Annotated in this window: 51 protein-coding genes, 1 tRNA gene and 1 riboswitch (1 of these 53 running past the window's edge); of the genes, 47 read left to right on the top strand and 5 right to left on the bottom strand. The window is 53.5% G+C overall.

Annotated features, from left to right (window positions below; genetic code table 11):
- The first annotated feature begins 106 nt into the window (after positions 1-106).
- From ACR0QW_RS02135 to ACR0QW_RS02345, 43 genes are all read left to right on the top strand, one after another.
- Positions 107-183, top strand: a tRNA-Pro gene (locus tag ACR0QW_RS02135).
- Between the two features lie 122 nt (positions 184-305).
- Positions 306-1,916, top strand: coding sequence for a peptide chain release factor 3 (locus tag ACR0QW_RS02140; RefSeq protein ID WP_432642083.1), 1,611 nt, complete (start codon positions 306-308; stop codon positions 1,914-1,916).
- Between the two features lie 17 nt (positions 1,917-1,933).
- On the top strand, positions 1,934-2,677 hold the full coding sequence (locus ACR0QW_RS02145) for a WecB/TagA/CpsF family glycosyltransferase (protein WP_432642084.1): 744 nt from the start codon (positions 1,934-1,936) through the stop codon (positions 2,675-2,677).
- 113 nt (positions 2,678-2,790) lie between these two features.
- Positions 2,791-3,456: a phosphatidylserine decarboxylase gene (locus tag ACR0QW_RS02150; RefSeq protein ID WP_432642085.1), complete on the top strand. Its 666-nt coding sequence runs from the start codon at positions 2,791-2,793 to the stop codon at positions 3,454-3,456.
- Positions 3,453-4,142, top strand: coding sequence for a CDP-diacylglycerol--serine O-phosphatidyltransferase (gene pssA / locus ACR0QW_RS02155; protein ID WP_432642086.1), 690 nt, complete (start codon positions 3,453-3,455; stop codon positions 4,140-4,142). The genes ACR0QW_RS02150 and pssA overlap by 4 nt, the downstream gene beginning before the upstream one ends.
- A 20-nt stretch (positions 4,143-4,162) precedes the next feature.
- Positions 4,163-5,452, top strand: a complete 1,290-nt coding sequence (locus tag ACR0QW_RS02160; RefSeq protein WP_432642087.1) for a glycosyltransferase family 2 protein — start codon at positions 4,163-4,165, stop codon at positions 5,450-5,452.
- Between the two features lie 141 nt (positions 5,453-5,593).
- Complete coding sequence (locus ACR0QW_RS02165) at positions 5,594-7,180, top strand: TerB N-terminal domain-containing protein (RefSeq protein WP_432642088.1); 1,587 nt, start codon at positions 5,594-5,596, stop codon at positions 7,178-7,180.
- Positions 7,177-8,496 (top strand): ATP-binding protein, encoded by a 1,320-nt coding sequence (locus ACR0QW_RS02170; protein ID WP_432642089.1) that lies wholly within the window; start codon positions 7,177-7,179, stop codon positions 8,494-8,496. Before ACR0QW_RS02165 ends, ACR0QW_RS02170 begins: the two co-directional genes overlap by 4 nt.
- Before the next feature lie 18 nt (positions 8,497-8,514).
- On the top strand, positions 8,515-10,749 hold the full coding sequence (locus ACR0QW_RS02175) for a DEAD/DEAH box helicase (RefSeq protein WP_432642136.1): 2,235 nt from the start codon (positions 8,515-8,517) through the stop codon (positions 10,747-10,749).
- Complete coding sequence (locus ACR0QW_RS02180) at positions 10,746-12,107, top strand: MATE family efflux transporter (protein ID WP_432642090.1); 1,362 nt, start codon at positions 10,746-10,748, stop codon at positions 12,105-12,107. Before ACR0QW_RS02175 ends, ACR0QW_RS02180 begins: the two co-directional genes overlap by 4 nt.
- Positions 12,108-12,393: 286 nt before the next feature.
- Entirely contained in the window at positions 12,394-12,981 is a 588-nt protein-coding gene (gene thiW, locus ACR0QW_RS02185) for an energy coupling factor transporter S component ThiW (RefSeq protein WP_432642091.1), read from the top strand.
- Positions 12,911-13,750 carry a hydroxyethylthiazole kinase gene (thiM, locus tag ACR0QW_RS02190; RefSeq protein WP_432642092.1) on the top strand — a complete coding sequence of 280 codons (840 nt, stop codon included), beginning with the start codon at positions 12,911-12,913 and terminating at the stop codon, positions 13,748-13,750. Before thiW ends, thiM begins: the two co-directional genes overlap by 71 nt.
- Positions 13,751-13,838: 88 nt before the next feature.
- On the top strand, positions 13,839-15,320 hold the full coding sequence (locus tag ACR0QW_RS02195; protein ID WP_432642093.1) for a DNA methylase: 1,482 nt from the start codon (positions 13,839-13,841) through the stop codon (positions 15,318-15,320).
- 344 nt (positions 15,321-15,664) lie between these two features.
- Positions 15,665-15,910, top strand: coding sequence for a YdbC family protein (locus ACR0QW_RS02200; RefSeq protein ID WP_432642137.1), 246 nt, complete (start codon positions 15,665-15,667; stop codon positions 15,908-15,910).
- Positions 15,911-16,057: 147 nt separating this feature from the next.
- Positions 16,058-16,978 (top strand): DMT family transporter, encoded by a 921-nt coding sequence (locus ACR0QW_RS02205; protein WP_432642094.1) that lies wholly within the window; start codon positions 16,058-16,060, stop codon positions 16,976-16,978.
- A 41-nt stretch (positions 16,979-17,019) separates the two neighbouring features.
- Positions 17,020-18,372: an aminopeptidase C gene (locus ACR0QW_RS02210; protein ID WP_432642095.1), complete on the top strand. Its 1,353-nt coding sequence runs from the start codon at positions 17,020-17,022 to the stop codon at positions 18,370-18,372.
- An 81-nt stretch (positions 18,373-18,453) separates the two neighbouring features.
- Positions 18,454-19,212, top strand: a complete 759-nt coding sequence (locus ACR0QW_RS02215; protein WP_432642096.1) for a hypothetical protein — start codon at positions 18,454-18,456, stop codon at positions 19,210-19,212.
- Between the two features lie 103 nt (positions 19,213-19,315).
- The gene (locus ACR0QW_RS02220; RefSeq protein WP_432642097.1) at positions 19,316-19,885 is read left to right on the top strand and encodes a thiamine phosphate synthase; all 570 of its coding nucleotides are present in this window, start codon (positions 19,316-19,318) and stop codon (positions 19,883-19,885) included.
- 60 nt (positions 19,886-19,945) lie between these two features.
- Positions 19,946-20,419, top strand: coding sequence for a hypothetical protein (locus ACR0QW_RS02225; RefSeq protein ID WP_432642098.1), 474 nt, complete (start codon positions 19,946-19,948; stop codon positions 20,417-20,419).
- On the top strand, positions 20,416-20,871 hold the full coding sequence (locus ACR0QW_RS02230; protein ID WP_432642099.1) for a dUTP diphosphatase: 456 nt from the start codon (positions 20,416-20,418) through the stop codon (positions 20,869-20,871). The genes ACR0QW_RS02225 and ACR0QW_RS02230 overlap by 4 nt, the downstream gene beginning before the upstream one ends.
- A gap of 12 nt (positions 20,872-20,883) precedes the next feature.
- A complete protein-coding gene (locus tag ACR0QW_RS02235; RefSeq protein WP_432642100.1) occupies positions 20,884-21,324 on the top strand; it encodes a hypothetical protein in 441 nt (146 codons plus the stop codon).
- A 72-nt stretch (positions 21,325-21,396) separates the two neighbouring features.
- Positions 21,397-21,558, top strand: a riboswitch (Lysine riboswitch).
- Positions 21,559-21,679: 121 nt separating this feature from the next.
- The gene (gene dapB / locus ACR0QW_RS02240; protein ID WP_432642101.1) at positions 21,680-22,453 is read left to right on the top strand and encodes a 4-hydroxy-tetrahydrodipicolinate reductase; all 774 of its coding nucleotides are present in this window, start codon (positions 21,680-21,682) and stop codon (positions 22,451-22,453) included.
- Positions 22,454-22,474: 21 nt separating this feature from the next.
- Positions 22,475-23,506 (top strand): aspartate-semialdehyde dehydrogenase, encoded by a 1,032-nt coding sequence (locus ACR0QW_RS02245; protein WP_432642102.1) that lies wholly within the window; start codon positions 22,475-22,477, stop codon positions 23,504-23,506.
- Between the two features lie 57 nt (positions 23,507-23,563).
- Entirely contained in the window at positions 23,564-24,793 is a 1,230-nt protein-coding gene (dapG, locus tag ACR0QW_RS02250; protein WP_432642103.1) for an aspartate kinase, read from the top strand.
- Positions 24,790-25,689 (top strand): 4-hydroxy-tetrahydrodipicolinate synthase, encoded by a 900-nt coding sequence (gene dapA / locus ACR0QW_RS02255; RefSeq protein ID WP_432642104.1) that lies wholly within the window; start codon positions 24,790-24,792, stop codon positions 25,687-25,689. Before dapG ends, dapA begins: the two co-directional genes overlap by 4 nt.
- Before the next feature lie 115 nt (positions 25,690-25,804).
- Positions 25,805-26,026 (top strand): TetR/AcrR family transcriptional regulator, encoded by a 222-nt coding sequence (locus ACR0QW_RS02260; protein ID WP_432642105.1) that lies wholly within the window; start codon positions 25,805-25,807, stop codon positions 26,024-26,026.
- 33 nt (positions 26,027-26,059) lie between these two features.
- The gene (gene fucO, locus ACR0QW_RS02265; protein ID WP_432642106.1) at positions 26,060-27,205 is read left to right on the top strand and encodes a lactaldehyde reductase; all 1,146 of its coding nucleotides are present in this window, start codon (positions 26,060-26,062) and stop codon (positions 27,203-27,205) included.
- 225 nt (positions 27,206-27,430) lie between these two features.
- The gene (locus ACR0QW_RS02270; protein WP_432642107.1) at positions 27,431-28,360 is read left to right on the top strand and encodes a LysR family transcriptional regulator; all 930 of its coding nucleotides are present in this window, start codon (positions 27,431-27,433) and stop codon (positions 28,358-28,360) included.
- Positions 28,361-28,500: 140 nt separating this feature from the next.
- Positions 28,501-29,712: an MFS transporter gene (locus tag ACR0QW_RS02275; RefSeq protein WP_432642108.1), complete on the top strand. Its 1,212-nt coding sequence runs from the start codon at positions 28,501-28,503 to the stop codon at positions 29,710-29,712.
- Positions 29,713-29,759: 47 nt separating this feature from the next.
- On the top strand, positions 29,760-30,650 hold the full coding sequence (locus tag ACR0QW_RS02280) for a PHP domain-containing protein (RefSeq protein ID WP_432642109.1): 891 nt from the start codon (positions 29,760-29,762) through the stop codon (positions 30,648-30,650).
- Positions 30,651-30,663: 13 nt separating this feature from the next.
- The gene (locus tag ACR0QW_RS02285) at positions 30,664-31,557 is read left to right on the top strand and encodes an Asp23/Gls24 family envelope stress response protein (RefSeq protein ID WP_432642110.1); all 894 of its coding nucleotides are present in this window, start codon (positions 30,664-30,666) and stop codon (positions 31,555-31,557) included.
- Complete coding sequence (rnhC, locus tag ACR0QW_RS02290; RefSeq protein ID WP_432642111.1) at positions 31,554-32,501, top strand: ribonuclease HIII; 948 nt, start codon at positions 31,554-31,556, stop codon at positions 32,499-32,501. The genes ACR0QW_RS02285 and rnhC overlap by 4 nt, the downstream gene beginning before the upstream one ends.
- Before the next feature lie 123 nt (positions 32,502-32,624).
- Positions 32,625-33,629, top strand: coding sequence for a lysylphosphatidylglycerol synthase transmembrane domain-containing protein (locus tag ACR0QW_RS02295; protein WP_432642112.1), 1,005 nt, complete (start codon positions 32,625-32,627; stop codon positions 33,627-33,629).
- Positions 33,626-34,543 carry an NAD-dependent epimerase/dehydratase family protein gene (locus ACR0QW_RS02300; protein WP_432642113.1) on the top strand — a complete coding sequence of 306 codons (918 nt, stop codon included), beginning with the start codon at positions 33,626-33,628 and terminating at the stop codon, positions 34,541-34,543. The genes ACR0QW_RS02295 and ACR0QW_RS02300 overlap by 4 nt, the downstream gene beginning before the upstream one ends.
- A 30-nt stretch (positions 34,544-34,573) precedes the next feature.
- Complete coding sequence (locus ACR0QW_RS02305; protein WP_432642114.1) at positions 34,574-35,551, top strand: TAXI family TRAP transporter solute-binding subunit; 978 nt, start codon at positions 34,574-34,576, stop codon at positions 35,549-35,551.
- A gap of 305 nt (positions 35,552-35,856) precedes the next feature.
- Positions 35,857-37,500: a ribonuclease J gene (locus ACR0QW_RS02310; protein WP_432642138.1), complete on the top strand. Its 1,644-nt coding sequence runs from the start codon at positions 35,857-35,859 to the stop codon at positions 37,498-37,500.
- 36 nt (positions 37,501-37,536) lie between these two features.
- Positions 37,537-39,867 carry a DNA translocase FtsK 4TM domain-containing protein gene (locus ACR0QW_RS02315; RefSeq protein ID WP_432642115.1) on the top strand — a complete coding sequence of 777 codons (2,331 nt, stop codon included), beginning with the start codon at positions 37,537-37,539 and terminating at the stop codon, positions 39,865-39,867.
- A 28-nt stretch (positions 39,868-39,895) separates the two neighbouring features.
- Positions 39,896-41,383 (top strand): RodZ domain-containing protein, encoded by a 1,488-nt coding sequence (locus tag ACR0QW_RS02320; protein WP_432642116.1) that lies wholly within the window; start codon positions 39,896-39,898, stop codon positions 41,381-41,383.
- A 23-nt stretch (positions 41,384-41,406) separates the two neighbouring features.
- Complete coding sequence (gene rimO, locus ACR0QW_RS02325; RefSeq protein WP_432642117.1) at positions 41,407-42,735, top strand: 30S ribosomal protein S12 methylthiotransferase RimO; 1,329 nt, start codon at positions 41,407-41,409, stop codon at positions 42,733-42,735.
- Positions 42,736-42,742: 7 nt separating this feature from the next.
- Positions 42,743-43,987, top strand: coding sequence for a competence/damage-inducible protein A (locus tag ACR0QW_RS02330; protein WP_432642118.1), 1,245 nt, complete (start codon positions 42,743-42,745; stop codon positions 43,985-43,987).
- Between the two features lie 33 nt (positions 43,988-44,020).
- A complete protein-coding gene (locus ACR0QW_RS02335; RefSeq protein ID WP_432642119.1) occupies positions 44,021-45,640 on the top strand; it encodes a DEAD/DEAH box helicase in 1,620 nt (539 codons plus the stop codon).
- Positions 45,641-45,658: 18 nt separating this feature from the next.
- Positions 45,659-47,470: a GTPase HflX gene (gene hflX / locus ACR0QW_RS02340; RefSeq protein ID WP_432642120.1), complete on the top strand. Its 1,812-nt coding sequence runs from the start codon at positions 45,659-45,661 to the stop codon at positions 47,468-47,470.
- A 78-nt stretch (positions 47,471-47,548) separates the two neighbouring features.
- Positions 47,549-48,793 (top strand): aminotransferase class I/II-fold pyridoxal phosphate-dependent enzyme, encoded by a 1,245-nt coding sequence (locus tag ACR0QW_RS02345; RefSeq protein ID WP_432642121.1) that lies wholly within the window; start codon positions 47,549-47,551, stop codon positions 48,791-48,793.
- A gap of 145 nt (positions 48,794-48,938) precedes the next feature.
- Here the strand turns inward: ACR0QW_RS02345 and lexA are convergent, their stop codons facing one another.
- Positions 48,939-49,562 (bottom strand): transcriptional repressor LexA, encoded by a 624-nt coding sequence (gene lexA / locus ACR0QW_RS02350; RefSeq protein WP_432642139.1) that lies wholly within the window; start codon positions 49,560-49,562, stop codon positions 48,939-48,941.
- Positions 49,563-50,048: 486 nt separating this feature from the next.
- Here lexA and ACR0QW_RS02355 point away from each other — a divergent pair, with 486 nt between their 5' ends.
- Genes ACR0QW_RS02355 through ACR0QW_RS02365 form a run of 3 tightly spaced genes read left to right on the top strand, consistent with a single transcriptional unit; the run spans position 50,049 to position 52,072 of the window.
- Positions 50,049-50,900 (top strand): bifunctional hydroxymethylpyrimidine kinase/phosphomethylpyrimidine kinase, encoded by an 852-nt coding sequence (locus ACR0QW_RS02355; RefSeq protein WP_432642122.1) that lies wholly within the window; start codon positions 50,049-50,051, stop codon positions 50,898-50,900.
- Between the two features lie 6 nt (positions 50,901-50,906).
- On the top strand, positions 50,907-51,467 hold the full coding sequence (locus ACR0QW_RS02360; RefSeq protein ID WP_432642123.1) for a TIGR04002 family protein: 561 nt from the start codon (positions 50,907-50,909) through the stop codon (positions 51,465-51,467).
- 5 nt (positions 51,468-51,472) lie between these two features.
- Positions 51,473-52,072 (top strand): TIGR04100 family radical SAM protein, encoded by a 600-nt coding sequence (locus ACR0QW_RS02365; RefSeq protein WP_432642124.1) that lies wholly within the window; start codon positions 51,473-51,475, stop codon positions 52,070-52,072.
- 64 nt (positions 52,073-52,136) lie between these two features.
- On the opposite strand, the gene ACR0QW_RS02370 is transcribed toward ACR0QW_RS02365, so the two are convergent.
- The 4 genes from ACR0QW_RS02370 to ACR0QW_RS02385 all read right to left on the bottom strand — a co-directional run bounded on the left by ACR0QW_RS02370 (position 52,137) and on the right by ACR0QW_RS02385 (position 57,153).
- The gene (locus ACR0QW_RS02370; protein ID WP_432642125.1) at positions 52,137-53,369 is read right to left on the bottom strand and encodes a dicarboxylate/amino acid:cation symporter; all 1,233 of its coding nucleotides are present in this window, start codon (positions 53,367-53,369) and stop codon (positions 52,137-52,139) included.
- Between the two features lie 283 nt (positions 53,370-53,652).
- Positions 53,653-54,888 carry a peptidase T gene (pepT, locus tag ACR0QW_RS02375; RefSeq protein WP_432642126.1) on the bottom strand — a complete coding sequence of 412 codons (1,236 nt, stop codon included), beginning with the start codon at positions 54,886-54,888 and terminating at the stop codon, positions 53,653-53,655.
- A 91-nt stretch (positions 54,889-54,979) separates the two neighbouring features.
- On the bottom strand, positions 54,980-56,908 hold the full coding sequence (gene feoB, locus ACR0QW_RS02380) for a ferrous iron transporter B (RefSeq protein ID WP_432642127.1): 1,929 nt from the start codon (positions 56,906-56,908) through the stop codon (positions 54,980-54,982).
- A 2-nt stretch (positions 56,909-56,910) separates the two neighbouring features.
- Positions 56,911-57,153 carry a FeoA family protein gene (locus ACR0QW_RS02385; RefSeq protein ID WP_432642128.1) on the bottom strand — a complete coding sequence of 81 codons (243 nt, stop codon included), beginning with the start codon at positions 57,151-57,153 and terminating at the stop codon, positions 56,911-56,913.
- A gap of 268 nt (positions 57,154-57,421) precedes the next feature.
- On the opposite strand from ACR0QW_RS02385, the gene gap reads away from it, so the two are divergent.
- Positions 57,422-57,671, top strand: the beginning of a protein-coding gene (gene gap, locus ACR0QW_RS02390; RefSeq protein WP_432642129.1) for a type I glyceraldehyde-3-phosphate dehydrogenase. The gene runs 779 nt beyond the window's last position; only the first 250 of its 1,029 coding nucleotides appear in the window; the start codon lies at positions 57,422-57,424; its stop codon lies off the right edge, out of view.

The following is a 57,671-nucleotide window of genomic DNA, read 5'->3' on the forward strand; positions in this document are numbered from 1 at the left end:
CATGGATGATGATGGACCGTCTTTTCAGGCTCTAAAAAATATGCAAAAAAAATTATAAAAAGTGCTTGACGAAATCCCTCCTTTGCCGTATAATCTTACTTGTGTTCGGGGCGTAGCGCAGTTTGGTAGCGCGCTTCCTTGGGGTGGAAGAGGTCGTGAGTTCGAATCCCGCCGCTCCGACCATTTAATTGAACTGGACGCCACAAAGGTAACTTTGTGGCGTTTTTTCATGCTTGAAATGCTATAATATAGAATGAAAGAATTTGTGGAATCAACCCGATTTTGTTTCAGGAGGAGAGCCTTGCATGTCTGAGCTGCAGGAAAAAATTGCGAAAAGAAGAACCTTTGCCATTATTTCTCATCCGGATGCCGGTAAAACGACACTGACTGAGAAATTATTGTTATATGGGGGCGCCATCCATCTGGCCGGCTCCGTCAAATCCAGAAAAGCCAACAAGCATGCGGTTTCCGACTGGATGGAAATCGAAAAACAGAGAGGGATTTCTGTGACCTCTTCCGTGCTGCAGTTCGACTACGAAGGGTTCCGGGTGAATATTCTGGATACCCCCGGGCATCAGGACTTTTCGGAAGATACCTACCGGACCCTGATTGCCGCTGACAGTGCCGTTATGCTGATCGATGCCGCCAAGGGCGTGGAACCCCAGACCAAGAAACTGTTCTGGGTCTGTCATCGCCGCAAGCTGCCCATCTTTACCTTTGTGAACAAACTGGACCGGTACGGCCGGGCTCCCATGGACCTGATGGATGAAATCGAAAAAGTGCTGCACATCAACGCCTTTCCCATCAACTGGCCCATCGGCGTGGACGGCCACTACATTGGCGTGTACGACCGGCTGAAGAAGCAGGTGGAACTGTTCGACAACGACAGCAGCCACGGTTCCAGAATCCTGAAAAGCACGACCGGCAGTCTGGACGATCCGGCCATCCGGGAAGCAATCGGCGAAACCAATTTGAAGAACCTGATGGACGACATCGAGCTGCTGGATCTGGCAGGGGATGAATTTGATCTGGATCGGGTGGACGCCGGCGAGCTGACTCCCATGTTCTTCGGGTCTGCCATGACCAACTTCGGCGTGCGCAGCTTCCTGGAAAAATTCCTGGAACTGTCTCCGGAACCTCAGCCCCGGAAACTGAAGGACGGCGATGAGGTGAAGCCTACTGATGAGGATTTCACCGCCTTTATCTTCAAGATCCAGGCCAACATGAACCCGGCACATCGGGACCGGATTTCCTTCATGCGCATCTGTTCCGGTGTGTTCGAAAAAGGGATGACCGTGTGGCATGTGCAGGGACAGAAACCGGTGAAACTGGCTCAGCCCCAGCAGTTTATGGCCCAGGAACGGACTACGGTGGAGAAGGCTTATCCCGGTGACATCATTGGGGTGTTCGATCCGGGCATCTTTTCCATCGGCGATACCCTGTGCAACGAGAAACATCCGGTGCAGTTCGAGGATTTCCCCATTTTTCCGCCGGAAATCTTCGCCAAGGTGCAGCCCAAGGATTCCATGAAGCGGAAACAGTTTGAAAAGGGCATTGTCCAGCTGGCCCAGGAAGGTGCCATCCAGGTATTCAAACAGAAAAACATCGGCATGGAAAGCTTCGTGGTAGGCGTGGTCGGCCAACTGCAGCTGGAAGTACTGGAATACCGTCTGCTGAACGAATACAACGCAAAACTGGTGATGCAGCAGCTTCCCTATACGGTGGCCCGCTGGGTGTACGCCGACGATCCGGAACTGATCCGGAACATGAAGGGCCTGGACAACGGCATGCTGGTGTACGACAAACTGAGCCGGCCGGTGATCTTGGTGTCCAACGAATGGAACCTGAACTGGATCCTGGAACGGAACCCGGGCATCAACTTTACCCAGGTCCCCAGTGAAGCCAGAGCAATCTAAGAGGTAACAGAAATAGAATGGATATCAACAATAAACCTGTTATGGACATCCTGGGGGTGCCGGTCACTCCCTTTTCCATGGATGAGGCCGTAGCCTGGCTCATGGAACGGGTGGCACAGGACATCACCACCCAGGTGGTGACGGCCAATGCGGAAATCATCATGATGGCCCAGGAACTGCCGGCTTATCGGGCCTTGTTGAACAGGACCGACCTGATCCTGGCCGACGGGGCCGGTACCGTATGGGCCGGCCGGAAGCTGGGGTACCAGGTACCTGAACGGGTAGCCGGCTTTGACCTGTTTCTGCACCTGATGCAGTACGGCGCCAGCCATGATACGACCTTTTTCCTGTTCGGGGCGGCCCCGGGTATTGCAGAAGCGGCCCGGAAGAAAGCCGAAGAGCTGTATCCCGGTGTGAAAATCGCAGGCACCCGGAACGGGTATTTCAATAAAGAGGACGAACCGGAGATCATCCGGCAGATCAATGACAGCGGTGCGGATGTACTGTTTGCCGCCCTGGGAGCTCCCAAACAGGAATTCTGGCTGCAGGAACACCGAAATGAATTGAAACCGGCTCTGCGGGTGGGGTTGGGCGGCAGCTTCGATGTGCTGGCCGGCAAAATGGAACGGGCTCCGAAATGGATGCAGGAAGCGTCCCTGGAATGGCTGTTCCGCCTGTACAAGCAGCCCAGCCGCCTGGGCCGCATGATGGCTCTGCCCAAGTTTGTGATCAAAGTGATGGAGTATCGACACAAATCCTGAGTACGATATATACCGCAGGGGCCTGCCAGGACCGGTGAAGCCGTGTCTCCCGGCAAGCCTGCAGCCGTAGTTTCTATCTTTTAACTTTCAACCAAATAGGGTATAATAAAACGATGGGTGGAGGTGAAGTTGTGTTCAAATATAACTATACAATTCTTAAAGAAGGCTATCCTTTCATCATCATCACAGCCGTGATTACCCTGCTGGTTGGGTATCTGGCCGGCCCGGTCTTTGCCGTGCTGCCCTTTGTGCTGATGGTTTATTTCTTTTATTTTTTCCGGCAGCGGGTCCTGGACGTGAAACAGGATCCCAGTCTGTTGTATTCCCCGGCAGATGGAACGGTCATGGGAGTGGAGGAATTCTTCGATTCAGAATTCCTTAATGAACCGGCCAAGAAAGTGACGATTTTCCTTTCTGTATTCAATGTACATTCCAACCGGGCACCTATGACTGGTCTGATCAAATACATGCGCTACACCTGTGGCGGCTATGAACCGGCCTACAAAGATTCGGCGCCCATTGTCAACGAGCGCATGGCCATCGGCCTGGATAATGGTCATAACCGGGTGCTGGTCATCCAGATCGCCGGCATCCTGGCCCGGCGGATTGTGTGCTGGACATCGCTGGGCAGCCGGATGCGGCAGGGTGAACCCTACGGCATGATCAAGTTCGGTTCCTGCACGGAACTGGTCATGCCCCAGTCAGTGGAAGTGTTGGTCCGCAAGGGCGATAAAGTCCAGGGCGGCATCAGTATTATCGGGAGGCAGAAAGCAGAATGAACTACAAACGCATGGTACCTAACAGCATCAGTGGATTGAGCCAGATCCTGGGCCTGATTTCCATTTTCCTTTCCATGGAGAAGGACTTCAACTGGGCAGCCATTTTCATCATCCTGGCCATCCTGGCGGATTCCTGCGACGGGCGGGCAGCCCGGGCTCTGGGGGTAAGCGGTCCCTTTGGGGTAGAAATGGATTCCCTGTGCGATGTATGTTCCTTCGGCATGGCTCCGGCGGTGCTGATCTACTGCTACAGTCTCCACCAGCTGGGAGTGGCCGGCATGATCATTTCCGGATTGTTTGCCTTCGGGGCGGCCATGCGGCTGGCACGGTTCAATGTGAACGTCTCTGCCATCCACGGTTATTTCCAGGGCATGCCGGCACCGGCCGGTGCCTGTGTGATCGTCACCTTTGTCCTGGGCGGCATGAAGATCAGCCCGGTGCTGACTTCGCTTCTGACCATTGCGGTGGCCATCCTCATGTACAGCGATGTGAAGTACCCTGATTTCAAAGGTCACGGCAATCCGCTTTTCCGGATTCCGGTCATCATTGCTTTCATCCTGGGAGCCCTGGTGCTCTACAGTGATGTGCACGCCTGGCCGTTTGTGATTATGTTCACCTATACCCTGTGCGGGGTGCTGAACGCCATCTATACGAAGGTGACAGGGAAACAGGCCGTGTTTCGGTAAGAGGAGGAAATCGTTTCTTTATGAGTACGTATTTTGATATCATCATGGTTCCCCTCCAGGTGCTGATCGTCTTTTTCACCATTTATTATTTTGTGATCTCTCTGTTCGGTATTCTGCCTCGGAAGAAAGAAGAGAAGATCCTTACCCCAAAGACTACCTTTGCCGTGATCGTAGCGGCTCACAATGAGGAAAAAGTCATCGGGGAGCTGGTGGAGAACCTGCATATGCTCCGGTATCCGGATGATATGTATGATATCTTTGTGATTGCGGATAACTGCAGGGACCATACTGCGGACGTGGCCCGGAAAGCCGGTGCCATTGTGTGTGAGCGGTTCGATCAGGAAAAGGTGGGGAAGGGCTTCGCCCTGGAATGGATGTTCCAGCGGCTGTTCGCCATGGAGCGGCAGTATGATGCCGTGGCCATCTTCGATGCCGATAATCTGGTGCATCCGGATTTCCTGAAGGAAATGAACAACCGGTTCTGTAAGGGTGAACGGCTGATTCAGGGCTATCTGGATGTGAAGAATCCCAATGACAGCTGGGTGAGCGGAACTTTTGCCATTAACTTCTGGATTGTGAACCATGTCTGGCATCTGGCCAAATATACGATCGGACTTTCCAGTGTGTTCGGGGGTACCGGCATGGTGATTGCCACGGATGTGCTGAAGAAGTACGGCTGGAAGGCAACTTGCCTGACGGAAGATATGGAATTCACGATGAAATGCCTGCTGGAAGGCATCCCTACCACCTGGTGCCAGGATGCTATTATCTATGACGAGAAACCGACCACGTTCAAGGCTTCCTGGAATCAGCGGAAACGCTGGGCCCAGGGGCAGTTCGATGTGGCGGAGCGTTACATGGGCAAGCTGCTGAAGACGGGCTTGAAGAAGCGGGACATTGTGATCCTGGATGGGGTCATCGACGTGTTCCAGCCGTATTTCATGCTGATTTCCACGTTTTTTGTAATCTGCAGTACCATCTATAATTTTGTCCCGTTCTATACCAATGTACTGTACGCATTGCTGCCCTACCACTGCTGGCAGGTCATTGGGGTAGCTCAGTATCTGATTCCTGCCATCATCCTGTTCAAAATCAACGCAGCACCCAAGAGCTGGTTCTACACCCTGTTTTATCCGCTGTTATTGTACAGCTGGGTGCCCATCACCTTCCTGGGGTATCTGCACCGGCATGAGCATGTCTGGAGCCATACCATTCATACCCGCAGCATCAGCTTCAACGATGTGCTGGTTCCGGAAAGCGCCGAAACCGGTCCGAAACAGATTGTGCTTCCGAAAGAAAAAAGATCATGAAATACACGGGGTGTCGCAATGGCGGCACCTCGTTTTTTGGCCTCTTTCTTTTTCCATTCTTCCTTGTTATAATGAAGAATAGTGAAAAAATGTTTGCTTTTGCGTTTTTCTAACGACAGTTCGGCGAAAGGAGGGACGGCGGTGGAATTCGAGAAAAAGACGCCGGAGGAGAAGGCCAAAACCTTCCAGCTGCTGCGGAAACTGTATGCGGCGGAGCCCATCAAACCCAAAGCTCCCCGTCCCGGACCTCCGCCTCTGCCGGAACCTATCCGCCGGCTGCGGGCCATGCAGCAGGATACCACTGCTGCCTACGAAACCACGGCGGAGCTGTTCGTGCGTCAGGGGAAGGCTCTGGCAGACTATGAGGACGATGCGGTATACAATCTGCCCGTGCTCCATTATTATCCCACTTACCGGGTGCTGACGGACGCAGAGCTGCGGGGCTACTTCGGCTGGCGGACCCGGCTGCGCCACCACAACCTGGAGCGCACTTCTCTGACCTACGCTTTCCTGTATATCTATGAACTGCTGAACCAGATCGGGGTGAAGGATCCCCGGGAGGGTTATGATCAGCTTTGTGCCTTCCACGAGGAATACCGGCTGCTGGACGCTCGGATCGATCCCTATCTGCATCAGTGGCTGCGGGATTATGTACTGTATTATCAGCTGGATCCCGGTCTGCTGCCCAAAACGAAACGGACCAGGCAGGACAAGGCCCTGCTCATCCTGAGAGACTGGCAGCAGGCGGATGAGCAGGCAATCTTCGCTGCCCTTGACACCTTTTCCACTTACCGGCTCACCCGATCCAAGCTGTACAAACAGGATCCGGACCGGATGGTACACCTGTTTGCCCGGATTTATGGGGATATCCAGGTGTATTATGCCAAACACCGGAAGAAAAAGACCTTTGTCGACGAATACATTGGCCAGCCTGCTTACGACTGGCTGGATATGTTCACCAATGCCGTATTCTGGAAGCAGCCGGACCAGCGGCAGTTTACGGTGGAGGAAACGCCCCTGTGCATCTACAAGGACGATGAAGGCAACTGGACCCTGCGCCGATTCAATTACATGGCCAAATGCCTGAAGAAGCTGGGCAGGCTTATGAAGAGTATCGACGGCATGGTGCGGGAAATTCTCCATGTAGGACCGGCAGTGCAGCAGCCTTTCACCTATGTGTGGCTGAAGAAGCTGACAGCAGGGGCAGTCCTTGCGGATGAAAAAGAGCGGAGGGAGAGAGAAGCCCGCCGGGTGGTGTTCCATCCGGAAGCTCTGGAGAAAATCCGCCGGGAAGCGGCCGTGACCCGGGAACGGCTCATGACCGAAGAAGAACGGCGGGAGGAAGCCTTGCCTGCGGAAAGCCTGCCGGCAGCTCCGGAACCCCGGGAAGAAATCGCTCAGACCGCACCTCAGCCGGAAACCGTACCCAATGCCGATATCCGTCCGCCTGCTGCATCAGGACCGGCAGCTGCCGCTTCGACTTCCGAAAGTGCAGCCGGGGAGAATCCCTGGAATCTGACGGAGGATGAGCTCCATTACCTGCAGGATCTGCTTAGTGGAGACGATACTTCCTGGGTGGCAGCCAGGGGATTGATGCCATCCCTTTTGGTGGACAATATCAATGAAAAATGTTACGAGGAATTTGGGGACACGGTACTGGAAGCCGGAGACCCGCCTTCGGTCATCGAAGATTATAAAGACGATTTGAAAGGACAACTGGAATCATGACGGTAAAGATACCAAAACGGATTGCCCGGACCCTGATCAGCTCCCTGAAGGGCGGGGTGGTGCCCCGGATCGGGCTGCCCTATATTACGGTGGGACGGAAAAACGAAATCGATGCCCTGCTGCACGACGTGGAAGTCATTGCCGATGGCGGTGCTTCCTTCCGGTTCATTGTGGGCCGGTACGGCAGCGGCAAGAGCTTTTTGCTCCAGACCCTGCGCAACTATGTGATGGAACGGAATTTTGTGGTGGTGGATGCGGATCTGTCTCCGGAGCGGAGGCTCCAGGGTACCAAAGGCCAGGGGCTGGCTACCTACCGGGAACTGGTACGGAACATGGCCACGAAAACCCGGCCGGAAGGGGGTGCCCTGCCTCTGATCCTGGACCGCTGGATCAGCCAGGTACAGCAGCAGGTCATGGCAGAAAAAGAACTTTCTCTGACGGATGGCCGGCTGGATGGCCTGGTAGAACAGAAAATCGGTCAGGTGATCGATGCCCTGAATGAAATGGTCCATGGCTTTGATTTTGCCCGGCTGCTGACCCTGTATTATCAGAGCTACCGCCAGGGAGACGAGATCACCAAAGCCAAGGTGATCAAATGGTTCAGGGGCGAGTACCACACCAGGACGGAAGTCCGGCAGGAGTTGGGAGTCAACATCATCATCTCCGACGAGGACTGGTATGAATATCTGAAGATCTTTGCCCTGTTCCTGAAACAGGCCGGGTATGCGGGTCTATTGGTATGCATCGATGAACTGGTGAATATCTACAAAATTCCCCATGCCATCACCCGGCAGTATAACTATGAAAAGATCTTAACCATGTACAATGATACTCTCCAGGGCAATGCCCATTACCTGGGCATCATCATGGGGGGCACGCCCCAGTGCATGGAAGATCCCCGGCGGGGGGTGTACAGCTATGAAGCTCTGCGCTCCCGGCTGGCGGAAGGCCATTTCGGCGGAGAACACAAGGATCTGCTGGCACCGGTGATCCGGCTGCAGCCGCTGAATGGGGATGAAATGCTGATCCTCATCGAGAAACTGGCTCAGATCCATGGAGTGCTGTACGGTTATGAACCCCACGTGACAGAGCAGGACCTGGCGGATTTCATCCAGATTGAATTCAGCCGCATCGGCGCCGATTCCCACATTACCCCTCGGGAAGTGATCCGGGATTTTATTGAGGTGCTGGACATTTTATACCAGCATCCGGAACTGAAGGTGGCGGAACTGCTCCATTCGGATGACTTCCAGTATGCAAAGAATGCCGTGGAAAGCCAGGACACAGCACCGGAATTCGCAGAGTTCACGGTATAGTTTCAAAGGAAGCGTATGATGAGTATCTTTGATCGGTATGCGCCATTTGTGCAGGATTTCATCTACCAGCAGGGCTGGTCGGAGCTGCGGCCCATCCAGGTGGCGGCAGGGGATGTGATCCTCAATACGGATGATAACCTGCTGCTGACGGCGTCCACGGCTTCGGGCAAGACGGAGGCAGCGTTCTTTCCCATCCTGAGCCTGTTTGCCCAGGATCCGCCCAAAAGCGTGGGCTGTATCTATATCGGCCCCCTGAAAGCCCTGATCAACGACCAGTTCCTGCGGCTGCAGCCTTTGTGCGAGGAAGGGCATATCCCTGTGTGGCACTGGCATGGGGACGTTTCCCAGTCCCACAAGGCCAGGCTCATGCGCCATCCTTCGGGCATTCTGCAGATTACCCCGGAAAGCCTAGAGGCCCTGCTGCTCCACAAGCATATGGCCATCCCCAAACTGTTTGGAGATCTGCGGTTCGTAGTCATCGATGAGGTCCATTCTCTGCTGCGGGGGGACCGGGGCGGTCAGACCCTGTGCCTGATCCAGCGGCTTTCCCGGCTGGCGGGAGTGAATCCCCGGCGCATCGGCCTTTCAGCTACCCTGGGGGACCCGGAACGGGTGGGGGAATTTCTTTCCCTGGGCACGGGCCGGAAGACACTGATCCCCCAGGTGAAGGCTCCCGGTGCCAAATGGCGGCTTTCCATGGAACATTTTTATGTGCAGGATGCCCAGGCCGGGGAGGACCGGACGGATATCAAAGGGCTGCCCGCTCTGGATCAGAAGACGGATACGGCGCCGGTACAGGCAGATCCGGGGCTGGGATACATCTTCGAGCACACCCGGGGCAAGAAATGCCTGGTGTTCGTGAATTCCCGGGAAGAGTGCGAAGGAGTGACCACCAGTCTGCGCCAGTACTGCGAGCTGCGTCATGAACCGGACCGGTTTTTGATCCACCATGGCAACTTATCGGCGGCGGTGCGGGAAACGGCGGAAGAGATGATGAAAGACGACAGCCGGAACCTGACTACGGTGACCACCTCTACCCTGGAACTGGGCATCGATATCGGCCGGCTGGAGCGGGCTTTCCAGATCGATGCTCCCTGGACTGTGTCTTCTTTCCTGCAGCGCATGGGCCGTACCGGCCGGCGGGACCTGCCTCCGGAAATGTGGTTCGTAATCCGGGAGGATGAACCGGAAATCCGGGCACTGCTGCCTGCCACAATCCCCTGGAAACTGCTCCAGGGGATTGCCCTGGTCCAGCTGTATCTGGAGGAGAAATGGGTGGAACCGCCCCGGCTGGACCGGCTTCCCTACAGCCTGCTGTACCACCAGACCATGAGCGTGCTGGCCAGCAACGGGGAGCTGTCACCGGCGGCCCTGGCGGACCGGGTGCTGCGGCTCAGCTATTTCCACCGGATCAGCCAGGAGGATTACAGGGTCCTGCTCCAGTATCTGATCGCCGAAGATCACATTGAACGGACGGAGCAGGGAGGCCTGATCGTAGGCCTGGCCGGGGAGCGGGTGATCAGTTCCTTTAAGTTCTACGGGGTATTCCAGGAAAATGAGGAATATACAGTGCGCTGCGATTCGGAGGAACTGGGTACCGTGGTGGCGCCTCCTCCGCCTGGCGAGAAAATTGCCATTGCCGGCCATGTATGGCGGGTGCTGGAGGTGGATCGGAAGCGTCACGTGATTTACTGCGAAATGGTGAAGGGCAAGGTGCCGGCCTACTTCGGGGAATGTCCCGGAGATCTGCATACGAAAGTGCTGGAGCGCATGCGGAAGGTGCTGCAGGAGGACCGGAGTTATCCTTATCTGATGAAAAATGCAGTAGCCAGGCTGCAGCAGGCCCGGCATACAGCCAAGGCATCGGGGGCGGCGGAGAAGCCCTTGATTCAGCTGGGAGGCAATATGTGGTGTCTGCTGCCCTGGCTGGGGACTTACGGCTTCCTGGCCATGGAGCGGTTCCTGAACCTGAAATGTGCCCGGCGGCTGGGGCTGAAAAAGCTGGATCCGTTCCGGCCTTTCTTCATGCAGTTTACCATGGATGCGGATGAAAAGACCTTTTATCATGTCGTGAAGGAAGAAATCGAAAAGGACATCGACCCGCTGGAACTGGTCTATCCCCATGAGGTGCCGGTGTTCGACAAATATGATGAATACCTGCCGGAGCAGCTGATCAAGAAAGGGTTTGCTCTGGGGGTCTTGAATCTGGAGGACGTACGGAAACGGATCCGGGAATGGGGGAATGAAAGATGACAGAAATACAGACCAAACGGCATGGCCTGGACATGCTCCACGGTTCCATTGCAGACAAACTGTTCCTTTTTGCCATGCCCATCGGACTCATGGGGCTGTTCGAACAGCTGTTCAACAGCATGGATGTGTTCATCCTGGGTCATTTTGTGGGGAAAGATGCCATGGCGGCCGTGGGCAACAATATGCCTGTTATCGGCCTTCTGGTGACGCTGCTGATTGGGATTTCTCTGGGGGCCAATGTGGTAATCGCCCAGTATCTGGGGGCCAAAAAACAGGACAAAGTGGAAGAAACGGTGCAGACCGCCATCTGGATGGCCATCGGGCTGGGAATCCTGTTGATGATCGTAGGCCAGCTGATTGCACATCCGGCGCTGAAAATCCTGGATACCCCGCCAGAAGTGTACGACCTGGCGGCCACCTATCTGCGGATTTTTCTGCTGGGCATGCCATTTCTGACTCTGTATAACTTCGAGGCAGCCATCTTCCGTAGCTGCGGGGATGGGAAGACGCCTCTCTACAGCCTGGTGGCAGCCAACGCCCTGAACATTACCCTGGACCTTCTTTCTGTGACGGTGCTGGGCCTGGGTCTCACCGGGGTGGTATGTGCCACGGTACTGTCCTTTGCAGTGAATTCTCTGTTCCTTTTCGTGCTGCTGTGCCGCACGCCTCAGGCCATTCGGCTGCAGCGGCACCATATGCGGTTCAGCCATGAGGAGTTCCGGAACATCATCAAGATCGGGCTGCCCGCCGGTATCCAGGGCATGGTGTTTGCCGTGAGCAATGTGGTGATCCAGTCGTCCCTGAACAGTCTGGGTACTGCCGTTATGGCCGCCGCTGCTGCCGGGGTGATCATCGAGTTCAATATTTACTGTTTCGTGAACGGATTCAGCCAGGCTACCACTACCTTTGTGGGGCAAAACTACGGGGCCAGGAAACTGGAACGGTGTCTGCGCATTACCAAATGCGCCTTCTGGGTGGAAGGACTGTTCCTGCTGTGCATTACCATGCCGATCGTACTGTTCGGGTCCCGGATCATCAGTCTGTTCAACCAGGATCCGGAAGTCATCCGGCTGGGTGTGGAACGGATCCACATTGTGGCTACCACTCTGTACCTGAACGGGCTGCTGGATATCCTTTCGGGGGCGCTGCGAGGATACGGGTATGCACTGCCTCCGGCCATTGTGGCCATTTTGGGTATTTGCGGCGTGCGGCTGGTGTACATTTTCACCATATTTGCCAAATACCGGGAATATACAGTACTGCTTCTGGCGTATCCGCTGAGCTGGCTCATTGCCACCCTGGTACTGGCTGTGGTATACGTCCAGTGCCGGAAGTATATTGTGAAGGGAATGAGCTGACTTTATCCTCTCATTAACCACTACCCACCAATCACCAACGGGGTGCCAGTGCTATTGCACTGTACTCCGTTTTCTGCTACAATGGACATGATCGAGGGGGAGCGCCCTGGATCGGTATTCATTTTCAGCGAGGGAGCCCGTATGCCGGGTTGAGAGGGTACCAGAGTACCGACCGTTAGAACTGGCTCAGGCCAGCTTTTTTCAGCTGTGGTGGATATGCACAAAAATTCATTGCCACTCTGAAAGGACTGGTGCCGCCGGTTCAAGAAGGAGTGGAATTTTTATTATGGAAAGCAAACAGCAACAAGTCCTGCGTCTGGTATTCCTGGCCATGCTGATCGGCCTGGGCGTCGTCATTTCGCCCATTTTGCGGATCGAAGGCATGTGTCCCATGGCTCATCTGATCAACATCACCTGTTCAGTCCTTCTGGGGCCCTGGTATTCCCTGCTTTGTGCCACGCTGATCGGTATCATCCGGATGACTGTTATGGGGATCCCGCCTCTGGCTCTTACCGGGGCTGTGTTCGGCGCTGTGCTCTCTGGGGTATTCTACCGGGTCAGCGGCGGAAAGATCATCGCTGCCTGCCTGGGTGAAGTGATCGGTACCGGCATTATCGGGGCCATGGTTTCCTATCCGGTCATGGAAATCCTCATGGGCCGTACCGGCCTGTCTTGGATGTTCTACGTGCCCAGCTTCATCTGCGGCACCCTGATTGGCGGATCCATCGCCTTCTGCCTGCTGACCGTACTGTCCAGAAACGGGACACTGCTGGAATTCCAGAGAAAATTGGGAGTGAATGTATATGACCACGGAAGCAGACAACAAGCTGGCCAAAACGTTTACAGCCATCATGTCCAGGGTGCGGGAAAATGAACCGCTGATCCATTGCATGACCCATGCCATCACCATGAATGACAGTGCCAATGCCATCCTGGCGGTGGGGGCCAGTCCCACCATGGCTTCCCATCCCAAAGAGGTGGAGGAAATCACGGCGGCGGCAGATTCCCTGGTGGTGAACCTGGGGAACATCAATGAAGAACGGCTGCAGGCCATGAAAATCGCCGGAGCCAGGGCATATGCCCTGGGGCTGCCCATCCTGCTGGATGCAGTGGGAGCCGCCTGCAGCACCCTGCGGCTGGAGTATGCCAGGGCTTTTATCGAAGCCAATCACCCGGGCATCATCAAGGGAAACAGCTCGGAAATCCGGGCGTTGTGCGGACTGCCCAGCCACGCTCACGGGGTAGATGCCGGAGCGGCGGATGCCATTACGGGTATGGACCTGGCAAGGGCGGCAGAACCCTTTGCGGAATATGCCAGAGGGCAGCATACTGTACTCCTGATTACCGGGGCTATGGATCTGGTTACCGACGGGACGCATACCATCGGCGTGACGAACGGGACGCCGATGCTGGGGCGGCTTACAGGTACAGGCTGCATGGTGGGGGCCCTGGCCGGCGCCTGGTACAGCAGCGGCGATGCTTTTGCGGCCGCGGCGCTGGGTACGGTGTACATGGGCCTGGCCGGAGAAGTGGCAGCCAAGGACAACCCAGGCCTGGGAACGTTCCATATGCATCTGCTGGACGCCCTGGGGAGCCTGACAGCAGAGCAGGTGGTGCAGGGGATGAAAATCGTATACGCATGACCTTGGGGGGCTTTTCACAGCCTCCCTTTTGTGTTATACTGTGAACAAACAGATGTTCATAAAACAAACAGAACGGGAGGGACAGAGAATGGAACAGCAGCGGATCTATGGAGCCATTGATCTGAAATCTTTCTATGCTTCGGTAGAATGTGTGGAACGGGGCCTGGATCCGCTGGATGCCTGTCTGGTGGTGGCTGACAAGAGCCGTACGGACAAGACCATCTGTCTGGCAGTGTCGCCCTCTTTGAAGGCCTGGGGTATCTCCAGCCGGCCCCGGCTGTTCGAGGTGATTCACCAGGTGGAGGAACTGAATGCCCTGCGCCGCAGCGTCCTTCGCAGCCATCGGTTCACCGGCCGGTCCTTCCTGGCGTCCCAGCTGAACGGGGATTCCTCCCTGCGGCTGGACTACATCACCGCCGTGCCCCGGATGCGGCTCTATATGGAGAAAAGTACTCAGGTGTACCGCACGTACCTGCGTTATATGGCGCCGGAGGACATCCACGTGTATTCCATTGACGAAGTGCTGCTGGACCTGACGCCCTATTTGAAGAGCTATGGATGCACGGCTCACGAGCTGATTCGGGAAATGATCAGGGCCGTGCTGAAGGAGACGGGCATCACGGCCACCGCGGGTATCGGCACGAACCTGTACCTGTGCAAGGTGGCCATGGACATCGTGGCTAAGCATATGCGGCCCGACGCCGACGGGGTACGGATTGCCTCCCTAACGGAGCAGAGTTACCGGGAGACGTTGTGGGATCACTGCCCGCTGACGGACTTCTGGCGAATCGGGCCAGGCATCACCCGGAAGCTCCAGCGGTACGGCATGTACACCCTGGGAGCTGTGGCCCGCATGTCCCTCCAGGATCCGGATTTGTTGTACCATCTGTTCGGTGTGAACGCGGAACTGCTCATCGACCACGCCTGGGGCTGGGAGTCCTGCACTCTGCAGGACATCAAGGCCTACCGGCCAGGAAGCAGTAGTTTGGGGTCCGGACAGGTGCTGCAGCAGCCCTATCCGGCGGACAAGGCCCGGCTCATCCTATGGGAGATGGCGGACCTGCTGGCCCTGGATCTGGTGAAGAAAAATCTGGTGACGGATCAGCTGGTGCTGACCCTGGGCTATGACCGGTGCAATTTGGAAGACCCGGAGCGGCGGCAGTCGTACCGGGGAAAGGTGGTGCTGGACCATTATGGACGGCCGGTGCCCGTCCATGGTTACGGGTCCCTGAATTTGATGGGTGGGTATACAGCGTCCGGGGAAGTCATCCGCAAAGCGGCCCTGGACCTGTTCGACCGGGTGTGTGTTCCGTCGCTGCTGGTGCGGAAGGTGACCATTACGGCGGAGCATGTAGTGCCGCCCGGAGCGGTATCGGCCCAGGGGCAGGAGGAAAATCTGTTCGCAGTGGCGGCGGAAACGGGAAAACAGGTCCGGGAGGACAGCCTGCAGCAGACCATTTTGGGCATCCAGGGCCGGTACGGGAAGAACGCCCTGCTGCGGGGCAGCAATCTGCTCCAGGGAGCCATGACCCGGGAGCGGAACGGGCAGATTGGAGGTCACCGGGCGTGAAGGAGGAAAAGAATCTGGTGGGGCTGCCTCATCCCAGGAAGCTGCCCCGGCCCAGGATGTCACGGAAGCAGCGGGCCGCCCAGTTTGCTCCTTTTGCGGCCCTGGTGGGCTACGAAGAAATGGTGGCGGCCACGGAACAGCAGGTGCAGGAAACCGTGGAAACGGAGCACCGGTACACCGGAGATCCGACGGAAAATCAAGACGAAATGAGAGACGGATCTCACGAAGTTACGGGAAAATTGACGATAATGACGGTGGAGGGTTCTCAAAAAGGGAATTTTCGGTATAATAAGTCTTGGATTGAGAAGAGAATCACATGGAAACAACGGCTAGGAGGTGTGCGAATGGCAGGAAAAGGCGATTTTGATTTCAGCTATGAGCTGGTAGAGGAACTGGGCGTGCTGTCCACCAGCAAAAAAGGGTGGACCAAGGAAATCAACCGGGTGTCCTACAATGGGACCAAACCAAAGTTCGATTTGCGGGAATGGGCTCCGGAGCACGAAAAAATGAGCAAAGGCATTACCTTGAGCGAAGAAGAAGCCAAGAACCTGTGCAAGATCCTGTTCCAGTATTTCAGGAACAAGGGTTGAGAACAACAGAAAGGGGTACCGCAATGAGCTGGCGGTGCTCCTTTTTTGTCGCTTTCTTCTTCATTCCTCCTGCAAAATGATATAATAAAAAAGACCATTTCAGCTTCTGCATAAACGGCTTCGGGCCGAAAGAAAGAAGACATCCTCTTGAACAAGAACCAAAAGGCTATTTTCTGTATGCTGCTGGCAGGAATCCTGTTCAGCCTGACAGAAGTGGCCATGAAAAAAATCAATGCGGATCTCAACGGGGTCCAGGTGAATGCCACCCGGTACTTCCTGTGCGGCCTGGCGCTGATGCCCTGGAGCCGGGCACAGCTGAAAGTCCGCAGTACCACTATGACGGCTGCCCAGATGAAATTGTGTGCTCTGCTGGGCTTTTTGGGCATTTTCATTGTAGGCCCCCTGTACCAGATGGCCTCCGTAACCTTGGGAGCAGCCAACACCGGTGTTATCTTCTCCAGCACGCCGCTTTTCATCATCATGCTGGCGGCTCTGCTCCTCCATGTATCTGTCACGAAACGGGAGAGCATTGCCCTGGCTCTGCAGGTGCTGGCCATCGCCATTCTGGTGGATCCCTTCCATATGACCATGGATCCGGCGGGAGTGGCGGCCCTGCTGCTGTGTGTGGTATGTTACAGCCTGTACGCTGTGGGCGGTAAGAAACTAATGCCCGTCCTGGGCAGCATTACAGTGACAGCCTGGTCCTTCTTCTGGGGTGGTATCCAGCTGCTTCTGGTAGCCGGAATGAGCCATATTCCGGCGGTGGCCCAGTATCTGGCGGCTCATGGCTTTGCCAATTATGCCTGTGTGCCGCTCTTTACCGGTTACACCTGGGCCAACCTGCCCTGGGTACTGCTGTTGTACATCGGCATTACCCTGGTGGCTTTTTTGAGCTGGTTCCTGGCCATTGAATGGGGCGGGGTAGCTCTGGGCAGCCTGACTTATTTCATCAAGCCGGCCCTGAGCCCGGTGTTCGCCCTGATCTTCGTGGGAGAACCCATTACCACAAAGATGCTGATCGGCATGGTGCTGATGATCAGCGGGGCATTTGTGGCGCTAAAAAGATAAAAGAGTCACGAGTCGTTGGCCTCTGGAGCAAATTTGCTCGAATGATGAACTATAAACGATTGAAAGCGAGTGTGTATACTATGAAAGAAATCAACTCTGCATTGCTGCAGTCCCTCCGCTCCCAGGTGGCGGTGGACCCCAGTGTTTCTGTATTGAACGGCGCTCTGGCCAAGACGGACCTGGCCGACCTTTCCTTTGTGCCCATGCAGGCTGCACTCCACGATGGCCCATTTGCCGTGGAGGTGAAGACACGGGGTATCACTGCCCAGAAACAGTCCGGCCGGTGCTGGCTGTTTGCCGCCCTGAACCTGCTGCGGGAAAAAGTGGCGGAAAAATGCAATCTGGACGAGAAATTCGAACTGTCCCAGAATTACCTGAGTTTCTATGATAAGCTGGAAAAAGCCAACAATTTCCTGGAAATGGTCATCGAACAGGCAAAAGAGCCGGTAAAGGGCCAGAGCATGCAGTACGTGCTCCGAGGTATGGTGGACGGCGGCTATTGGTGCGAAGCAGCTCATCTGGTGGAAAAATACGGTGTGGTGCCTAAAACCGCCAATCCGGAATCTTTCCAGTCAGAACATACGGCCCGGTTCCTGGCCACCCTGAACCGCCTGCTGCGGAAGGATGCCCATGAACTGCGGGAACTGGTGCTGGCTGGCAAAGATCCTTACCCTCGCAAGGAAGCCATGCTGGCGGAGGTGTATAAGGCGGAATGCATCGCCTTCGGCATCCCGGTGGACCATTTCGATTTTGCCTGGCGGGACAAAGATAAAAAGTATCATTGCGACCGGAACCTGACTCCTAAAGAATTCTATGATAAATACGTGGGTATCTCCCTGTCCGATTTTCAGCCAGTAATCAATGAACCAACGCCGGATAAGGAGATGGATCGGCTCATCGCTTTCCACGCGGTGGAGAACATGGTGGGGAAGGATATGATGGCTTTGAACCTGTCCCAGAAGGCGCTGGAGGACCTGTGCGTGAAGCAGCTGAAGGCCGGCCAGCCTGTGTGGTTCGCCTGTGATGCAGGGGCTTATGGAGCTCGGAAAGAGGGCATCTGGGATCCGGCCAGTGTGCAGGTGGAAAAACTCCTGGGTGGCTTCGATACCACCATGGAAAAGGGCAACCGGCTGTGGTACGGCGCCAGCTCGGCTACCCATGCCATGCTGCTCACCGGTGTGGACTTTGACGGGGACGGCAACCCCACCCGCTGGAAAATCGAGAACTCCTGGGGCAAGGACGTGGGCAAGGAAGGCTATTTCGTCTGCTCTGAAGCCTATTTCAAAGAATTTGTGTATGAAGCTGTGATCCACAAGGATCATTTTACCCCGGAACAGCTGGAAATGCTGAAGCAGGAACCTTTGTACATCAACCCCTGGGACGAGGACGTGTAATTTCACCGTTTTTTCATCCCCATCTGCTACAGTGGAACTGCAGGGAAGACGATTGCTCCCTGCAGAAAAGGAGCTGATACCATGGATCTGATGAAACGCTGCCGGGTCCTGCTGCTGGCAGGCATCCTGGCCCTTACGGGTGCAGTGCCGGTTCTGGCCGACTACACTTCCTGGCAGGATCCCCAATATGATTTCAGCAAAGTCAAGACGGTTTATATGGCCCAGCTGGATATGAGCGGGTACCGGCTGCAGAATTTGGCCAAAAAGCAGAAGATGGTGGACCACTTCCGCACCAGAGCAGGTAAAACGAAGCTGAAGAACGCCAAACTGGTGCTGGAACCGGTGACCCAGCCCCGGGCTCTGCTGCCCGGTGATAAAAAGGCGGACACGGACAAGACAGGACAAACAGCCCAGCTGCAGGCTCTGGAAAAACAGCTGGGAACCCGGGACGAAGCCCAGGTAACCATCCCTCAGGCGGCCCTGGACGCCAAAGCCGATGTGTACATCCTGCCCCGGCTGGACTGCTGTGCCGTGAGCAGCTACCTGGTGCCGGCCCATACGGAATGGGTGACGGATGAGATTCCGGAAAGCTGGCGGGACGACCGGGGTCACTGGCATACGTATTACCATGAGGTCACATATCCGCAATATTATCCGGATTATTACGTGCCCTATACGTCGGTGAGCCTTCAGTTCCAGTGGTTCGATACAAAGACGGGCAAACTGGTAGCCTCCAGCCAGGACGCTCGGGCCAGGGGAAGTGAGAACAACCCCATGGACATGTATGACCGGATCCTGGACCGGTTCTTCAAAAACATGAAAATGACATTGAATCCGTAAAACAAAAAAGTTGCCGAGCCATATGACAGTTTTTCATATCCATCTATTTTGAGATATCATTTGCTGTCAACATGAATAATTGCTTAGAAAGCAGGTGAATTCCATGGCTTTTCCTCTATACTGTATCACCAACCGGCATTTGTACCAGCGTCCCCTGCTGGAAACTCTGGAAGAAATTTTACGGCAGTATCCGGCAGGGCTGATCCTGCGGGAAAAAGACCTGACGGAAGGGGAATACCGGGAACTGGCCGGGCAGGTGCTGACCCTGTGCCGACGATACCAAGTGCCCTGCTGGCTCCATACCTTTATGGGGGTGGCCAGGGAATTGCAGCCGGAGGGACTTCATCTGCCTTTGCCTGTGCTGCGGGAGCTGGATATCGAAAAAAGAAGGGGGCTGCCGAAGCATATCGGTGTCAGCTGCCACAGCTTTGGGGATATTTTGGAAGCTGTGAAGCTGGGAGCGACCTGTTGTACCTTCAGTCCGGTGTACCCCAGCCAGTGCAAGCCTGGGGTACCGCCTAAAGGTCTGGAACTGCTGCAGAAGGTCTGTCAGCAAAGTCCCATTCCGGTGTACGCCCTGGGCGGAGTGACGCCGGAGCGGGTACAAGAACTGGCAGCCGCCGGGGCTGCAGGCGGCGTGATGATGAGCGGGTGGATGCGGACTTCCTCTTGACTCCCGGGCAGGTATCCTATAATATGGAAGAGAGAAATTACCAGAGATTGGAGTAGGCACATGAAAAAACAACTGCTGGCCCTGGCTGCCGTCTGCGTGACCCTGTGGGGGTCCGGTACGGCCCTGGCCGCCAAACCTGTGGAATGGAGCCTTTTGGGCGAAAATCCCTCCGGAGCGTATTATGCCGACCTGGCTTCCTTCCAGCAACAGCCCAAAACACCGGGCATCACTACGGCCGAAACCCGGGCGGTCATCAAGAATGCTTCCTTCATCCGGCTGCTGAACCACCTGTATGAAAAGCACCTGCCTTCGGCGGATTCTGCCAGAGAATGCCTGATGACTGTGGAAGTCAATGAAAAGAATCATACGTATCGGATTAATCAGATCCAGGTGATGACCCGGAAGGGGAAGAGCCTGGAAAAAAAGAAAGTCAGAGAAGAATTCACTCCCATTCCCCAGAAGACTTTCGTGGCCGCCCTGGAAAAAGAAATCCAGGCCTGGGGTATGGAAAAAGGAAAGGTGTCGAAGCAATGACGAAAGTCCGCGGTTTTGAAAAAATTACTTCTTATAAAGATATTGACTTTCCGCTGCCCAGCCGGCAGACGGCCCGCAGCGCAGGATATGATATCTATTTGCCGGAAAGGGTGGTCCTGTCGGCTCATACCCAGAAGATGGTGCCCACGGGCATCAAGTCCTATATGCAGGACAATGAATATCTGGGGATCCACATCCGTTCCAGTATGGCGGTGAAACGTCATCTGCGGCTGGTCAACAACGAGGGCATCGTGGATGCGGATTATTATAACAATCCCGATAATGAAGGTCATCTGCTGCTGGCACTGTACAACGATGGAGACAGTGACGTGACACTGGAAAAGGGCGAACGGGTGGCCCAGGGAATCCTCTATACATATCTGCTGGCGGACGACGATGCCAAAGCACCCAAACAGGAACGCAGCGGTGGGTTCGGCAGTACTTCAAAGTGAGGCGTACTGACATTGGATAACAAATGGAAAGATATGATTTCCGTAGTGGATACCATGGGAGACTGGGGAGGCTACCAGATCTACGAATGGTTCAAACTGTTTCCGGAACAGCGTGAAACAGCCTTGCGGGAATACATCTACCTGAAGGCCCATCTGATCCGGGGTTGTATGGCGATGCTGAAGCAGCATCTGAGCCTGGAGGAATGGAATGGATTCTATCTGGCCCTGGGCAGACAGATGGAAGATACTCCGGATTACAGTTACGGGGCTACTTATGACGGAATGATGGAAGCCCTGCACAGTTATGAAGGGCAGGACCTGGCCCGGCAGAAGGCTATCTTTGCCAAACGGAGTACTCTGGACAGCACAGTATACTCCCGGCAATTTGTAAAAGATTTAACGAATTTTTTCAGCCGGACCCAGGCAGAACTGCGGAAAAGCCTGAGAAAGTGAAAAAATTGGCAGTTTTCAGAGGTTTCCGGTTGACAAGTGCGACGGAAACTCCTATACTGTAACCATAATTCAAAACATGATAGAGGCGCGGAAAACATGAGTAACTTCCAGAGGGACACCGTTGAAGGGAGTGAAAGGGGAACCGCCGAAGCAGAGTTGCGGGTGCGCGCTTATGCTGGGCTGCAGGTGAACAAGCTGCAGACTGTCGCCTTTGGGTGGAGAGCTATCAATGGGAATGGAACCAAGTCCCCCCTGCCATAGCAGGAGCGGCTTCTTTTCTTGCAGGTCATTGGGCTCAGCTCGATGACCTGTTTTTTTGTCTCCCAAAGGAATCGTAGAAGGAGCGATGGACAAGATGATTAAAGTGATGGTAAACGGTGCACTGGGCCGCATGGGTCATACAGTGGTACAAACGGTCTTGCAGCAGAAAGACATGGAACTGGTCGGTGCCGTAGATGTATTCGGTAAAGGCAAATCCGTGGAAGGCTGTGGGGTGGATACGGACCTGAAAGCCGCTCTGGCTACTCATAAACCCGATGTGGTAGTGGACTTTACCCGGCCGGATGTAGTCATGGCCAACCTGCGGGTAATTCTGAACGCCGGCGTGAATGCTGTAGTAGGGACCACCGGGTTCACCAAGGAGAACCTGGAGGAACTGAAGGGCTTAGCAGAAAAGAACAACGTAGGCATCCTGGTCTGCCCGAACTTTGCCATGGGCGCCGTGCTCATGATGAAGGTGGCTGCCGAAATCGCCAAATATTTCCCTCAGGTGGAAATCATCGAAATGCATCACGACAAGAAACTGGATGCTCCCAGCGGTACCGCCATCCTGACGGCCCAGAAGCTGGCCGAGGTCCGGGGCGGTTTTGTGCAGCAGGGCAACCCGGATGAAGTGGAAAAAATGCCCCATGCCAGAGGCAGCGAATATGAAGGCATGAGAATCCACAGCGTACGGCTGCCCGGTTTCGTAGCCAGCCAGGAAATCATTTTCGGCAGTATGGGCGAAACCCTGACAGTGCGCAATGACCCTGTCAGCCGGGAATGCTACATGCCGGGCGTCATGCTGGGCTGCCGTACCATGGTGAGCCGTAAGGGCCTGGTGTACGGACTGGATCAGATTTTGGATTAATGATATAAAGGAGAGAACATCATGAAGGAATACAACTTAGCGATTTTGGGTGCTACGGGCGCCGTCGGCCATGAATTCATCAACCTGCTGAATGAACGGGATTTTCCGTTCAAGAACCTGAAACTGCTGGCTTCCGCCCGCAGTGCCGGTACGGAATTGACCGTACGGGGCAAGACCTACACCGTGGAAGAAGCCAAGGCTGATTCCTTCAACGGCGTGGATGTGGCTCTGTTCGCCGGCGGCAGCATCTCCAAGACCTTCGCTCCCATTGCTGTGAAAGCTGGTGCTGTGGTCATCGATAATTCCAGCACATATCGGATGGATCCGGATGTGCCTCTGATTGTTCCGGAAGTCAATCCTCAGGATATTACCAAGCATCATGGCATTATCGCCAACCCCAACTGTTCCACGATCATCATGGTGATGGCACTGAAACCCATCTATGACTTGGCCCGGATCAAACGGATCATCGTTTCCACCTACCAGGCTGCTTCCGGCGCCGGCAAAGACGGGCTGGATGAACTGGAAAACCAGATCAAGCAGGCTGCCCGGGGCGAAGAAATGACCGCTAAGATCTTCCCCAGTGCTTCTGCTGAGAAACACTTCCCGCTGGCTCTGAACCTGGTGCCCCAGATCGATATCTTCCTGGATAACCTGTATACCAAGGAAGAAATGAAGATGGTCAACGAAACCAAGAAAATCTTCTCTGATCCGGAAATGCGCATTACCGCCACTACCGTCCGGGTACCGGTCTACCGCAGCCACAGTGAAAGCGTCAATGTGGAACTGGAACATGATGTCCAGCTGGAAGACATCCGCAAGGCCTTGTCCAACTTCCCGGGTGTTGTGCTGCAGGACGATCCGTCCCAGCAGATCTATCCCATGCCGCTGTACACCTCCGGCAAGAATGATGTGTATGTAGGCCGCCTGAGAAGAGACGAAAGTGCCGCCAATAGCTTCAACTTCTGGTGTGTGGGCGACCAGATCCGTAAGGGCGCCGCTTTGAACACCCTGCAGATTGCAGAAACCATGGTGAAGAACGGCTGGCTGTAAGATAGAAAAGAACAGCTTGTGAGAAGCGCAGGAATTTGAGAGGGGAGCCTGACCTAGATGAAAATCATTGTACAAAAATTCGGAGGAACTTCCGTAGCTACGCCCGTAACCCGGGAAAAAGTCGTAGGAAAAGTCCAGGAAGCCATTGATCAGGGGTATGCCCCCATTGTGGTGGTATCCGCCATGGGCCGCAGAGGGGATCCCTTTGCTACTGATACCATGATCGATATGCTCAAGAGCGTGAACCCCAATCCGGCGCCTCATGAACTGGATCTGCTGATGGCCTGCGGGGAAATCATCTCCTCTACGGTGATGGCTTCCACTCTGCAGGAACACGGCCTGAAGGCCAAAGCCCTGACAGGCGGTCAGGCCGGTATGATTACCGACGAAGAATACGGTAATGCCAAGATCCGCACCGTGGAACCGGATAACCTGCTGGAACTTGTGGAACAGGGAATCATTCCTGTGGTCTGCGGGTTCCAGGGCGTTACGCCGGACCATAAGAACATCACTACCCTGGGCCGGGGCGGCAGCGATACTTCTGCTGCAGCCTTCGGGGTGGCTGTCCATGCAGATAAAGTGGAAATTTACACCGATGTGGATGGCGTCATGACCGCCGATCCCCGGATCGTGAAAGATGCCCACATCATCAAACAGATTTCTTATGATGAAATCCGTGGAATGGCTCATCAGGGCGCCAAGGTCATCCATCCCAGAGCGGTGGAAATCGTTATGCGATACGGTGTGCCCATGGTGGTAAAGAGCACGTTCTCTGATGCCCCCGGAACCTTGATCAGCAAGGAAGACCAGCCCAAGGAAATGGAAGAGGGAGATACCCTGGAAAGCAACCATGCCTGCGGCGTGGCAAGCAAGAACAATATTGCCTTTTTCTCCGTATCCCTGGATACCCAGAACGGGGCCGAACTGTTCGATACCCTGGCCAAGAATGGCGTTAGCATCGGGACCATGAGCCTGCAGCCTCATTCCCTGATGTTCGCAGTGTACAGTGCAGCCACTGCTGACGCTGAAAGGGTACTGAAACAGGAAAACTGCAACTATACAAAAGTCGAAAACTGCTCAAAAGTAACTGTAGTAGGGTCCCATATGGGTGGGGTGCCCGGCATTATGGCCAAGTTCATCAATGCCCTGGCTAAGGCCGGCATCGAAATCCTGCAGACCACGGATTCTGACAATCTGATTTCCGCTATTGTACGGGAAAACCAGGTAAAAGAAGCCGTGAATGCCCTGCATACGGCGTTCCAAACTCAGGAAGGTGAAAAGGCATGAACAACAAACCCTATTTTGGCCGTCTGATTACCGCCATGGTGACTTTCTTCCATGAAGACGGATCTTTGAATGCGGACGGTACGGCGGACTTTGCTTCCTGGCTGCTGGATCATGGCTCTGATGCCATTCTGGTCAGCGGCACCAGCGGTGAAGCTCCTACCATGACCTATGAAGAAAAAGAAGAACTGTTCACCAAAGTCATTGCCAAAGTGAACCATAGAGGCAAAGTCATCGTAGGCACCGGTTCCAATAACACCGCTGATGTACTGAAGATGAATGAACTGGCTGAAAAGGTGGGTGCCGATGGCGTTTTGGTTGTAGGACCCTATTACAATAAGCCTTCTCAGGAAGGTTTCTATCGCCATTACAAGACCATTGCTGAGCACACCAGGCTCCCCATTGTAATCTACAACGTACCGGGCCGTACCGGCTCCAACATCCTGCCGCCCACCGTGGCCCGTCTGGCCAGGGAGTGCAAGAATATCGTGGCCGTCAAGGAAGCAAGCGGCAGCGTAGCCCAGGTAGCCGATTTGTACCGTCTGTGCCCGGAAGATTTCTCCATCTACAGCGGAGATGACGGACTGATTCTGCCGTTCATGAGTGTAGGGGCTGTAGGCCTGATTTCCGTACTCAGCAATGTGAATGGTCAGCTGCTGCAGGATCTGATGCAGAGCTACGAGAAGGGTGATGTGCAAAAAGCACGGGAACTGAACAAAGTGATGGTCCCCCAGGCCCGCAGTATGTTCCTGGTGAGCAACCCCATTCCTGTGAAGGAAGCCATTACGAAGATGACCCCCTTCAATGCAGGACCGTACCGTCTGCCTATGTGCCCCATGACTGATGAAGAACGGGCCAGGGTAACAAAAGCCTGGAAGGACAGCGGATTGCTGAAATAAGAAAAAGAATGTCATACACCGATGGTGAAGAATCGCCATCGGTGATTTTTTGCACCCATTTTCATTCTTTGTTACAATATACCCAGCAGCTTGATACAGAACAGGAGGCACACCTATGGACGGCAAACACACTGGGGATTCAGGCAGATTACGGCTGGCGGAGGCCATGAAACGCTGCATGGCCCGGCATGGGCTGGAGGATATCACCATCAAGGAAATTACCGCTGAGGCAGGTGTTTCACGCCAGACTTTTTATCATCATTTCCTGGATAAGTATGACCTGTTGCAGGACTACTCTTTCTTTTCTAGAATGGAACTATATAGGATGGAAAATTGAATTTTTTGTCACAGGAAGAAAGGGGAGCTTTTCATGGTCAACAGAATCTCTTTGAACGGAACTTCATATCACGGCAGTGGTGCCATCAGCGAAATCGTCACGGAAATGCAGAACCGCGGCTACAAAAAAGCATTCGTGGCTTCCGACCCGGATCTGGTAAAATTCCATGTGACCAGCAGAGTCACCGATCTGCTGGATGCAGCCAGGATTTCCTATGAAATCTACTCTGATATCAAACCCAATCCTACTATCGCCAATGTACAGCATGGGGTGGAAGCCTTCAAAAAATCCGGGGCTGACTGCATCGTAGCCATCGGCGGCGGTTCTTCCATGGATACTTCCAAGGCCATCGGCATCATCATCGCCAATCCGGAGTTCGCTGATGTACGGAGCCTGGAAGGCTGTGCTCCCACCAAGAATCCCTGCGTACCCATCATTGCTGTCCCCACTACGGCCGGTACTGCTGCAGAAGTGACCATCAACTATGTAATCACTGACGTAGAAAAAGAACGGAAATTTGTATGTGTGGATCCCCACGACATGCCTGTCGTAGCAGTGGTGGATCCGGACATGATGTCCAGCATGCCCAAGGGCCTGACCGCTTCTACCGGCATGGATGCCCTGACCCATGCCATCGAAGGATACACGACCAAGGCTGCCTGGGAAATGACTGACATGTTCCACATCGAAGCCATCCGTCTGATTGCAGAAAATCTGCGGGGTGCTGTGGCCAACACCAAAGAAGGCCGGGAAGGCATGGCTCTGGCCCAGTATATTGCCGGTATGGGCTTCTCTAACGTAGGGTTGGGTATTGATCATTCCATGGCGCACACCCTGTCTGCTCACTATGATACTCCCCACGGTGTAGCATGTGCGATGCTGCTGCCGATTTCCATGGAATTCAACAAAGAATACACCGGTGAGAAATACAAACCCATTGCCAAGGCCATGGGTGTGGAAGGCGTGGATGACATGACCCAGGAAGAATACCGGGATGCTGCCATCGCCGCTGTCCGGAAACTGTCCAAAGATGTGGGAATCCCTGAAAAGAATGAAAAAATCCGGGAAGAAGACCTGGATCAGCTGGCTGCCGATGCCCTGGCCGATGCCTGCTACCCTGGTAATCCAAGAGAAGCTACCAGGGAACAGGTCATTGAAATGTTCCGCAAACTGATGTAAGCTGCTGCAAAACAATCAAAATTTCACACATAAAAGCCGTCACTGGTCTCCAGGCCGCTAGTTACCAGCAGCCGATGGAAGCCAGCTTGCGCCGGCAAGAGGAAGGAGCTGTGAATCCATTTTTCACAGCTCCTTTTCTCTATAATCACTAACCACCAGTCACTGCTCACTCAGCCGGTTTTCTGCTATAATAAATTTATCCTATTATCCACGGAGTGACCATTTATGCCTGAATCATTACCGACCATTGCACAGCTGGAATGTTTTATCATCTACGGACGGGTGGGCAACTTTGCCCGGGCGGCCCAGGAGGCCCATATTACCCAGTCTGCCTTCAGCGCCCAGATCAAGCGTCTGGAGACTACTCTGGGGGTCACTTTGATCCAGCGGTCCAAACGGGGGAGCCAGCTGACGGAGGAAGGGCGGCTGTTCCTGTCCCGGATTACCGGCTGGATGGACGGCCTGCGGAAGATCATCTACGAAACCCGGCTTACAGCGGAAGTGCAGCCTGTGGAGCTGAACGTGGGCATTCTGCGCTCTTTGGGGGATATCCATATGAACCGGCACATTGCTCATTTTCGCCAGGAGTTCCCCCAGCTGCGGTTCAATGTGTTTGACTATGCCACCTACCAAATCCATCAGGCACTGACGGAAGGGCGGCTGGACGTGGTTTCCACCTATTTCGTAAAAGAAAGCCTGCCCAGAAAGGCCAAACCATCGGATTTTACTATGGTCCATTTCTGTACGGACAACCTGGTATACTATGCACCGTTACTGCAGGTGGGGGAGAGCCCTCTGACCCGGGAGCAGCTTCTGCACTATCCTCTGGTGCTGTATCCTGCCAGTTATTATATGAACGAAATCTATCACCGGTATTTTGCGGGAACGCCCCTGGAACCCCAGATCTATGCCCGGCTTTCCACTCCTTATGCCATTATTCACTACTGCCAGCAGAACGAAGCCGGAGCCTTGCTGCCTGAGCGGTTGTTGAAGACCCTGGGATACCAGGAAGGCTGTCACCAGCTGCAGGATCCGCTGAAGGCAGAAGGATTCCTGATCTATCGGAAGAACAATCCCAAGGCAGAGCTGATCCAGGCTTATGTGGAACAGGTACTGGCCAGTTTTCGGTCCGGGAACAGAAAATCCATCGTTTGAAGTGATGGGATGCCTGTTATCGTTTTTTGCGATAACAGGCATCTTTTTTATCCGCTACACAAAAGGACAGCGGCCTCGTATAATCAAAACATATCCGAAGAACCGTAAAACTCTGAAAAGAAAGGTCGCTGATCCGTTTTATGACTGCCAAACCCCGTCTGTGGACTAAGGGCTTCGTTCTGGATACCCTGGTCAATTTTCTGATCTACATCATTTATTACATGCTGATGGTCATCATCGCTTCTGAGGCTATCCATTCCCTGAATGCTTCGGTCAGTGAAGCTGGCCTGGCTTCCGGGCTGTTCGTGCTGGGTACTCTGGTAGCCCGACTGTTCGCCGGTCGGTCCGTGGAACTGTATGGCCGCAAGAAGATGCTGTATGCCGGCATCCTATTCTACCTGATGACTACCTGTATGTATTTTCTGGTGGATTCTTTGCCCATGATGTACGGGGTGAGGCTGCTGAACGGAGTGGGCTACGGTGTTGCTTCCACTGCCACCAGCACCATTGTGTCCGCTATGATTCCGGCGGAGCGCCGGGGGGAAGGCATCAACTACTATGCCCTGAGCATGAGCCTGGCTGCAGCCATCGGACCTTTTATCGGAATGCTCCTGCAGCAGATGTTTCCCTTCAGCGTGATCATCATGTTCTCCATTGCCATGGTGCTGGTTTGCCTGGCTGCCGCTTTTGTGATGAAAGTGGACGAAATCCAGCTGACCGAGGAACATCGGGCTGCTCTGAAACAGATTTCTCTGTCTAACTTCCTGGAACCCCGGGTCATGGGGATTTCCATCGTGGGTTTCTTTGTGGCCGTGTGCTATTCCAGCGTGCTGAGCTTCCTGGCCACCTATGCGGCTGAATTGAAGCTTATGACTGCAGGGACCCTGTTCTTTGTGGTTTATGCCCTGTCCATTACCGTGGTTCGGCCCATTGCCGGCGTCATGTTTGACCGGAAGGGGGAGGACTTTGTCATGTATCCTACCTATGCCTGCCTGGCCATTGGCCTCCTGGTACTGTCTTTCACCACCCAGAGTTGGGAAATGCTCCTGGCTGGCGTGTTTGTGGGCCTGGGCTATGGAACTTTTATGTCCAACGGGCAGGCCATCTGCGTGAAACTGGTAGAAGAAGTACGGATCGGCGTGGCCGTTTCCACCTACTTCGTGATGCTGGACCTGGGGCTGGGTGTAGGTCCTTATATCCTGGGCGCATTCAAAGAGAGTCTGGGCTTCCAGGGTATCTATTCCACTGTAGGCATGGGTGCCATCGGGTGTGCTGCTCTGTATTACCTGTTATACGCCCGGCGCCGGAAGGCTAAGGATGATGAGGAGAAAGAAGTCCTGGAAGAAGCGTGAAACGTTTCTTGAATAAAATGATGTAGAGAATGCAGGAGGTGTGAAAAATGTTTTTTCACACCTCCTGTTCTGTATGGTATAATCAGACTGTAGTGAATACGGAGGAAGATACCATGCTGGCTGATTTACATATCCATACCACATTTTCGGATGGGGTCTATACCCCGGAACAGATTGTGACCCAGGCCCGGGCTGCGGGCATGGGCTGCATCGCCATCACAGACCATGACAACATCCAGGCCTATGACCGGGCTGAACGAATGATCCATTTCCGCCATCTGGGGCTGAAGCTGCTGCGGGGTGTGGAAATGGACACGGATTACAAAGGGAAGGATATCCATGTACTGGGTTACCATTTTAATTCCACGAACCAGGAATTCCTGCAGGCCCTGCGCTGGAACCGGGTGAACCGGATCGGCCGTGCGGAGAAAATGGTGGACAGGATTGCTTCTTTGGGTTATTCCATTACCTTCCAGGAGGTGCAGGAAGAGGCCAATGGGGCCAGGAGCCTGGGCCGTCCACACATTGCCCGGGTGCTGGTGAAGAAGGGCCTGTTTCCCACGGTGCAGTCAGTGTTCGATGTATTGCTGGGTGCGGGCAAACCGGCTTACTACCGGCAGGTAAAGATGAGCCCCGGGGAGGCCGTTGCATTGATCCATCAGGCCGGAGGCATTGCGGTACTGGCTCATCCAGCGGAAATCGAAAATCCGGTTCTGGTGGAAAAAATACTGGACAGTGTGCCTTTTGACGGCATGGAAGTGTGGCATCCTTCCGTATTGAAGGAAAATCCGCCCTGTGACTGGCTGCAGGTGGCAAAGAACCACCATCTGTTCCCCAGCGGCGGCAGTGATCTCCACGGCAACAAGGGACGATTTCCCATGCACCTGGGTGAATTTCCAGTGCAGTACGAGAATGTAGCAGGAATCATTAACGCATAAAGCAGGTGTTACTATGAAAGTTGTAGCCTTTGTGGGGCCCAGTGGTACTGGAAAGAGCTTCCGGGCCATCGGAGTGGCCCATGACCACGGCTGTGACGGCATCATCGATGATGGGCTCCTGATCGAGGGAACTAAGATCCTGGCCGGCACCAGTGCAAAGACGGAACAGAATAAAGTGCAGGCGGTGAAGCGGGCCATCTTCATGGAAAAGGACCATTGTCAGACAGTACGGGAGGCCCTGGCCCAGAGTGACATCCAGAACCTGCTGGTGATCGGTACATCGGACAAGATGGTACGGACCATCTGCAAACGGTTGCAGATTCCCGCACCTTCAGAAACAGTGTATATCCAGGATATTTCCACCACTCGGGAGATGAAAAAGGCACGGGAGATGCGCATCAAGGAAGGCAAGCATGTGGTGCCGGTACCCACCATCGAGTTGAAACCGCATCTTTCGGGGGTATTGGTGGATTTGCCTCACCGGCTGTTTTCACGGAACAAAAAACATCACGCTCTGCCGGAGAAATCCATCGTGCGCCCCGCATTCAGCTACTACGGCAAAATCACTGTATCGGATTACGTGGTCAGCGATATTGTGCGCATCGTGGTGAAGAAAAACAGGGAAGTGGATCGGATCACCAATATCAAGGTGCGCCGGCCTTCGGATACCAGCAAGGGGATGACCATCTATCTGGAAATCGTCCTGTTCTTCGGGGCGCCTATCTATGAAGTGGTGAAGGCCCTGCAGACCAAAATCAAACTGAAAGTGGAAGGCATGACCAGCATGCCTGTGAAAAATATCGATGTTTCCATCCGCAGCCTGACGGTGCGGCCTCCGGACATTCCGAAGAATCTGGAGACGCAGGAAGAGCCGGCGGAGGGACAAAAGGAGGAAACCGGGGCATGACCCCTTATGATTTCGACCAGTATGTGAGTCTGGTCAAGGAAAAACTCCAGCTTTTGACGGATGAACCGGTAGAACAGAAGAAAATCAACTATGGACAGCAGTTAAAGGTGAAAAAGGCATCTTTTTCTGTGACTCTTTCCCTGTATAACGGGAAAAAAGGACTGAAAACCGTATGGGGCGGCAAGGAGACGCCCCTTTTGCATGCCTGTAAGGCGGCACTGGACCAGGCTCCGGAAGAAGCGGAGACTCTGCCGGAAAATCCTTTCCATCAAGGCTGCCTGCTCAAGGGGAAAAATGGGTTCGACGGCCTGTGGTGCGGCAGCGATGAAAGCGGCAAGGGAGATTATTTTGGTCCTCTGGCAGTGGCAGCAGTGTGCGTAGATGAAAGTACTGCGGCGAAGTTCGCAGGCTGGGGTGTGTGTGACAGCAAAGCCCTGACGGACGACAAAATCCACCAGCTGTCCGCAAAGATCCGGGAAACGGCCCTGGCTCATACGACCCTGGTGCTGAAGCCTCAATTCTATAACCAGCGGTATCAGCAGCTGAAGGAGCAGAAAATGAACTTGAACCATCTGCTGGCCAGCGGACATATCCATGCGCTGGGGAAGGTACTGCAGCAGGTACCGGAGTGCCACTTTGCTCTGGTGGATCAGTTCACCAGGCATAACAGAATCACCAGTACCCTGGAACAGGCATTCCCCGGTCTTCATGTGTACCAGCAGCCCCGGGCGGAAGCGGATATGGCGGTGGCCGCGGCTTCCATCCTGGCCCGGGATGCCTTTGTGGGCATCATGGACGGACTGACCCAAAAAGCCGGATTCGAACTGCCCAAAGGGGGCGGGGCCAAGGCCACAGCGGCAGCACGGCGCATCGTGAAGGAGCAGGGGCAGGAAGCACTGAACCAGTTTGTAAAACTGCATTTTGCCAACAGTCGGAAGCTGTAACCATTGATTTACTGATTGTTTACCTTTTTATCACTTCCATATGCTATAATATAAAATATATGTACTCGATTGGTAGAAACAGGGAGCATTTCCCTAATATAACATACTGGCAGGTTATTATTTATGAATAAAAATCTTTTTCGCGTGCTGTGCGTTCTGTTCGTCGTCATCGTACTCGTGTCAGCAGGCGTTATTTACTTTACTTTTGATGTACGAGCCTTGGAATATCTGACCACCTTCAAGTGGTATTACGCTTTACTGGCCCTGGGGACGCTATCCATTGGATTGTTCTTTGACGCCACGCGGCTGATTACCTTGACCCGGATTTCCGGGGAGAAGATGGATTATGCCCATATCTTCTATGCGGTGTTCAGCAACTACTTCCTGGCTTTAATTACCCCCGGCCAGGGCGGTGGCGGCATTGCCATGCTCATGTTCATGAAGCGGGCCGGAGTTCCGGTGGCGAAATCTACGCTGATCGTCATTGTGCGGACCGTATTCTCCATCCTGTTCCTGTTCCTGATGATGCCCATCGTGTTTTTCTTTGATCCGGCACTGGTGGACTGGATGCCCACCAGTGTGATTGCCCTGGTGTGTGCGTTCTTCATCTGCGCCCCCTGGCTGCTGTGGCGGCTGGTGATGGGCGGCCGGGTAGAAAAATGGCTGGTTCGGTTCAGCAGGCGCTTCTCCCCCCGGGTGCAGGAAGCCATCTTTCTGGGTTATCGGGACTTCCAGCAGGCTATGTTCATGCTGAAGGATAACCCGAGGCAGGTATTCCGGGCTTTCCTTGAATCCGGCATCAGCCTGCTCTTCATTTATTCTGTAGTACCTGTGTTCATCAAGGCTTTTGGCATCGAACTGCCCCTGCACATTATCATGGGGCGGATGTGCCTGATCAACCTGATCCTGTATTTTACCCCGACGCCCGGTGGCAGCGGTGTGGCCGAAGGGGGCTTTTTGATGCTGTTCAATTCCCTGCTGCCGCCGGGGGTATCCGGGGTACTGGCTGTACTGTGGCGTTTCTTCTGTGAATATATTCCGTTCACCATTGGCGCCGTTGTTACCATTAAATGCTTCGGACTCGATATTTTGAACAAAATCCGTGATCGGAGGGGAATGGATTCATGAGAAAGATCCTGGTTACAGGGGGAGCAGGGTTCATCGGCTCCCATGTGGTGCCGGCCCTGCTGGCCAAAGGTGATTGTGAAGTAGTGGTTTTGGACAATCTGTCTACCGGAAGACGCAGCCATGTACCGGAAGGAGCACGGTTCCAGCTGCTGGATATCCGTTCCCGGGAGCTGTGGGATTTTATGGCCCGGGAAAAATTCCAGACGGTGGTCCATCTGGCGGCCCAGACCCTGGTACCTTATTCCATGGAGTATCCGGAAGCGGATGAGGATCTGAACGTGACGGGTATCGTCCATGTGCTGGAAGGCTGTCGGAAAAGTGGGGTGGAACAGTTCATCTTTTCTTCCAGTGCGGCTATCTACGGAGATAACCAGAACCTGCCCCTGAAGGAAACGGAAATTTCGGCCCCTACGTCCTTCTATGGACTCTCCAAAGTGGTGGGGGAGGACTATATCCGTATGTACAGCCGGTGCTTCGGTTTGAAGCACATCATCTTCCGTTTTGCCAATGTATACGGCGAGCGGCAGGGTGAGACCGGCGAGGGCGGCGTGATTTCCATCTTTGCCCGGAAAATTGCCCAGGGCAAACCAGTGACCATCTTCGGAGATGGCAATCAGACCCGGGATTTCATCTATGCAGGCGACCTGGCACGGGCTATTTCTGCTGGAATCGGTTACAATGGCTGCGCCACCTTGAATGTTTCTACCAATAAAGAAGTATCACTGAACCAGCTGATCGCCATCCTGGAAAAAATCCTGGGCCGGTCCATGGATGTGCAGCATGGACCGGTGCGGCCGGGGGATATCTATGCTTCCGTACTGAGTCACAAAGCCCTGGTGGAAATCTTGGGCATGAGGGAGTATACGGACCTGGAAGCGGGGCTGCGGAAGACCCTGGCTTATTTTCAAAAATAAAAGAGGTAGGGAGAACAGGGAGGAATGGCTATGAAGAAACTGCTCCTTTTGGTTCTGGCCCTGCTTTTTTTATGTATGGCAGGGTGCGGTGGCCAGGGTAAAGAACAGACCCGGGGGAATAAGCTCTCAAAGGAACTGGTGCTGGCAGGCGGTCAAAATAACGGAGCCTATGGCAGCCTGGGAACGGATTTGGCAGCGCTGCTGAATGGAGATGGCAAACAGCCTCAGCTGAAAGAAACGGGTGGTTCCGGTTCGGTGGCTAATGTGGAACTGCTGGCCCAGGGCCGGGCAGATCTGGCTTTCATCCAGAGTGATGTGGCCTATGCGGCTATCATCGGTACGGACCGGTATGCAGGGCAGGCAAAGGAGAATCTCCAGGTGCTGGGGGTACTGTATCCGGAGACAGTGCAGATCGTTACCTATGACGTGACAGGCATCCGGAAGCTGGAAGATCTGCGAGGCCGTACCCTGGCGGTAGGAGCCGCCGGTTCCGGGTCTGCCTATGATGCCCGTCAAATCCTGGAAGCTGCCGGAATCCCGGAAGACGAAGTACGGATTCAGTATCTGCCGGTGGAAGATGAAGTGAAAGCCTTGAAGGAAGGTACAGTGGATGCAGTTTTTGTGACCTCGGAGCTGCCCTACCAGGCCTTTAAGGAGCTGGCTCGGCAGCGGCAGCTGATGCTGATTCCTATCGAGGGCCAGGCAGCGGACGACTTGCTGGAAGCCTATCCCCGGTATCGGAAGACAGTGATCCCTGCCGGGACTTATCCCAACCAGACCAAACCCTGCAACAGCGTTGGCATGGACTGCCTGCTTGTGGCTACGGACCGGCTGGATGCCGATTACGCCCGGAGCTTCCTGGGACGTGTGTGGAGCCACTGGGGCGAACTGCACAGCAAGTATCCATTCCTGCCGGCAGATCCAAAACAATCGTTCTTTAAGGGACTGGACCTGCCGTTAGCACCCGGTGCCGAACAATTTAAGAAAGACCAGAAAGTCAGTTCTTGACCATTTTGATAAAACTTCATTTGCAAAACAGGCGTCAAACTTGTATAATGTTGAACAAGAGACTAGTCCTATAGGGTCCGGAGCGGAGGTAATCGTTCGGATTCGTAGGGGATACGGGAATTGAAAACATAGTTTCGAAAGCGGAGTATGGACGAAAGATACTCCAGTATTTCTATATGTCAAATTCAGGAAAAGAAAGAGGAGGTGCCCCTTTGAAAGAAGAAAACAATAACAATAATAAAGGGCAGCAGAAGAGAGAACCCAGACGGGAACAAAAGAGAGAAAACAAGCGGGAACAGAAAAAATTGTCCATCATCCCCCTGGGCGGGCTGGGTGAAATCGGCAAGAATATGACCGCTTTTGTGTACGGCAATGATATGATCCTGGTGGATGCTGGTCTGGCATTCCCCGATGATGATATGCTGGGCGTGGATCTGGTGATTCCGGATACCACTTTCCTGCAGGAAAATAAAGAGAAATTCAAGGCTATTTTTCTGACCCACGGCCATGAAGACCATATCGGCGCATTGCCCTATGTGATGAAGGATTTCGACGTACCGGTATACGGTACGCCCCTGACTTTGGGTATCCTGTCCGGACGCCTGAAGGAAAACGGCGTATCCGACAGCAAGTGCAAAATGGTGAAACCGGGTGCTACCGTCCGGACCGGGGCCTTCCGAGTGGAATTCATCCGGGTCAACCACAGTATTCCCGATGCGGTTGCCCTGGCCATCCATACTCCTGTGGGCGTGATTGTACACACAGGCGACTATAAGTTCGACCAGACCCCGGTGGACGGTCAGGTGGCAGATTATGCCAAACTGGCCGAAGTGGGCCGCAAGGGTGTCTTGCTGCTGATGAGCGATTCTACCAACATTGAACGGACCGGATATACGCCCAGTGAAAAGAGCGTAGGCAAAACCCTGGACGAACAGTTCCGTGCCGCCAAGAACCGGGTCATCGTGGCAACGTTCTCTTCTAACGTGCACCGGATCCAGCAGGTAATCGATGCTGCCGTCATGACCCGCCGGAAGGTGGCTGTCATCGGCCGCAGCATGGTGAACGTGGTGAACATCTCTATTGAAATGGGTTATCTGAAGGTTCCCCAGGGTGTATTGATCGATATCGATGAATGTCGCAACTATGCACCCCGCCAGATTGCCATTATCACCACCGGCAGTCAGGGCGAACCGATGAGTGCACTGACCCGCATGAGCAACAATGACCACCGGAAAGTATCCATTATGCCCGGTGATACAGTGATCATTTCTGCTACCCCCATTCCCGGCAACGAGAAAGGCGTGGCACGGACCATCGACAACCTGTACAAACAGGGTGCCGAAGTGGTGTACGGCCGTGAACAGGGTATCCACGTTTCCGGTCACGCCAGCCAGGAAGAAATCAAGCTGATGCACCGTTTGATCCATCCCAAGTTCTTCATGCCGGTGCATGGCGAATACCGTCATCTGGTGAAACATAAGAAACTGGCCATGCAGCTGGGCATGCCCAAGGAAAATATCGTTATTGCTGAAAATGGTTCCGTTGTGGATCTGACCCGGGATTCCATCGGGATTTCTGGTAAAGTGACCGCAGGCCGGGTACTGATTGATGGCCTGGGTGTGGGAGACGTTGGCAATGTGGTGCTGCGCGACCGCCGTCAGCTGTCCCAGGACGGGATCCTGATTGTGGTGGTGACCATCGACCACAGCACTTACCGGATTGCAGCTGGCCCGGATATCGTATCTCGTGGCTTTGTGTATGTGCGTGAGTCCGAAGAACTGATGGAAGGGGCCCGGGATCGCGTCCTGAGCACCTTGGACAAATGTCATGAAAACAATATCACTGAATGGTCCGCTTTAAAGAGTGCCGTCCGGGACAGCCTGGGCCGGTATCTGTTTGACAAGACCAGACGGCGTCCCATGATCCTTCCGCTGATCATGGAGATCTGATTGTACGAAAATTAAAATCTTCAGGAAGGGAACAGCGTGGAGAAAAAAGAACGAACTCGCAGGAACAACAAAAAAATCGAATTTACCTTCAACCGGGAAGTGCTGGGCATCCTGCTGGCTGCTTTCGCCATTGTGATGCTCTGTGCTCTGGTCGGACTTCCTATGGGAAGTGCCGGGGCTTTCCTGGAAAGAGTGCTGAAGTTTGCACTGGGAATCGGAGCATTCCTGTTCCCTCTGTATGTCCTGGTTCTGGGACTGGGTTATATCCTGAACCACGAACATCTGCGATTTTCCAAGAAGTTCTTTACTCTTCTGCTGTTCCTTGTTTCTGTCCTGAGCCTGTGGCATATGCATAAGGTGCCGGAGGGCAAGGAACTGATCCCTGAATACCTGATGACCGGTGGTGGCCTCCTGGGAGGCGCCATCGTGTTTGTTTTAACAAAGGTGGTGGGCCGGATCGGGGCGATGATTTTCCTGATTGCTTCGGCTCTGGATTCCATGGTGCTGTCCGGTAAATTCTCCCTGCGGGCGCCTCTGCAGACGGCCAGTGACGGAGTGAAGGAAGGCGCCGAGAATGTGGCGCAGAAATGGGAAGCATATCAGGATCAGCGAAAACGCAGTCACAATGCTTTTTATGACCAGGAAAAGGATGACGGCAATTACCATAAGCCCAAGGCTGCCGAAGAAAAGAAAATCACTCTGGCTGAACGCTTGAAAGAGAAGGTGAACAAGGCCGGGAATGCACCGCTCCTGAAATTCCAGAAAGATCAGGTGGATACGGTGGAACCGCCGCGGAAGTTTACAATCACAAACAGCCAGGATGCACAGCCGAAGCCGACCGCAGAAGATAAGCCCCAGCATTCTCAGACCACCCGGCTTGAGAATGCGGAGACAGGGGAAGTGATTCCCTATGAATTCCCGCCGCTGGATCTGCTGAATCCGGATCCTCCCGTGAATCCCCGGAACTACCAGGCGGAAATCGAGGAGCAGGGCGGTACGATCGAGCAAACCCTCCACGATTTCGGCGTAAATGCTACATTGGTGAATGTGACCAAGGGACCGTCGGTGACCCGGTATGAACTGGAACCGGCCCCTGGGGTCAAGGTGAATAAGATCCAGAACCTGGCGGAGGACATTGCCCTGAAACTGGCGGTTTCCAGTGTACGGATTGAACCCATTCCGGGCAAGGCGGCCATTGGCATTGAAGTGCCTTCCAAGACCAGTCAGCCCGTTTCCTTCCGATCCATCGTGGATTGTCCGGAAGTGAAGAACGCCAAGGGCAAGCTGGCCATTGGCCTGGGCAAGGATATTTCCGGCCATGTGGTGGTGGCCGATCTGACCAAGATGCCCCATCTGCTGATTGCCGGCAGTACCGGCAGCGGCAAGAGTGTGTGTATCAATACCATCATCTGCAGTCTGCTGTATAAAGCGGCTCCTGATGAAGTGAAGCTGATCCTGGTAGACCCCAAAGTGGTAGAACTGACCAATTATAACGGTATCCCCCACCTGTTGACTCCTGTAGTTACGGGGCCTAAGCAGGCGGCCAGCGCACTGCACTGGGCGGTGGTGGAAATGGAACGGCGGTACAGCCTGTTCGCCAAAACCCAGGTGCGGAAAATCGATGATTACAACAAGCTGGTGCAGCCTGGCGAGAAACTGCCCTTCATCGTAGTCATCATCGACGAATTATCCGATTTGATGATGGTGGCAGCGGTGGACGTGGAAGATGCCATCCTGCGTCTGGCTCAGAAAGCCCGTGCTGCAGGGATCCACCTGATACTGGCGACCCAGCGGCCCTCTGTAGACGTATTGACCGGGACCATCAAGGCCAATATTCCGTCCCGGATAGCGTTTGCTGTATCCAGCCAGATTGACAGCCGGACCATCCTGGATACCAGCGGTGCCGAAAAGCTCCTGGGGAAGGGAGATATGCTTTTCTTCCCAACGGGCGAAAACAAACCCATCCGGGTTCAGGGCGCCTACATTGCGGATGACGAACTGAATCGGGTTGTCGATTTCATCAAAGCGGAGGCTATTCCTACTACCTATCATCAAGAAGTGACCACCCAGGAGCTGAATGGTGAGAAGGACAGCAGGAAGGAAAACTCCGAAGATGAAGAAGATGAGCTGTTTGAGGATGCGGTGGAAGCCGTCATGGATGCCCATCAGGCGTCCTCGTCCATGCTCCAGCGCAAGTTCCGTATCGGGTATACCAGGGCAGCCCGACTGGTGGATGCCATGGAAGAAAGGGGTATCGTAGGGCCGGCGGACGGCAGCAAACCACGGCCGCTGCTCATGAGCCCCACTACCATCCGACAAAAGTTCTTCACCAAAGGTCTGAAGGAAGAAGGCCGGGATGAACTGTAATTTATCCTGCTAAGAAAGAGGACGAACCATGAAAAACAAAATTGGAACCTATTTACGGCAGCACCGGGAAGAAAAAAAACTGACACTGGAGCAGGTTGCCGAACATACCGGAATCCGGGAACCCTATCTGGAAGACCTGGAGAATGGGGATTTCCACAAAATCCCCGGTGATGTGTTCATCCGCGGTTTCCTGCGGAATTACGGGAATTATCTGGGCCTGGATGGTAATGGCCTGGTGGAAGCCTACCGCACGGGGAGTGAGCCAGAAAAAATCCTGGAGGATGCAGGCCATATTGCACCAGCTTCCGAAGCTCCCAAGAGCACGGATACCATCATCCTGCGGCAGGCTTTGGACAGTATGGAACCCCGGAACAGTTCCAAACCGGAAACCAAGTCGGCGGATGCTGTGGAATCGGTAGATTCGGAGCCGGCCAAACTGGAAACGGAGCCTTTTGATAAAGTGGCAGCCCTGAAGGAAATGGAACCGGTGGGCTACGGCTATAAGCCCCATAAAGAGAAATCCCAACCGGCAGCACCGGTGGAAGCCCCGGAAAAACAGGCCATGGAAGAGACCCGGATCATGAAGCCGGTGAAGCCCTCTGCCAGGCCGACACAGGAAATCAAATCGGAACTCCAACCGTCCGTGGCATCCCAGATGGCAAAAACAGTGGAGGTCAAGACGGCTGCTCCGAAAGCAGATGCAAAAAAAACGGAAACAGCAATTGCCAAACCGGTCCAGAAATCGGCTGAACAGCTAAAAAAGACTCCGGAGACTGTATCCAAAGCGGCTGCTGCAGTGGCTCCGGAACAGGGTAAGAAGCATGGTTCGCCCAAACAGGCCCTGAAGAAGATGGAAAAAGCCCTGAACAAGGAAAATATGGAGGAAGCCCTGACGGACAGCAAGGCCAAGATGGGCGGTTTTCTTGACAGAATCCATAAATTCATCGATGACAATCTGTATGAAACCGTGCCTGAGGATGAAGAAGGCGAGGAATACGGGGCTACTTCGGCGGATAACAGCAGCAAGGCTCCGGCTTTCAGTTTCAAGGTGTTTACTGGTGTGTTCGTTGTGTGCCTGGCTATCTTTACAGTGGTAATGGCCTATTTTGTGTTCGGCGGCAAGACAACGCCGGATTTGAAGGCCACGGACAGCATCACCGATGGGGTGAAGTCCGACCATTCTTCGGAAAAAACGCCGGAGAACAAGAAAGAGGCCGAAGAAACCAAGGCCAAACAGGAAGAAGCCAAGGGTGATGAAAAGACCCTGGGTAAAGGCAATGGCGTCACCGTTGTAGTAACCTATAAGAAGCCGGTGTGGACCCAGACAACCATCGATGGCAAACAGGTGGAAGCCGCCACCATCGCCAAGGGTTCCACCCGGACCTATAAAGGCAGCAAAAGTGTATCTGTAAACGTAGGCAGTATCCGGGACGTGACGATTACGGTCAACGGCAAGGAAGTGCCATATGGCTCGAGGGAATGGGGCGTAGTAACCCGTACCTTCAAGGCAAAATAGGATGAAATGGAAGGAGTAATGACTTGGAAATCGGAGTAGTCAGCCTGGGGTGTCCCAAGAATCTGGTGGACTCGGAAGTGATGATGGGTCTCATCGAGAAGCGCCACTGGATCATCACCAACGATCCTACCCATGCGGATGTGATTATCGTGAACACCTGTGGCTTCATCGAAAGCGCTAAGACAGAATCCATTAACACGATCCTGCAGATGGCGGAATACAAGAAAGACGATGTCCATCGAAAACTAATCGTTACCGGGTGTCTGGGACAGCGGTATGCTGATGATCTGTTCAAAGATCTGCCGGAGGTAGATGCCATCATCGGCACGGAATGTTATGACCAGATTGGCAGCGTCATCGACCGGGTGGAAGCCGGTGAGCGGTTCATCCTGCTGAAACCGCCTCAGAAATATACCCAGAAAACAAAACGGGTACTGACCACCCCCAGGTATACGGCATATCTGAAGATCGCCGAAGGATGCAATAACCGGTGTTCTTACTGTGCCATCCCCAAAATCCGGGGCCCGTACCGCAGCCGTCCTTATGAAGAGGTGCTGCAGGAAGCCCGCGATCTGGTGAGCCAGGGCGTCCGGGAGTTGATCCTGGTAGCCCAGGATACCACCCAGTATGGCATCGATCTGTACCACAAACTGCGCCTGGCCGATTTGCTGAAAGACCTGGACCAGATTCCCGATTTGAAGTGGATCCGTATCCTGTACTGTTATCCAGATTCTTTTACCGATGAACTGATTGAAACCATGGCTACCTGCAAGAAGGTATGCCATTATGTGGATCTGCCACTTCAGCATGCCAGCAACAGCCTGCTGAAGACTATGCACCGCCGGGATACCCGGGAACAGGTGGAGGAACTCCTGGCCAAGCTGCGCAAGCGCATGCCGGACATCTGCCTGCGGACCACGTTCATTGTAGGCTTCCCCGGGGAGACAGATGAACAGTTTCAGGAACTGCTGGATTTCGTGGAAAAAGAACGGTTCCAGTGTGCCGGCGTGTTTACCTACAGTCAGGAAGACGGCACGGAAGCCGGGGCCATGCCCAATCAGATTCCCGATGAGACCAAGCAGGACCGGTATCATACCCTCATGAGTCTTCAGGCTCAGATTTCGGAAGAAATCCAGCAGGAACGGGAAGGACGTGAGCTGGAAGTGTTAATCGAGGGCAAGGACGAGGAAGACTCGAACCTGGCCGTAGGCCGCAGTTATGCGGAAGCCCCGGATATCGATGGCAAGATTTATGTGGAACAGGCAGGAAATCTGAAGGCGGGGGACTTTGTAAAAGTCCGCATCAGCCAGGGTTTCACTTATGAAGCAGTGGGACAGATCGTAAAGGAGTGAATTTCCCGTGAAAGTGGAAGTCATCAATACCGGAACGGAACTGCTGCTGGGAGATATTGTCAATACCAACTTCCAATACCTCTCCCGGATGCTCAATGATGCCGGTTTCAATGTGTTGTATCAGACTACCATTGGTGACAATGGGGACCGACTGCTGGAAGTACTGGATATCGCCCTGAAACGGGCGGATATCATCATTACTACCGGGGGCCTGGGGCCTACCCGGGGTGATATTACCAAGGAAATGGTGGCCAGGAAGCTGGGGCTGCCCCTGGTACCCAGTGCGTTCTGGCTGGACAAGCTGACGAAATATTTTGCCGCCCGCCAGGTGACCATGACCGAGAATAATAAAAAGCAGGCCATGATTCCCCAGGGTGCAGTGGTGTTCAACAACGAAGTGGGAACGGCTCCGGGAATTGGGGTCTGGACTTTGGATCACAAACTGATCGTTATGCTGCCCGGTCCTCCGGCGGAGACCACCCACGTATTCGGCCAGCAGGTGATGCCCTACCTGCGCAAGAGCTATGCGGCCCAGGGAGTCATCCATTCCCGAGTGCTGCATCTGCGGGGCCTGACGGAATCCATGGTGGCAGAAAAGCTGGATCAAATCATCATGGCCCAGACCAATCCCACCATTGCACTCTATGCCCGCAAAGGCGAGATCATCATCCGGATTACGGCCAAGAGTGATACTCTGGAAAAGGCGGAAGCCATGAATCATGGCATCGAGGACGAGATCCGGACGGTGTTGGGCCAGTACATTTACGGCGTGGATTATGAAACCCTGCCGGAAGCCCTGGGCAAGCGGCTGAAGGAAAAACATCTGACCATTGCCTTTGCAGAATCCTGCACTGGTGGTCTGGCGTCCAGTCTGGTGACGGACGTGCCGGGCAGTTCGGAATATCTGATGGGTTCCGTGGTTTCTTATACCAATGACGTGAAACACCGGCTGCTGGGCGTGCAACAGGAAACCCTGGACAAATACACGGCTGTCAGCGAACAGACGTGCCGGGAAATGGCGGAAGGAATCCGGAAGCGGATCGGCACGGACCTGGGTATCAGCATCACCGGTATCGCTGGTCCCGGCGGTGGTACTCCTACTCAGCCCGTAGGGCTGGTGTATGTGGGTGCAGCCGATAAAAATGGTACCCATGTACTGGAATGCCGGTTCAAGGCTTCCCGGACTACCATCAAGCTTCGGGCGGCCATGAATGCTTTGAGCCTGGCCATGGACCGGGTCAAGGATTTATAAATTCGTATATGTATCGTAATAAAGGAGAATTGAATGACTGACACGTTACAAGAAGAAAAAGCACCGGAGATTACTTCTTTTGAAGATCTCCAGCTGGATAAGAAAATCATGAGTGCTCTGAAGGAAATGGGCTTCGAAGAACCATCTCCCATCCAGAAACGGGCTATCCCTCTGGCTCTGGAAGGAGATGACCTGATCGGTCAGGCACAGACTGGTACCGGTAAGACTGCTGCTTTCGGAATCCCCATTATCCAGAAAATCAATGAAAAAGACCGTCATATCCAGGCTCTGATCATGAGTCCTACCCGGGAACTATGCATCCAGGTGGCTGATGAAGTTTCCAAAATCGGTAAGAACAAGCGGGTACGGGTACTTCCGGTATACGGCGGTCAGCCCATTGAACGGCAGATTCGCAGCCTGAAACGGGGCATCCAGGTGGTCATCGGGACTCCTGGCCGTCTGCTTGATCATATCCGCCGGGGTACCATCGACCTGGAATACGTGCACTTCCTGGTGCTGGATGAAGCTGATGAAATGCTGGATATGGGTTTTGTGGATGACATGGAAAACATCATCAGGAATGTGCCGCCTGAACGGCAGACGATGCTGTTCTCTGCCACCATGCCCCGGCCCATCCTAAGCATCAGCAAGAAATACATGCGTACTCCCAAGATGGTGGCCATCCACAAAGAAGTGGTGACGGCGCCCACCATCGACCAGTACTATTATGAGACCCGGGATAAGGTGGATGGCCTGTGCCGGATCCTGGACACCACTGATGACTGCAAGATGATTATTTTCTGCCGCACCAAGAAAGGCGTTGATGAACTGGTCATCGCCCTGGCTACCCGGGGTTATGAGGCTGAAGGGCTCCACGGGGATCTGAGCCAGAACCAGCGGGATCGGGTCATGAAGAAGTTCCGCAACGGCCAGGTGGATATCCTGGTGGCTACGGATGTAGCTGCCAGAGGCTTGGATATCGATAATATCACCCATGTGGTAAATTTTGACGTACCCAGCGACAGCGAAAGCTACGTACATCGGATTGGCCGTACAGGCCGTGCCGGCAATAGCGGCGTTGCCCTGACCTTCATCACGCCCCGGGAATTCCGTCAGCTGAAGCTGATTGAACGGAGCATCAAAACCCGGATCATCCGGGGAACTCTGCCTACCGACGCCAGCGTGCTGGAACGGCAGCGGGAACAGATTGTTTCCAAAATGCAGACCATCCTGGAACAGGATCGGTATCAGGACTATCTGCCCATTGTGGAAACCCTGGAAAAAGATTACGATATCCAGGATATTGCTGCTGCAGCCCTGAAATTCATGCAGGAAGGCGCCAAGGCCCTGGAAGAACCCCAGGAGGAAGGTGCTCTGCCTGATGCCCTGGCCAATACCGGTGCCAAACCGGGTATGGTACGGCTGTTCCTGAACATCGGCCGTTCTTCCCGGGTGACAGTGCGGGATATCGTCCAAAGCATTGCCATTGAAGCGGAGATTCCGGCTCGCAGCATTGGTCGGATCAGCATCTACGACAAATTCAGTTTTGTAGAAGTTCCCATGGAATATGCGGAAAAAGTCCTGGCAGTGATGCACCGGAACACCATTCGGGGCTGCCGGGTGAATATGGAACCTGCCAAAGCACGAGTGTAATCGACAAGGAGTTCTCTTATGTCTCAAACGATCTACGGAAGGACGGAGGGTCTGAAGAAACAGGTCCTTACCCAATTGGAAGCGATCTATGAGCAAAGAGCCGACGAGGGCCAACTGATTAGTCATGAGTTGGCCCTTGTTTTGCGCAACCTTTCGGACGAAATCAACCGGGAAATCTCTCTGTACATCGACCGGAAGGGCAAAGTGACGGCGGTGGCCGTGGGCAGTGACTGTCATGTAGATCTGCCCCAGGTGGAATCCCGGCGTAGTCAGAACCGGCTGTGCGGGGTAACCTGTGTTCACACCCACCCTCATGGTGCACCCCGGCTCAGCGGTGTGGATTTCTCCGCACTGCGGGATTTGCGCTTCGATGCCATGGCAGCCATGGCCTGGGAGACTGCGGACAGCGAACCGGCGTTGAGCTTTGCCATGATCACCGATCTGAATGATGATCACCAGCCGGTTCTCCAGGAGTTCGGCCCTTATCGGGTTAAGGACGTGGCAGCCATGCCTTTCGGTAATATGGTCCATCTGATTGAAAAGCTGCTGGCCAAACGGTCCCGGAATCACAATTTAGAAGAAGGACCGGAACGGGCCATGCTGGTATCCTTAGCCTGGGGAAATCTGGATACCCGCTGGAGCGCTGAAGATTCCGTGGAAGAGCTGGGACAGCTGGCTGAAACGGCCGGTGCGCAGGTCATTGGAAAATTCGTCCAGAGTCGGCCGAAACCGGATCCAGTGTTCTTCATCGGTAAGGGTAAGGTACAGGAAATGGCTCTGTTTGCTCAGCAGGAGGATATTGATTTGTGCATCTTCGACGATGAACTGTCTCCGGCTCAGCAGCGGAACCTGGAACGAGCTCTGGGCGTACGGATCATCGATCGTACCGGCCTAATCCTGGACATCTTTGCCAAACGGGCCAAAACCAGTGAAGGCAAGCTACAGGTAGAACTTGCCCAGCTGCAGTACATGCTGCCCCGAATCATGGGGCAGGGCACCAGTCTTTCCCGGCTGGGTGGCGGTATCGGGACCCGTGGACCAGGCGAAACCAAACTAGAAGTGGACCGACGCCGGATCAGAGATCGGATTGCCTTCCTGGAGGAACAGATCCGGAAAATGAAGGGAAACCGGAAACAGCAGCAGCGGGCCCGGAACAAGAGTGAAGTGAAACAGGTATGTTTGGTGGGCTATACCAACGCCGGCAAGAGTACTCTGTTGAACCAGCTGACCCATTCGGATATCTATGCCCAGGATCAGCTGTTTGCTACATTGGACCCTACTACCCGTCAGCTGGAATTACCGGACGGTGACGTGTGTACCCTGACAGATACCGTAGGGTTCATCCAGCGGCTGCCCCATCAACTGGTAGCAGCCTTCAAATCTACCCTGGAAGTGGTGAAGGATGCAGACCTGCTGGTCCATGTGATCGATTGTTCCCATGAGCTTTACAGGGAACAGGCCGAAGCTGTGTACCAGGTACTTCAGGAGCTGGAAGTTACCGATAAGCCCATCCTGACCGTGTACAATAAGGTGGACAAGCTGCACCAGTTCGAGGGGATGCAGCATCGATTGGAACAGGAGGGACACACCGTCTGTGTTTCGGCAAAGACAGGTGACGGAATCGCCCAGCTGCTCCAGGTTATGGCCGATATGCTGGGACAGGATATGACGGAAATTACCCTGTGCATCCCCTACGCTGAAAGCAGGGTAGCAGCTCAACTCCACAACGATGCCAAGATCATCAGTGAGGAATACGGTGACCAGGGTATCCTGGTAAAAGCCAAAATGAAGAAAGCAATGGCCGATCAATTATCGGCTTATCAACAATAATCCGTAGGAGCTTACTAAGGGTCGCGAAGTGATTACGCCTGGTAAGCCTGCAATTGATAGATGAGGAGTATTTATAAAATGATCCAATGGGATGAAATTGAACGGAAAGCGCTGAACACCGTAGCCCAGCATACCAAAATTCATGAAGAAGCGGCTCTGGTCAATACCAAAAAGGTATTGGATGCTTTTGCCAAACATCAGGTAGCTGATTACTACTTGAAACCCACTACCGGCTACGGTTATTCCGATGTGGGACGGGATCAGCTGGATCTGATCTATGCGGATATTTTCAGGACGGAAGCTGCCCTGGTCCGTTCTCAGTTTGTTTCTGGCACCCACGCTCTGGCTGTGGCCCTGCTGGGCAATCTGAAACCTGGCGATGAAATGATTGGCGCTACTGGCGAACCCTACGATACCATGCAGACTATCATTGGCTCGCCGGTAAAGGCCCCGGGCAGCCTGGTGGATATGGGTGTTACCTACAAGGAAATTCCCATGGAGGGCGATCATCCTGATATCCCTGCTCTGCTGGCTGCTATCACTCCCAAAACCCGTCTGATCCACGTACAGCGCTCTTGCGGCTACAGCAGCAAGCGGAAGACTTTGACTGTGGCTGAAATCGGAGAAATTTTTGAGGCTGTGAAGGCCGTTCGTCCAGATATTATCTGTTTCGTAGATAACTGCTACGGAGAATTTATTGAAAAAAAGGAACCTACGGAAGTGGGTGCTGATTTGATGGCCGGCTCCCTGATCAAGAACCTGGGCGGTGGTTTTGCACCTACCGGTGGCTATATCGTAGGTAAAAAAGAGCTGGTGGAACAGGCCTCCTATCGTCTGACTGCTCCCGGTCTGGGCGGTGAGATGGGCTGCACGCTGGGAGACACGGCCCGGGAATTCTATCAGGGTCTGTTTATGGCACCGCATGTGGCGTTGCAGGCTGTGAAGACCTCCATGTTCGCCGCTTCTGTGTTCCAGTCTCTGGGCTTTGAAGTTTCTCCGCTGCCTGATGACGTGCGCAGTGACATCATCCAGACCATCACCTTGAAAACTCCGGAGAACCTGTGTGCCTTCTGCGAAGCCATCCAGGCTCATTCTCCCATCGATGCTCATGTAACACCGGTGCCGTCTCCGTTGCCGGGTTACCAGGACGATATCATTATGGCAGCCGGTACCTTTGTGCAGGGTGCTTCCATTGAACTCAGCGCGGATGGTCCCATGCGTGCTCCGTATAAAGTCTTCATGCAGGGTGGATTGACTTTTGAACACGGCCGGATTGCTGTCATGGCAGCTGCCAAGCAGATTATGGCAAAGCAAGGAAAGTAAAAAAGCTTTAAAATATAAAAATTGCTCACAGATGGCTAAATTCTATCTGTGAGCGTTTTTTGATGGTTTTACTATAAAGTATATGTATAACACAAAAAATCGTCTCTGAAGTCAATTTCAGAGACGATTTTTTCATTGTTTTTTATTACAGCGTCCGGAAAACAGCGATGACTTTTCCTTTGATTTCAATGTTATCAGTGCCAACAATAGGGGTGTAGGCATCATTTTCTGGTTGCAGACGAATCTGTTTCAGCTCCCGGAAATATCGTTTGATGGTGGTTTCCTCACCATTGATCAGGGCAACTACGATATCGCCATTGGTAGCATAATTCTGTTTCCGCACAAACACATAATCATGATCCAGGATACCAGCATCTTTCATACTGTCGCCTTCGACTACCATCATGAATACATCTTCCTTACAGCCAATCAAATCCAGGGGAATGGGGTAGGTGTCTTCGATGTTTTCCACAGCAAGCATAGGATCACCGGCATGGACGGCACCAACCAGAGGAACGGGGACCATGCTTTTTTTTCGCCAGCTGATTTCTTCCGTCAGGCCATAGGTGCGGGGCTTTTCCGGATCCCAGCTCACAAAACCGGCTTCTGCCAGCTTCTTCAAGTTATTGTGTACAGAGGCACTGGAAGAAAGCCCTACAGCTTTGCCAATTTCACGGACCGAAGGGGGGTACCCGTTGGAAAAGATATATTGTTTGATATAGTCGAGAATCTGGCTCTGACGGGCATTGATGGTGCCTCGGGAACCCATTTTCTTATCAGTCGCTTCAGACATAGGACAACTCTCCTTATCGTATCGGTAAAACAATATCATTCAAAGTAAAAATGGAATAGCATGATTCAAGATATTTCATCAAACTGCCGATAATCCAGGCGAACGGAATATCAGCTTTGGAATCAATTCAGCTAATTATACTTTTATTAAGTATAACAAGAAAACAATTGTGTGTCAAACAAGCGTTTGAGTTCCAGGAAGTCTTACTTTATAAAAAAGGAGAAAAGTGTTTCAGCAGAAATGGACACCTATTTTTAAGAAAATTTTACGTCCTATAATATATATTATGTTAAATAATGTGGATAAAATTGCAGGGGACGTTGTCCACTACAATAGGATTGCTATGAAAACGTGCACAGTTCTGTTTAAAAAATTCTCGAATTGGTTCTTTTTTGTCAAAGTCCTCCGTGGTATAACAAGACTCATACACAAACTGACATCTTTACCAAAGGAGTTCTTACTATGCATCAACGTGTTGCTGCCATCAATGATCTGTCCGGCTTGGGACGATGTTCCTTAACGGCTGATATTGCCGTCCTGGCTGCCATGGGTCTGGAATGCTGTCCGTTGCCTACGGCAATCCTGACTACCCAGACCGGATATCCGGATTATCGGTGTGTTTCTTTTACCGACCATATGGATGCATATCGTCTTCACTGGCAGCGACTGGGTGCATCGTTTCAAGGTATCCTTTCCGGGTATCTGGCTACGCCGGAGGCTGCAGATTGTGTGGAAGCTTTCCTGGATGCATTTCAGCAACCGGGTACTTTGTATCTTTGCGATCCGGTGCTGGGCGACAATGGCCATGTGTATCGGGGATTTTCGAAAGCGTCCATACAGGCCATGGAGAAGCTGGCCAGGCGGGCGGATATCCTGACCCCCAATCTGACGGAGTTCTGTATCCTGACAGGTACAGAAATAGGACCAATGCTCAAACTGGGCCAGGAAGATCCGGAAGCCCTGTTTCAGACACTGCAGGAAAAAGCATCTATTTATCATGAAAAGAAGCTGGTCATTACCGGTATCCCCCACTCTTCATCTTCAGGTGAACACCTGGTCACCAATCTGGTGATGGATCAGGGCCCGATGAAACCGGTGACCTTCCCCCACCTGGGCGGTACTTATTCTGGCACCGGAGATTTGTTCGCGGCGGTGCTCCTGGGAAGCCAGCTGCAGGGCCGGAGTTTGGCCCAGGGAGCACAGCTGGCTGGAAATTTCATTGGCAGTGCCATCCGTTCTTCTAAAATGGAAGGAACACTTTTTAATGACGGGGTCAATTATGAACCCTATCTCTCTTTATTAGGAAAGGAATGATTGTCTATGTCTATGAAACAGAGAACCCAACAGGAAAAAATGCGGCTGCTGGTGCTCACGGGACTTTTTGCGGCACTGATCTGCTTGTTCACTGCTTATATCTGCCACATCCCCCTGGGTGCCAATGGCGGATATCTGCATTTCGGCGATACTCTGATTTATGTAGCAGCAGCTCTGCTTCCCCAGCCTTATGCGCTATTGGCGGCAGCCATCGGTGGCGGACTGGCAGATCTTCTTACTTCGCCCATGTGGGCCCCGGCTACGATCATCATCAAGGCATTGATCACGCTGCCTTTTACCTGGAAGGCACGGAATCTGCTGTGTACCCGGAACCGGATTGCACCGTTCATTTCCTGGATTATTTCCACCATCGGGTATTATTTGGCAGAAGGCCTGATTTTCGGCCAGTATGCGGCTTTGATCACATCTGTGCTGGGCAGTGCCCTGCAATCGGGCGGCAGCCTGCTGTTCTTCTATCTGGTGGCGGGTGTGCTGGATAAGCAGGATATCAAAGACAAGCTTTTTGTAAGTGGCAGTTCCAAACTGTCTGCTTCGGAGAAGGGATGATAGAAATGGCAAAAATTTTATATACGTATAAAGATGGTGTATACGCTAATCTGACCAATCTGTGCAACTGCCGCTGTACGTTCTGTGTGCGGTTCCAGCATGAGGGCATCGGGGATGCTTCTACTCTGTGGCATAAAGTCAATCCGACCTGGGAACAGGTGAAGACGGCTGTGGATGCCTTTGATTTTACCGATTATAAAGAGTTGGTATTCTGCGGGTATGGAGAACCTACCTGTGCTCTGGATTTGATGCTGACAACGGCCCGATACGTAAAAAAAATTCACCCGGAACTGAAACTGCGGGTGAATACCAATGGATTAGGTAACCTGGAAAACAAGCGGGATATCGTTCCGGAACTGGCTCAGGTCCTGGATGCAGTTTCCATCAGCCTGAATGCACCGGATGAAGCGGATTACAACAAGGTGACCCGCCCTACTCTGCCAGGAGCCTATCAGGCCATGCTTGATTTCGCCCGGGAGTGCAAGAAAGCCATTCCTGATACCCGGATGACAGTGGTGGATGTACTGCCTCCGGATCAAATTGAAGCCAGCCGAAAAGTAGCTGAAAAATGTGGCATCAAGCTGCGGGTACGGCATTTCAGTTGATAAAATCCTTCTTCCAAAGTGACGGGGGTGTGAATTTTTTCACACCCCCGTTTTTGATTTGATATCAGCTGTTTTTCTTTCTTCCTTCAAGGATATGCGAGACGATAATGGCACAGGAGGCGTCTCCGGTGATATTTAGAGTGGTACGCCCCATATCGAAGATCCGGTCCACACCGGCAACCAGTGCGATGCCATCCACCGGCAGGTTTACGGAAGCCAGGACCATGGCCAGCATAATCATTCCGGCACCGGGTACACCAGCCGTCCCTACGGACGCCAGGGTGGCAGTCAGTACGATGGTCAGCATCTGAGGAAGAGTAAGGTCGATGCCATAGCAGGAAGCAATGAATACAGCACAGACTCCCTGATAGATGGCAGTGCCATCCATGTTGATGGTGGCACCCAGAGGCAGGGTAAAGCTGACTACTTCCTTGGAAGCTCCCAACTTGGTGGCAGATTCCATGTTAATGGGCAGGGTCCCTACGGAGGAAGCACTGGAAAAAGCAAAAATCATGGCAGGCATCATTCCCTTGAAAAACTTCAGCGGGCTCATTCCACCAATGGCTCGTACAGCCAGGGAATATACGATAATGGCATGCAGTGCATAGGCGATGTATGCACAAAGGATGACTTTGGCCAGAGAGCCGATGACTGCCGGGCCATTCTGAGCCACTACCGGGCACAGCAGGCAGAACACGCCAATGGGAGACAAGGACAGAATCATTTCCATGACTTTCATGAACACGTCGTTCCAGGTGTTGATGAATTCAGCCGCCTTTTCTCCTTTCCTGCCCAGGGCGATGATGGCGATGCCGATCAAAATAGCCATGACGATGACCTGTAGCATGTTACTGCTGTTCAACGGGGCAATGAAGTTGGAGGGGAACAGATCCACGATCATTTTCATGAAGCCGGGATTGGAATTCTTGACTTTAAAGGCCAAATTTGCGGTAGAAAGTGCCGGGAAAGAGTCTTTGAAACTGTTGGCGACGAGCAGGCCGATGGTGATGGCAATGGCAGTGGTAAAGAAATAATAGACCAGGGTGATGCCTCCGATGGAGCCTACTTTCCGAATGTCACTGAGGGAAACCACCCCTGCCATGATGGAAAAAAGGACAATGGGTCCTACTACAAATTTTACAAGATTCAGAAAAATCATGCCGAATGGTTTGATGTAATTGATGGCAAAGGAAACATTCCCCTGCAGTGCCAATCCGGCGATGATCCCCAAAATCAGAGCGATGAAAATCTGAATCGCCAGTGGCATCTTCTTTTTCTTCGGTTGGACAGCATCCATAGTAAACTACCCCTTTCAGGAACATGAGAAAAGCATAAAACTGTAACCTTTCGCAGTACAGCCATTATAGCATATTTACAGATATTCGTACAGGGATTTTTCAGAAAATTACAAACAGAGCATATAAGGAGCGGGCGCACCGGGCGACATCGCTACGCGAGTCCTGGTACGCCCCTACGGTGTATGTCAATCATTCTGCCATGCTTTTTTGTAGGGAGTACCAAGACCGGCACAGCCGTATTGCCCGGTACCCCCCCTTCCCTGGCCTTCCAGTGGGAATCATTTACTCTTCTTCCGCAATGGCAATCACAGTTTTGCAGGCTTTTTCCAGTGATTGCAGGGGCAGGTACTCGAACCGGCCGTGGAAGTTGGCTCCACCTGTGAACAGATTCGGGCAGGGCAGCCCTTTATAAGAGAGTACGGCTCCGTCTGTACCGCCTCGGATGGGACTGATGACGGGTGTCACACCTATTTTTTTCATGGCCTTTTGGGCCCGTTCCACTACATCCATATGGCCGTTCTCGATGACACTGAGCATATTGTAATACACATCATGGCTGTTTACTGCTACACTGCCAGCGCCATATTTGGCATTAAAGAAATCCGCCATCTTTTCCAGGAGTACTTTCCTGGCTTCGAATTTCTGTTTGTCGTGATCCCGGATCAGCATGTCCATGCGGCAGATTTCTACCGTGCCGCTGATGCCGTACACATGGAAGAAACCTTCACGGGCTTCCGTGTACTCCGGTTTCTCACCGGCCGGCAGCAGCTGCTGCCATTCTCCTGCCAGGGTCAGGGCATTTTTCATCTTGCCTCTGGCAGAACCAGTATGGACACTGCGACCGTGGAAGGTGATCACTGCATTGGCCGCATTGAAGTTTTCGTATTCCAGACCGCCCAGTTCACCGCCGTCCACTGTATAGGCAAAATCAGCACCGAATTTTTTTACGTCGAAATACTGAGTCCCCCGCCCTACTTCTTCATCGGGGGTAAAGCCGATGCGCAGGGTACCGTGCTTTATTTCGGGATGAGCCAGGAAATATTCCATGGCTGTCACAATGGCAGTGATACCGGCTTTGTCATCTGCCCCCAGGAGTGTGGTACCATCGGTGAACAGAATGTCCTGTCTCTTATAGCGGAGCACTTCCGGAAAATCTTTCGTAGAAAAGATGATGTCCTTCTCTTTGTTCAAGACGATGTCTTTTCCATCATAATCTTTCACCAGTACAGGTTTCACAGGGCCGCCAGGAGCGTCTGGAGCTGTATCCATATGGGAAATGAACCCGATCACCGGACCTTTTTCACTGCAATTGGCCGGCAGGGTAGCCATCACATATCCGTGGTCATCCAGAGACACGTCGCTGAGCCCCAGTGCTTTCAGTTCTTCCGCCAGGTGCTTCGCCAGCACCAGCTGATTGGGCGTACTGGGAGAAACCTGGATATTGGCTTCGCTGGACTGGGTGTTGAAAGAAATATAATCTTCAAACCGCTGGAGTAGTTTTTCCTGTAAGTTTTCCATGGGTATGCATTCCTTTCCGGTTTATGGTTGTAGTATCTATTGCTAGTATAAGATGGGAAAAACAGAATGTCAAAAAAAGAACATGAATTGGCTATGCTGCCAGCTTCAGGAGAACATGGACCAGCATGCACAGCAGGATGCCGCAGATGGTGGGGACCAGGAAGGCCATGGCGGTCCAGCGCAGGCTCTGGCTTTCTTTGTGCATGGTGAGCAGCGTGGTGGCGCAGGGCCAGTGAAGCAAGGTGAACAGAATCATGCAGACGGCAGTGTTCCAGGTCCAGCCGTGAGCCACCAGAAGGTTATGCAGGGCGGGGCCGCTGATTTCCAGCAGGCTTCCCTGCTGCAGGTAGGTCATGATGATCAGCGGCATGACGATTTCGTTGGCGGGAAGACCCAGAATGAACCCGGCCAGGATGGTTCCATCGAGTCCCATCAGATGTCCCAGCGGGTCCAGAAAACCGGTCAGGTGCTGCAGCAGGGTCCCCTGCCCTACGGTCACATTGGCCATAATCCAGATAATCAGGCCGGCGGGAACAACGGCGGTGACGGCCCGTCCCAGCACCTTGATGGTCCGGTCCAGGATGCTGCGGATCAACACCTTGAAAATCTGGGGACGCCGGTAAGGCGGCAATTCCAGTGTGAAGGAAGACGGAACCCCTTTCAGTACTGTATGGGACAGGAGTTTGGATACTGCCAGGGTAAGGACTACACCCAATAAAATCACCAGTACCAGGATGCCGGCACCTTTCAGGGTAGTCAGAGGGCCCTCTTCACTAGTGCCCAGCAAGAACAGGGTGATGATGGTGATCAAAGTGGGAAACCGGCCGTTACAGGGTACGAAGTTGTTGGTGATCATGGCGATGAGCCGTTCCCGTGGGGAATCGATGATCCGGCAGCCGGTGATCCCGGCTGCATTGCATCCGAACCCCATACACATGGTCAGGGCCTGTTTGCCGCAGGCTCCGCAGTTTTTGAAGCACCGGTCCAGATTGAAGGCCACCCGGGGCAGGTAACCGAAATCTTCCAACAAGGTGAATAGAGGGAAGAAGATGGCCATGGGCGGTAACATGACGCTGATAACCCAGGCCGTCACCCGATACACCCCATCCAGCAGCAGACTGATGAAAGCAGGATTGACGTTACAGGCCGTCAGAGTGGCCTTCCATCCATCTAATGGAGAGAACAGCAGATCGGCCAGCAGATCGGAGGGAATGTTGGCGCCCCAGATGGTGATCCAGAAAATTCCCAGCAGCATGAGCAGCATAATGGGAAATCCAGTAAATTTGCTGGTGAACAGGTTGTCCAGTTTCCGGTCTGCCCGGTCAGTTTCTATCGGGGGCATCTCTACGACTTCTTCGCACAGCTGTCGGGCAAATCGAAAATTGCGGCTTGTCTGGGTTTCGGGTGAGAGCTTCCGGGTTTGTACCAGGAAATCGGGCAGTGCCGGGTGGGAATTGCAGGAGTCCAGGACCTCCAGGGCCTGGAGCAATTCCGGCAGCCCCTTTCCTTCACGGGCTGCAGTACCCACTACAGGCACACCCAGACGCTTGCTCAGCAGGTCCAGGCGGAACTTCATCCCCCGCTTTTCAGCCTCGTCCAGCAGATTGACACAGAGGATGACCTTCTGCCCCATTTCCAGGATCTGCAGGGCCAGGTTCAGGTTTCGTTCCAAACAGCTTCCATCGCACACCACGATGACCCCATCGGGATGGCCGTAACAGAGGAAGTTGTGGGCAGCCACTTCTTCTTCCGAACGGGTCCGCAGGGAATAGCAGCCGGGCAGGTCCACCAGGATATAGCCCCGGCCCTTGTGCTCGAAATAGCCTTGGGCGTTCATGACGGTTTTGCCGGGCCAGTTTCCTGTATGCTGATGCAGTCCGGTAAGGGCGTTGAACACTGTGGACTTGCCCACATTGGGATTGCCGGCCAGGGCGATGATTTTGTCGGAAGGATGTTTTTTATGGATTACCAATCCTGAGATAGATAAAGCTAACTCGGGAAGACCCTGCTTGGGTTCCATGGTCACGCCTTCTCTGCTACGGTAATCCGGCAGGCATCTTCCTGCCGCAGGGCGATGATGGTTCCGCAGATCCGGTAGGCACAGGGATCTCCCAGGGGACTTTTTTCCACACAGTCCACCGGGGCCCCATCCACAAAGCCTAAATCCTCCAGCCGCTGACGGATACTGCCTTCCTCGGCAAGTCCGGTGATAATGCCCCGGCTGCCAGGCATCATCTGCGCCAATACTTTTTGATTTTCTTTCATATGTCAGCCTCCTTATATATTACAATTAGTTAGTTATTTCTAACCGTATGGTAGCATGTTCCATGAAGTTTTGCAAGTAGTCATAAGTTCTGTAATTTTGTTACAGTTTCCATAGGGGAAAGTCCTGCTAGTCAAAGCACTTTGAAAGCAAGAGGGACAAATAGCGTCCATGGGTTGTAAAAAATGTCCTGCGCTGTCATAATATAGATAAGGGAATTCCTAAAGACAACCCATACACTGATTATATAGAAAGAGCGGTGAATCGATTATGATTAAAATCGGAATCAACGGATTTGGACGTATCGGGCGTTTCGTACTGCGGGTGGCAGAACAGCGGGATGACATCCAGGTAGTTGCCATCAATGATCTTCTGCCGCTGGACTATATGGCTTATTTGCTGAAATATGATTCGGTGCACGGCCGCTTCCCCGGCAGTGTCGAAATCGATGAAAAAGACGGGGATCTGGTAGTAAACGGCCGCAAGATCCGTATTACGGCGGAAAAAGATCCGGCTGGCC

The sequence above is a fragment of the Acidaminococcus sp. genome (assembly GCF_050873445.1).
Lineage (GTDB): Bacteria > Bacillota > Negativicutes > Acidaminococcales > Acidaminococcaceae > Acidaminococcus.

Coding starts and splice junctions, on each gene's coding strand:
- ACR0QW_RS02270 (WP_432642107.1), top strand. CDS start 27,431: ATGCCTGAATCATTACCGACCATTGCACAGCTGGAATGTTTTATCATC.
- ACR0QW_RS02295 (WP_432642112.1), top strand. CDS start 32,625: ATGAATAAAAATCTTTTTCGCGTGCTGTGCGTTCTGTTCGTCGTCATC.
- ACR0QW_RS02220 (WP_432642097.1), top strand. CDS start 19,316: ATGGCTTTTCCTCTATACTGTATCACCAACCGGCATTTGTACCAGCGT.
- ACR0QW_RS02385 (WP_432642128.1), bottom strand. CDS start 57,153: ATGAAAGAAAATCAAAAAGTATTGGCGCAGATGATGCCTGGCAGCCGG.
- ACR0QW_RS02175 (WP_432642136.1), top strand. CDS start 8,515: ATGAGTATCTTTGATCGGTATGCGCCATTTGTGCAGGATTTCATCTAC.
- ACR0QW_RS02285 (WP_432642110.1), top strand. CDS start 30,664: ATGAAAGTTGTAGCCTTTGTGGGGCCCAGTGGTACTGGAAAGAGCTTC.
- ACR0QW_RS02355 (WP_432642122.1), top strand. CDS start 50,049: ATGCATCAACGTGTTGCTGCCATCAATGATCTGTCCGGCTTGGGACGA.
- feoB (WP_432642127.1), bottom strand. CDS start 56,908: ATGGAACCCAAGCAGGGTCTTCCCGAGTTAGCTTTATCTATCTCAGGA.
- ACR0QW_RS02145 (WP_432642084.1), top strand. CDS start 1,934: ATGGATATCAACAATAAACCTGTTATGGACATCCTGGGGGTGCCGGTC.
- dapG (WP_432642103.1), top strand. CDS start 23,564: ATGAAAATCATTGTACAAAAATTCGGAGGAACTTCCGTAGCTACGCCC.
- pepT (WP_432642126.1), bottom strand. CDS start 54,888: ATGGAAAACTTACAGGAAAAACTACTCCAGCGGTTTGAAGATTATATT.
- ACR0QW_RS02360 (WP_432642123.1), top strand. CDS start 50,907: ATGTCTATGAAACAGAGAACCCAACAGGAAAAAATGCGGCTGCTGGTG.
- ACR0QW_RS02225 (WP_432642098.1), top strand. CDS start 19,946: ATGAAAAAACAACTGCTGGCCCTGGCTGCCGTCTGCGTGACCCTGTGG.
- lexA (WP_432642139.1), bottom strand. CDS start 49,562: ATGGGTTCCCGAGGCACCATCAATGCCCGTCAGAGCCAGATTCTCGAC.
- ACR0QW_RS02305 (WP_432642114.1), top strand. CDS start 34,574: ATGAAGAAACTGCTCCTTTTGGTTCTGGCCCTGCTTTTTTTATGTATG.
- ACR0QW_RS02180 (WP_432642090.1), top strand. CDS start 10,746: ATGACAGAAATACAGACCAAACGGCATGGCCTGGACATGCTCCACGGT.
- ACR0QW_RS02275 (WP_432642108.1), top strand. CDS start 28,501: ATGACTGCCAAACCCCGTCTGTGGACTAAGGGCTTCGTTCTGGATACC.
- fucO (WP_432642106.1), top strand. CDS start 26,060: ATGGTCAACAGAATCTCTTTGAACGGAACTTCATATCACGGCAGTGGT.
- dapA (WP_432642104.1), top strand. CDS start 24,790: ATGAACAACAAACCCTATTTTGGCCGTCTGATTACCGCCATGGTGACT.
- ACR0QW_RS02140 (WP_432642083.1), top strand. CDS start 306: ATGTCTGAGCTGCAGGAAAAAATTGCGAAAAGAAGAACCTTTGCCATT.
- ACR0QW_RS02335 (WP_432642119.1), top strand. CDS start 44,021: ATGACTGACACGTTACAAGAAGAAAAAGCACCGGAGATTACTTCTTTT.
- rnhC (WP_432642111.1), top strand. CDS start 31,554: ATGACCCCTTATGATTTCGACCAGTATGTGAGTCTGGTCAAGGAAAAA.
- ACR0QW_RS02200 (WP_432642137.1), top strand. CDS start 15,665: ATGGCAGGAAAAGGCGATTTTGATTTCAGCTATGAGCTGGTAGAGGAA.
- ACR0QW_RS02230 (WP_432642099.1), top strand. CDS start 20,416: ATGACGAAAGTCCGCGGTTTTGAAAAAATTACTTCTTATAAAGATATT.
- thiM (WP_432642092.1), top strand. CDS start 12,911: ATGACCACGGAAGCAGACAACAAGCTGGCCAAAACGTTTACAGCCATC.
- ACR0QW_RS02365 (WP_432642124.1), top strand. CDS start 51,473: ATGGCAAAAATTTTATATACGTATAAAGATGGTGTATACGCTAATCTG.
- dapB (WP_432642101.1), top strand. CDS start 21,680: ATGATTAAAGTGATGGTAAACGGTGCACTGGGCCGCATGGGTCATACA.
- ACR0QW_RS02170 (WP_432642089.1), top strand. CDS start 7,177: ATGACGGTAAAGATACCAAAACGGATTGCCCGGACCCTGATCAGCTCC.
- ACR0QW_RS02160 (WP_432642087.1), top strand. CDS start 4,163: ATGAGTACGTATTTTGATATCATCATGGTTCCCCTCCAGGTGCTGATC.
- ACR0QW_RS02150 (WP_432642085.1), top strand. CDS start 2,791: ATGGGTGGAGGTGAAGTTGTGTTCAAATATAACTATACAATTCTTAAA.
- ACR0QW_RS02245 (WP_432642102.1), top strand. CDS start 22,475: ATGAAGGAATACAACTTAGCGATTTTGGGTGCTACGGGCGCCGTCGGC.
- ACR0QW_RS02215 (WP_432642096.1), top strand. CDS start 18,454: ATGGATCTGATGAAACGCTGCCGGGTCCTGCTGCTGGCAGGCATCCTG.
- ACR0QW_RS02370 (WP_432642125.1), bottom strand. CDS start 53,369: ATGGATGCTGTCCAACCGAAGAAAAAGAAGATGCCACTGGCGATTCAG.
- hflX (WP_432642120.1), top strand. CDS start 45,659: ATGTCTCAAACGATCTACGGAAGGACGGAGGGTCTGAAGAAACAGGTC.
- ACR0QW_RS02345 (WP_432642121.1), top strand. CDS start 47,549: ATGATCCAATGGGATGAAATTGAACGGAAAGCGCTGAACACCGTAGCC.
- pssA (WP_432642086.1), top strand. CDS start 3,453: ATGAACTACAAACGCATGGTACCTAACAGCATCAGTGGATTGAGCCAG.
- thiW (WP_432642091.1), top strand. CDS start 12,394: ATGGAAAGCAAACAGCAACAAGTCCTGCGTCTGGTATTCCTGGCCATG.
- ACR0QW_RS02300 (WP_432642113.1), top strand. CDS start 33,626: ATGAGAAAGATCCTGGTTACAGGGGGAGCAGGGTTCATCGGCTCCCAT.
- ACR0QW_RS02195 (WP_432642093.1), top strand. CDS start 13,839: ATGGAACAGCAGCGGATCTATGGAGCCATTGATCTGAAATCTTTCTAT.
- ACR0QW_RS02260 (WP_432642105.1), top strand. CDS start 25,805: ATGGACGGCAAACACACTGGGGATTCAGGCAGATTACGGCTGGCGGAG.
- ACR0QW_RS02280 (WP_432642109.1), top strand. CDS start 29,760: ATGTTTTTTCACACCTCCTGTTCTGTATGGTATAATCAGACTGTAGTG.
- ACR0QW_RS02210 (WP_432642095.1), top strand. CDS start 17,020: ATGATGAACTATAAACGATTGAAAGCGAGTGTGTATACTATGAAAGAA.
- ACR0QW_RS02320 (WP_432642116.1), top strand. CDS start 39,896: ATGAAAAACAAAATTGGAACCTATTTACGGCAGCACCGGGAAGAAAAA.